Here is a 47,622-nt window from a genome sequence, read left to right on the forward strand (position 1 = left end):
GCGGATTGACGTTTCAGGGCCAGATCCGTCATCAGCGCCGCTCCGCCATGATCTTGTCGTAGAGGCCGCCGTCGGCGAAATGGACCTGCTGCGCCTTCTCCCAGCCGCCGAGATCGGTCTCGACCGAAAGGGTGTCGATGGGCGGGAAGGTCTCGGCGTGGCGCGCGAAGACTTCGGCGTCGCTCGGGCGGAACTGCTTGCCCGCGATGATCTCCTGAGCCTCGGGCGTGTAGAGGAATTCGAGATAGCCCGTGGCCTGCTCCAGGGTGCCGCGCGCCCTGGCCACGCCCTCGACCACCGCCACCGGCGCCGGCGCCGCGATGGTCAGCGAAGGATAGACCACCTCGAACTTGTCCGCGCCGAACTCGGCGGCGAGGGCGGCGGATTCGTTCTCGAAGGTGATGAGCACGTCGCCGATCTCGCGCTGGGCGAAGCTGGTGGTGGCGCCGCGTCCGCCGCCGTCGAGGATGGGCACGTTGTCGAAGACGCCCTTCACGAAGTCATGGGCCTTGCTCTCGTCGCCGTCGTTCTGCTTGAGGCCGTAGCCCCAGGCGGCGAGGTAGGTGTAGCGGCCGTTGCCCGAGGTCTTGGGATTGGGCACGATCACCTGGACGTCGCCGGTCAGGTCGCTCCAGTCCCGGATTCTCTTCGGATTGCCCTTGCGGACGATGAAGACCGAAACCGTGGAGTAGGGCGCGGCGCCGTTCGGGAATTTCTCGCGCCAGTCGGGGGCGATCAGTCCGGGGCGCGAGAGCAGGATGTCGATGTCCGGCGACTGGTTCATGGTGATGACGTCGGCCTCCAGGCCGTTCAGCACCGAGCTGGCCTGCTTGCTGGAGCCGCCATGCGACTGGTTGACGATCACGTCCTGACCGGTCTTCGCCTTCCACCAGGCGCTGAAGGCCGGGTTGACGTCCTTGTAGAGCTCGCGCGAGATGTCATAGGAGACGTTCAGCAGCGTGACGGGATCCGCCGCCCGGGCCGCAGGCGCGACCGCGACGAGCGGAACGGCGGCGAAGACGCCGAACAACGCGCCGAAGGCGCGACGGGTCATGGACATGGAAAAGGCCTTTCCTGCGTTTCTGTTCTGAAGGAGGGGCCTGGCCCCTCCTCATCCGGTTCCGTTCAGCGGATGACGTAGATCTGGTCGAAGATTCCGCCGTCGGAGAAATGTTCGTCCTGAGCCCTGGTCCAGCCGCCGAACACCTCGTCGATGGTGAAGAGTTCGACGTCGGCGAAGCTGTCGGCGTATTTCGCCAGAACCTCGGGGTTGCGCGGACGGTAGTAATGCTTCGCCGCGATCTCCTGACCCTCGGGGCTGTAGAGCTCCGTCAGATAGGCCGTCGCCACGTCGCGCGTGCCGTGGCGGTCGACGTTCCCGTCCACCACCGCCACCGAGGGCTCCGCGAGGATCGACACCGAAGGCGTCACGATCTCGAAGTTCTCCGGGCCAAGCTCGTTGATCGCGAGATAGGCTTCGTTCTCCCAGGCCAGCAGCACGTCGCCGATGCCCCGCTCCACGAAGGTCGTCGTCGAGCCCCGCGCGCCGGTGTCCAGAACCTTCACGTTGCGGAAGATGTCGCCGACGAACTTCTTCGCCGCCGCCTCGTCGCCGCCCGGCTGACGCAGCGCGTAGCCCCAGGCCGCGAGATAGTTCCAGCGCGCGCCGCCCGAAGTCTTGGGGTTGGGCGTGATGACCTCGACGCCCGGCTTGACCAGATCGCCCCAGTCGTTGATCCCCTTGGGATTGCCCTTGCGCACGAGGAAGACGATGGTCGAGGTGTAGGGGGCGGAGTTGTCGGCGAGTTCGCCGATCCAGCCCTCTGCGAGGAGGTTGCGGCCATGGATCCGCAGGGCGTCGACGTCATAGGCGAGGGCGAGGGTGACCACGTCGGCCTCCAGCCCTTCGATGACGGAGCGGGCCTGTTTGCCGGATCCGCCATGGGACTGTCGGATGGTGACGTCGTCGCCGGTCTTGTCCTTCCAGAGCCTGGCGAAATGGGCGTTGTAGTCCTGATAGAATTCGCGCGTGGGATCGTAGGAGACGTTGAGCAGCGTGATGGAGGCCGCGAAGGCCTGAGCCGAAGCCGCCGCCAGAAGCGCGGAGAGAGCCGCGGTCTTGAGGAATTTGCGCATGAAGGGATCGCCTTTCCGTTCCAGGGTCTCCGAGCCGCTAACAAGCCCCGCCGCGCTCAGGAACAAAGCGTTTGCTGATTGCTTATTCCATTTTCTGCGAAGGGCTCGTCCTTCTGCGAAAAGAACATATGAAATCTCGGGTCTTGGGAAGGGTTTTGGCCGGGCTCCTCCATGTGATATCTGCATATGGATATGTCGCGATCCCTGACGGATCGCGGGAAGCCGCAAGCGCGGATCGTCAGGGCCCGTCTCCGGACTCCTGCGGATCGAATCGCGAAGGGAGAGGCCTCCCATGGAGGCCCCGGACCCGGCGTGGAGAAAAGGCGAGGAAGATCAGGAAGGCGCGGGATCTGCGGCGATCCGGCGGCCTGAAGGGGATCCCGCCCGCTCGGGGGCGGAAGGCGAGGGGCGGAGGCCGCCCGACGCCGCAGCATGTCCCGACGGCGCGAGGCGCCGCCGGGCCGCGAGGATCATTCCTCGTCGAAACCGCCGAAATCGCCTTCGTCGGCGGCTTCGGGCTCGGGTTCGGCCTCGGGGCGCGCCTCGGGTTCGGCGGCCTGGGCTTCGTCTCCGCCGAACATGCCCGCGATGGCGTTGCCGAGCAGCACGCCGCCCGCCACGCCGACCGCCGTCTGGGCCGCGCCCGCGAGGAAGCCGCCTCCGCCGCCGCCCTGCTGGACGGGAGCCGGCGCCAGGGGCTGACGACGCGCCGGAGGCGGCGCCGAGGGCTGTCCGCCGAACATGCGCGAGAGGAAGCCGCCGCCCTGAGGCGCCTGACGCGCGGCGGAAAGCTCGGATTCGAGCTGCGCGATGCGGTCCTGGGCGGAGTTCAGCGCGTGCTCCTGCACGACGATGGTCTGGGCCATGTAGTAGGGCGCGCCCGGCTGCCGCGCGACGGCCTGCGAGATGAAGGATTCCGCCTGGCTGTCGCGCTGCGGATTCTGGCGCTCCACCTGCGCGAGCTTGCCGAAGAGCCCTTCGATGGCCTGCTGGTCGTTCTGGTCCATGTGCCTCTGACGTCCCTGTTGCTTGTCTGTTTGATCGCCGCCCTCCCGGAAGCCGGAAGGACAGGGCGACGGATGGTCAGATAGAACGGGAGCGCGGAATTCACGACGGAGTTTCGTCAGCTCGCGCGTTTGTGACCTTCCGTCAGAGGATTCGCCCGGCTCCCGGCATTCCCTTCCGGAAATTGCGCCGGATCGCCTCGACGGCTTGACCTCGACGCCCGAAATCTCCGAAATCCGGGATCGTCGCCGTCCGGTCTTCTCCGGGGGCGCGCCGGAGATGGACATGACCAGATCGATCCATGTGCTGAACGGGCCGAACCTGAATCTGCTGGGCAAGCGTCAGCCCGAGATCTACGGCCACGAGACCCTCGCCGACGTCGAGCGCGATTGCGCCGCTCTGGCGCGGGAGCTGGGCCACGAGATCCGCTTCCTGCAATCCAACTGGGAAGGCCAGATCGTCGACTGGATCCATGAAGCCCGCGATCAGGCGTCGGGCGTGGTGATCAATCCGGCGGCGCTGACCCACACCTCGGTGGCGGTGCTCGACGCGCTCAACGCCTTCGAGGGGCCGGTGATCGAGGTGCACATCTCCAACGTCCACAAGCGCGAGTCCTTCCGGCATCATTCCTACGTCTCCCTGCGGGCCGACGGGGTGATCGCGGGCCTCGGGACCGAGGGCTACCGGCTGGCCATCCGCCGCATCGCCACGCTGCTCGCCGCCGCGCGCTGAGCCCCCGCCCGACGGGGACTCCGAAAACCCCTTCAAACTTTCCGGATTGCGCTCTATAAGGGCCCCGCCTGCCGGAGCAGGCTGCATCTGCTGGTTGGGGAGGACGCCATGACAAGCGACGCCCTCTTCCAATTGGGGATGGGCTCAGTCGGACTGGACGCCACCCAAACGGAAGACCTTGCGCGCCCGGGCCCCTTGCGGGGCATGCGGGGCGTCTTGCGTCCGCAAGATGCGGACGCCGCCTCCTGCGCCTTCTTGCGCGCTTCTGACGGCCAGAGGGGGAGCGGCGCGCGAGCGCCGATCAGAAGGCTGTAATCTCCCCGCCGTCATCCTCCTGTGAGGAAGACCACTTCTTATCGTCACGCCGGGACAGGAAGCCAGAGGCTCCGGTCCCGCGGATCCGGCTTTCCGGCCGTTTTCAACTCGGGGTTCCGCATGTCCAAAGCTCTCGAACCGCGCACGCCTTATTATCTGATCGACAAGGCCAGGCTCCTGCGGAACATGGAGAAGATCGCCTTCGTCCGCGAGAAGTCCGGCGCCAGGGCTCTTCTGGCGCTGAAATGCTTCGCCACCTGGTCGGTCTTCGACCTGATGCGCGAACATATGGACGGGACCACCTCCTCCTCGCTCAACGAGGTGCGTCTGGGGCGTCAGCGGTTCGGCGGCGAGACCCACGCCTACAGCGTGGCCTGGGCGGATCACGAGATCGACGAGGCGGTGAGCTACGCCGACAAGATCATCTTCAACACCATCGGCCAGCTGGAGCGCTTCGCCGGAAACGCGCAGGGGATCGCGCGGGGCTTGCGGCTGAATCCGGGCGTCAGCTCCTCGACCTTCGATCTGGCGGATCCGGCGCGGCCCTTCAGCCGCCTCGGCGAATGGGACGCGGCTCAGGTCCTGCCGGTCATGGACCGGATCAGCGGCTTCATGATCCACAACAATTGCGAAAACGCCGATTTCGGGCTCTTCGACCGGATGCTGACCCGCATCGAGGAGAAGTTCGGCGAGCTGCTCAAGCGCGCCGAATGGGTCAGCCTCGGGGGCGGGATCCACTTCACCGGCGAGGGCTATCCTCTGGAGGCCTTCTGCGCGCGGCTGAAGCGCTTCTCCGAGAGCTACGGCGTTCAGGTCTATCTGGAGCCCGGCGAGGCCGCGATCACCCAGAGCGCCACCCTGGAGGTGACGGTCCTCGACACTTTGTATAACGGCAAGCATCTGGCCATGGTGGATTCCTCCATCGAGGCCCACATGCTGGATCTGCTGATCTATCGCCAGGACGCGCAGATCGGCGACGGGACGGGCGATCATGAAGTCATGATCTGCGGCAAGTCCTGCCTCGCGGGCGACGTCTTCGGCGAGTTCCGCTTCCCCCATCCCCTGAAGCCGGGCGACCGGCTCTCGGTGCTGAACGCGGCGGGCTACACCATGGTCAAGAAGAACTGGTTCAACGGCGTGGCCATGCCCTCCATCGCGATCCGCGAGCCGGACGGCTCGATCCGGCTGGTCCGCGAATTCGGCTATGCGGATTACGAATCCAGCCTGTCCTGATTTCTCCAGCCTCAAGAGGTTCCCATCGGAATGACGAAGAACGTGCTCATCATCGGCGCCGGCGGCGTGGCGCAGGTCGTCGCGCACAAATGCGCGCAGAACAACGATCTGCTCGGCGACCTCCACATCGCTTCGCGCAGATTGTCGAAATGCGAAGCCATCATCGCCTCCGTTCATGAGAAACGGGCTTTGAAGACTGAAGGAAAGCTGGAGGCCCACCAGCTCGACGCCATGGACGTCGCCGCGACGGCGGCCCTGATCCGCAGGACCGGCGCGGGGATCGTGATCAACGTCGGGTCGTCCTTCCTGAACATGTCGGTGCTGTCGGCCTGCCTCGAGACGGGCGCGGCCTATCTCGACACGGCGATCCACGAGGATCCGGCCAAGATCTGCGAGGCGCCGCCCTGGTACGCGAATTACGAATGGAGGCGTCGCGAGGATTGCGAAAAGGCGGGCGTCACGGCGATTCTCGGCGCGGGCTTCGATCCGGGCGTGGTCAACGCCTGGGCGAAGCTGGCCCACGACGAATATTTCGACCGCATCGACTCCATCGACATCGTGGACATCAACGCCGGATCGCACGGGCGCTATTTCGCGACCAACTTCGATCCCGAGATCAATTTCCGCGAATTCACCGGACAGGTCTGGTCCTGGCAGGGAGGCGCCTGGACCTCGAACGCCATGTTCGAAGTGGGCGAGACCTGGGATCTGCCGGTGGTCGGCCCGCAGAAGGCCTATCTCACGGGCCATGACGAGGTGCATTCGCTCTCGCAGATCCTCGGCGTGCCGAACGTGCGCTTCTGGATGGGATTCGGAGACCACTACATCAACGTGTTCACGGTGCTGAAGAACATCGGCCTTCTCTCGGAGAAGCCCGTGAAGACCGCCGAAGGCCTGGAGGTGGTCCCGCTGAAGCTGGTGAAGGCGGTTCTGCCCGATCCGGGTTCGCTCGCGCCGGACTACGTCGGCAAGACCTGCATCGGCGACGTGGTGAAGGGCGTCAAGGACGGCCGCGACCGCGAGATCCTCCTCTACAACGTCGCCGACCACAAGGAGGCCTTCGAGGAGGTGGGCAGTCAGGGCATCTCCTATACGGCCGGAGTCCCGGCCGTGGCGGCGGCCCTGCTGATCGCCTCGGGCGAATGGGACGTCAAGAGGATGGCCAACATCGAGGAATTGCCGCCCCGGCCCTTCCTGGCGCTGCTCGACCGGCTCGGCCTGCCCACCCGCATCCGCGACGAGCAGGGCGACCGCCTTCTGAACGCGGCCTCCTGAATCCCGGCGCCTGACGCCCACGGAAGCGTGATCCGCCGCGGCGGCTTCGCGCTTCCTTCGGCCTGCGCGCGGCTCCAGAATGGAGGCCCTCGAACAGGAGAGACGACGAATGCGGAGATTCTGGACTGGCGCGATTCTGGCGCTGAGCCTGCTTCCGGCGACCGCCAGGGCGCAAGAGGCCGTGGTGGGCGCGCCCGACGCCGAGGCTCTGTTCACGAGCCCCGACCCCCAGCTGCACGCCAACAAGCAGCTGGTCTACAAGATCATCCGCGATCTTCTGGAGGCCGGGCGCTGGGATCTGGCCGATCAATATCTGACGGAGCGTTATCTCCAGCATAACCCGAACGCCGCTTCGGGACGCGCGGGGGTGATCCACTTCTTCACCGAAGTCCTCAAGGTGGAGCCCAAGCCCATTCCCGAGAAGATCCCGCCCCGGGTCGTCTTCGTGACGGCGGAAGGCGACCTCGTGACGGTGGGCTTCGTCCACGAGCAGACGGACTCCAGGGGCGAGGCCTACACCACCACCTGGTACGACACCTGGCGCATCCTCGACGGCAAGGCCGACGAGCATTGGGATTCCGCCCTGAGGCCCTGATCAGCGCGAATCTTCAGCCGCGCCCCCCTCCGGAGCGGGCGCGGCTCCTTGTGGCGAGGGCGTTGCGGATGGCGAAGCTCGACTGGATCCGCGACACCCCCGGCATGGCGGCGAGAATCTCCGTATGGACGCGCTCGAAGGCGGCGGCGTCCGGAACCTCCACCTTGAGGAAGTAATCCGCCGCGCCGGTCATGAGATAGCATTCCCGGATCTCGGGATGCCTGCGCGCCGCCGCCTCGAAGCGCGAGAGGCAATCCTCCGTCTGACGCTCCAGGGTGATGTAGACCATCACCGTGATGACCGCCTCGGGCGCGGAGGGCGCCAGGATGGCGGCGTAGCCCCGGATCACGCCGCTTTCCTCCAGCCGCCGCACCCGGCGCAGGCAGGCCGAAGCCGAGAGCCCCGCCTCCGCCGCGAGGGCGGCGTTGCTCATGCGGGCGTTGAGGCGCAGCAGCCGGAGAATCTCGTGGTCCTGGGCGTCGAGGCCGATCATGGAGGAATCCGTCCTTTGGCCTCTGGAAATTGCGCCTTTCCGGATAGATCGGCGATTTCCGGCGCGATCAGCGGGGATATTGCGCGATCCTTGCGCTAAGCTCAAGGCGTGTTCTGATTCCGTAAACGGGCCTTGTCCCCGGGTGATCATGTCGCAAGAAGCCTTTCAGAATCCCGCGCGCGAAACCGCAGGCGGCCTGCTGCGGATCGATCTCGGCGCGCTGGCGCGCAACTGGCGCGCGGTCGGGGCCCGGACCTCCGGCGCGGTGGGCGCGGTGGTCAAGGCCGACGCCTACGGGCTGGGCGCCGGACCGGTCTGCGCCGCGCTCCACGGCGCCGGATGCCGCGATTTCTTCGTGGCCCATCTCGTCGAGGCGCAGCGTCTGCGGCCCTCCCTGCCTGCGGATTCCCGGCTGATCCTGCTGAACGGAATCCCGCCCGGCGGAGAAGCCGCCTGCCGCGCGGCCGGGACGATTCCGGCGCTCAACTCCCTGGAGCAGGTCGCGGCCTGGTCCGCCGAGGCGCAAAGCCGCGGCGAGGAGCTCGAAGCCTTCCTGCAACTCGACACGGGCATGTCGCGGCTGGGGATCTCCGGCGAGGAGGCCGCGCTTCTGGTCCGCGAGCCGGAGCGGCTGAAGGGCCTGCGGCTGCTGCGGATCATGAGCCATCTGGCCTGTTCGGACGAGCCGGAGAATCCCCAGAACGCGCGCCAGCTGGCCGAGATGCGGCGTCTGGCGGCGCTTTTCCCCGAGGTTCCGGTCTCCTTCGCCAATTCGGGCGGGATCCTGCTCGGGCCGGAGTGGCATGGGTCTCTGACGCGCCCGGGTCTGGCGCTCTACGGGGGGCGCACGACGCCCGACCGCGAGATCCCCGTGGAGCCCGTCGTCAGGCTGGATCTGCGCGTGATCCAGATCCGGACGGTTCAGGCGGGGGCTCGGGTGGGCTATGGCGGCGTCTTCGTCGCGCCCGGCGAGACGCGGCTTGCGGTGCTCTCGGCCGGATACGCCGACGGGCTGCCGCGCAGTCTGGAGGGACGGGGCGCGGTCTGGTTCGCGGGACGGCGCCTGCCTCTGGCGGGTCGGGTCTCCATGGACAGCCTGATCGTCGACGCCTCGGCTCTGCCGCCCGGAGCCCTGAAGCCGGGCGATCTCGTCGAGATGATCGGCCCCAACCAGACTCTGGAGGAGGTCGCGGCGGCGGCCGGAACCATCAATTATGAAATCCTCACCGGCCTTGGCGGCCGGTTCCATCGGGACTACGCTTCGGGCTGAAGCTGAACGGATCTTCAGGTGAGCTTATGAAAATCGTGATTCTGGGCGCCGGAGTGATCGGCGTCGCCTCGGCTTGGCATCTCGTCAAGGCCGGACATGAGGTGGTCGTTCTGGAGCGTCAGGAGGGCCCCGCCCTCGAGACCAGCTTCGCCAACGCAGGCGAGATCTCGCCGGGCTATTCCTCGCCCTGGGCGGCGCCGGGCGTGCCGCTGAAGGCGCTGAAATGGCTGTTCATGAAACATGCGCCGCTGATCATCCGGCCTTCGGCGGTTCCGGGCGCGGCGGCCTGGATGCTCGCCATGCTGCGCGAATGCACGGCGGGGCGCTATGCGGTGAACAAGGAACGCATGGTGCGTCTGGCGGAATATAGCCGCGATCAGCTCGTCGCGCTGCGCGAAGAGACCGGCATCAGCTACGACCACCGCACGCAAGGCACCTTGCAGGTCTTCCGCACGCAAAAGCAGTTCGACGGAATCGGCAAGGACGTCGAGGTGCTGAAGGCGGGCGGCGTGCCCTTCGAGATCCTCGACCGGGCGGGCTGCGTCGCCGCCGAGCCGGGGCTGGCCTTTTCGCAAGACCAGATCGTCGGGGGGCTGCGTCTGCCGCATGACGAGACCGGAGACTGCTTCCTCTTCACCAACGCCCTGAGCAGGCTCTGCGAAGAGAAGGGCGTGGTCTTCCGCTACGGCGTGAAGATCGAGGGCCTGAAGCAGGCGGGGGACCGCGTCTCCGCCGTGACGACCGATCAGGGCGAGGTCTCGGGCGACGTCTTCGTGGCGGCTCTGGGCAGCTATACGCCCGCCCTGCTGAAGCCTCTGGGGCTCAAGGCGCCGATCTACCCGCTCAAGGGCTATTCGATCACGATCCCCATCAAGGAGGAGGCGCGGGCGCCGGTCTCCACGGTGCTGGACGAAACCTACAAGGTGGCGGTGACGCGCCTGGGCTCGCGGATCCGGGTGGGCGGCATGGCCGAGATCGCGGGCTTCAGCCATGATCTGCCGGCCGCGCGCCGCGCCACGCTGGAGCTGACGGTCGAGAGCCTCTTCGGCGGCGCCGGAGACCAGACCCAAGCCAGGTTCTGGACGGGCCTGCGCCCCATGACTCCCGACAGCACGCCGATCCTCGGTCCGACGCGCCTGCCGAACCTCTATCTGAACTCCGGCCACGGGACTCTCGGCTGGACCATGGCCTGCGGATCGGGGCGGGCTCTGGCCGATCTGATCTCCGGCCGCAAGCCGGAGATCGAGACGGCGGATCTGGCGCTCTCGCGCTACGCCTGAGGCGGGGTTCCGGCCGTGTTCATGCGGGCGAGGAGCTTGCCGACGTCCGCATTGAACTGGTCGAAATTCCCGATCCGCGACTGATAATGGTCGCGCAGGCCGGGGACGTCGCGCACGAAGACCTGGTCGAAGCTGGTCAGGCTGTCGTCGCCGTCGAGCGCGCGCTGGACGTAGGAATCGAAGGCCTGATTGCGCGCCGCCGGATCGCCCGGCAGCTTCGAGACCGTATGGCCCCAGAGGATCAGATCGGCCAGTTCATTGCGGTTGAAGCCGTAGTTCTGCGCCAGAGCGTCATAGGACTCGAGCTTCACGCCGGGATTCTTGAAGTCGAAGGTCTGGCGCACGTCCTGCATGAGGTTCTGGCTCGGAGAGGCGAGATCCGGCTTGAAGGCCGACTGCGCTGCGAGGAAGGGGCATTTCCCCGGATCTCCGCCCGGCTTGGGGCCATGGGGCGCCGTCACGCCGTTCATGGACGGGGCGCCCGCCGGAGAGCCCGCCCCTGAAGCGCCTGAAATCCCCGCAGGCGCGGGATTGGCGGCGGCCTGGGTCTGCTGGTTCGTGGCGACGCTCCGCAAGGCCGAGCCGTTCAGGGCGCCGTCGTCCCTGAGGTCCATCTGCCCCCATTTCTTGACGTATTCGAGGTTGCGGCGGAAGTCGTCGTTGCCGCTGCCCACCGGATTGAGCAGCGTGCGCAGGGTCACGTCTCCGTCGACCTTGCCGTCGAGCACGTCATGGCCGAAGAGCCGCAGGCCGACGTTGCCGAACTCCGTCGGCTTGCCTGCGGAATCCACGAGCGGCAGATCGTCGGGCAGGGCGGTGTCGAACATCCCCGGCAGACGGCGCGGATCGTTCAGCTCCAGATCGGCGTGAGGCCCTTGCCGCATGTAGGCGTAGGGGACGTTGACGGGCAGGGCGTCGCGGATGCGCTTGACGCTCCCTTCCATGCCGACCTCCTTCAGCATGTTCTTCGCGCTGAGGGATTCGTCCCATTCCTCGGCCACGGCGCGCAGGTTGTTGGCGAGGACCTCGTTGTTCGGGGCCTCCTCCATCACGCGGTCGAAGACCGAACGTCCGTCGGCGCCGGGCCGCCGCAGAGGCGTCATGATCCCGCGGAAGAAATCCACGCCGTCCTGTGCCTTGGGGAATTGCTGGGCGCTGGTGATGGTCAGAGCCGTTCCGGCGCCGCTGGAGAGCGCGCCTTTCACCAGAGCCGCCGCCGTGGCGTCTCCGCCGGGCGCGGCGCGCAGGCCGTCGATGAAGCCTCCGAAGGCCGAGCCGCCCTCTTTCGAGAAGATCTGATCGAAGGCCGTGGCCGCGATCTTGCCCGCGCCCTCCCGCCCGAAGAGGCCCCCGAGCGCCGCCACGCCCGGACCCGCCAGCAGGGAGATCGCCGAAGTCGTTCCGAGCGACGCCAGACGGCCCAGAGGGCCGCCGTCGCCGGGCGCGTTGCGATAGGCGCGGGTGTGGGAGGTGGTTCCGGAATACTCCGGCCCGGTGGGAGCGGAGCTGTTGGCCGGAGACAGGCCGCCGCGCGTCGTCGGCGCCGTGGAGGCCGCGTCCTTTCCGGCCTCCGGACGCCGGGCGAGGCCTGGATCGCCCATGATGTCGGCGGCGTGCTCGGGGAAGGCGCGGGCGTAGGCGTTCGCGCGGTCGGCGCCGGGGGCGTAGACCTTGTTCATGTTGTCGGCGTCGAGCCCGAAGCGGTAGTCCAGCGTGTCGGCGACCTTGGTCGCGACGCCGGATCCGTCCTCCTGGTCGAGGATGTCGTAGTAATATTCGGCGTACCATTTGGCGGCGTCTTCCCGCGAGAGGGCGCTCTTGCCCACGCTGGCGAGGAATTCGCGGCCCGCCGGATTGGCGTCCCAGGTGTCGACCACGAGCTGCTTGTAGAACTCGGGTCCGGTTCCGCCGTCGGTGCGGTTCTTGAGATTGCCGAGGAAGGCCGTGGAATAGAGGTTCATGCCCGCGTTTTCGGCGAGCAGCCCGTCGAGGACGCCCTTCCAGCCCGGACCGCCGAGCTTCATCTCCTCCAGAGCCGGAGAAGCCAGAGCCGCGCCGCCCTTCTCGGAGGAGATCGTGTTGAGGCTTTGGCCGACGATGTCCGAAACGTTCTTCTCGCCGATGAGCGCGCCGCCCACGCCCGCTCCGAGCCCGAGCCCCGTCAGGCCGAGGCGCATGGCTCCGCTGAACAGCGGGCTGGAGAGCAGCGTGGCGGTCATGTCGGTGAGGGGCTTCTGCAGCCCGAAGAAGTTCAGCGTGTTCCCGATCACGCCGGTGACGCCGCCGACGATCCCCGTGGCCGCCCCCGCCAGAGCCGTGATCGGATTGGGCGGGGCGTCGTTGGGCGTGGCTATGGCGTCGAGCCGGCCGCCCAGGATCGAGGCGCGCGAATCCGCGGCGTGGCTTTGAGGCAAGGGCCTGTGCGGCGCGGGAATGGAGGCGCGGGTTTTGGCCTCCGCCTCCTCGGTCCTCGGCGCATAGGGCGCCGAGGGCGTTTGATAGCTGAAGCCGGGCGCGACGAAAGGTCCGCTGGGAACGCCGCCTTGATACGCCGAGCCGCCAGAGACTCCGGACGCCATGATCCAGACTCCTTGATCTTGATTGGGTGGACGGGAAACGGAAAAGGCGACGCGCCCGACGGCGCGTCGTGTTCTCGTGAACCGCCCGGGACGGCGGCGGATCCGGAGCGGCGACGCGGAGGCCGCCCCGGACCCGGAGGTCCCGGAACCGGAAGCCGGATCAGGACGCGCCGTACTGGCCCGACGAGGGGCGACCCCAGGTGTCGAGATAGTTATGGCCGAAATGTCCGCTCCCCGAGCCCACGTCCGAAGTCTGGAACTGGTGGTGGTGGCTGTGGTCGTTGCTGTTGTGCGGCGAGCCGAAGATCAGGCGCGGCAGATGCGAGCCGAAGGCGTGGCGGGTGTGGTCGCCGGGGAGGAAGACGTCATAGACGTTCATCGCGTCGCCGAGGGCGCGTCCGTAGCGGGCGTCCATGGCGGCCTGATCGAGGCCCAGCACCGGCGCGAGGCGTCTGGCCATGCCGCTGACCGCGAGGTTGACCGGCGCGGAGAAGACGGTCCAGGTGGGATCCATCGGGTCCGCCGAGCCGCCGTTGAGCCAGTCGTAGGAGGACTCGCCCGCCGCGCCGCGCGTGAGGCTGCGGGCCGCGTCGGCGAAGTAGCTGACCACCGGGATGTTCAGGTCGGAGACGAACTTCAGGCCCCGGTTGAGGCCGTTCGAGATCACATCGATTCCCAGACGCTGTTCGGGCGGCGCGAAGACCTGTTCTCCGCGCAGCCCCGAAGCCACGCCCTGTCCGAAGGCGTCGCCGCGGGCGGCGTAGGCGTCGGCGCGGGGGCCGAAGTTGTAGATGGCGTTGCGCTTGATCTGCTCGTTGTTCATCACGCGCTGGCCGAAGGCCACGTTGAGGATCGGCGAGAAGGTCGAGCCGACGAGCAGGTCGTTGTTGCCGAGGATCGGGACTTCGGCGATGCCCTTGCCGATCACGTCGCCCGCCGCGCCGATGGTGCCGCCCAGAAGGGCGCCGACGATGTTGCCCGAGGGCTGCTGTCCGCCGCGGCTGCCCTGATAGCTGCGGACGTTGCCGCCCGCGATGGCGGCGTCCACGGCCGCGTCGCGATTGGCGTTGGTGGTGCCGCCGAAGGCCCAGCCGATGTAGGGCAGGCCGGACATGGCTTCACGGGTGGCGTAGGGGTTCACATATTGCGCGCCCGCGCCGACGCCCTGCGCGCCCGAAGGCGCCTGAGCCCAGCGGGCCGCCGCCCAGGGCGACAGATTGGCGTTCGCGGCGGCGGAGCTCCAGGCTCCGGAGGCCGCGCCTGCGCCATGTCCGGCGTGGCTTCCGGAGGCGCCCTGCGCGCCCGAAGGCGCCTGAGCCCAGCGGGCCGCCGCCCAGGGCGACAGATTGGCGTTCGAGGCGGAGGAGCTCCAGGACCGGGAGGCCGCGCCTCCGCCGTGTCCCGCGTGGCTTGCGGAGGCGCCTTGCGCTCCGGCGTCCGCCCAGCGCGCCGCCGCCCAGGGGGCCAAGCCCCCGCCTGATCCCGAGAGCCCGTAGGCCGCTCCGCTCGTCATGGCGTTCATCTTCGTCTTCCCCTGAAAGCCGCGCCCTGAGCGCGGCGGACGTGGCTCCGCTCCCTTGATTCCGGGCGTGGAGGCGCCCGCCTCCTTCCGCCCTCCGAGCGGAGAGGGCGGAGCGGACGAGGCCGGACCATGGGGTCCGCCGCATCCTGCGCTCGGAATCCTTCGGGAGCGCCGGAAAGCCCACGCGATGATTCCGGCGCGGAGTTCTCCGAAGGTCTGGACGCATGTTAAGAAAAATCCAGGCGTAAAGGCAAGTTTTTGTTTCAAAATGATTCATTTACAAGGCTTTCCGTTAGGGAACCCGGGATTCCGGAGAGCGGATTCCGTGCGGGAAAAGATCATCCGGAGAGCGCTGATTCGGCGGAGACCCAGGAGATTCAATCCGGAAAGGGTCCTGATCCTCCGCAAGCCTCAAAAGGAAAGGGGCCGCCCGGATCAGGCGGCCCCTCGGGGATCGTCTCATGATGGGACCGGCGGCGCCTTCCTCAGGCGAGCGCGGCTTCCGGCTCCCGGGCGGGCTCCCGGGCGGGTTCCGGAGGAGGCGCGGGGCGGGCCTTTTCGGCGGCGACCACCGCCGGAGGCGTCGGCGGACGCGGCGTCTCGTGCGGCGCTCCGCCCGCGAGCCGCCGCACCAGCACATAGAGGAAGGGCACGAAGAAGATCCCCAGCAGCGTGGCCGCGATCATGCCGCCGAGCACGCCGATGCCGATGGCCTTCTGCGCGCCGGATCCCGCGCCGGTGGCGATGGCCAGCGGCGTCACGCCCAGCGAGAAGGCCAGCGAGGTCATGACGATCGGCCGCAGCCGCAGCCGCGCCGCCTCCAGCACGCTGGCCACGACGCTCATGCCGCGGTCGTTGAGGTCCTTGGCGAACTCCACGATGAGGATGGCGTTCTTCGCCGCGAGCCCCATGGTGGTCAGCAGGCCCACCTTGAAATAGACGTCGTTGGACTGGCCGAAGAGATTGGCCGCCGCCACCGCGCCCAGAATCCCCAGCGGCACCGCGAAGATCACCGAGAAGGGAATGGACCAGCTTTCGTAAAGCGCCGCCAGGCAGAGGAAGACCACCAGCAGCGAGATCGCATAGAGGATCACCTCCTGCGAGCCCGCGAGGCGCTCCTGATAGGACAGCCCCGACCAGGAGGCGGCGTATCCGCCCTCCATCCCCGAGACGAGCCGCTCCATCGAGATCATGGCGTCTCCCGAGCTGACGCCCTCGGCCGCCGCGCCCTGCATCGAGACCGCAGGCGTGCCGTTGAACCGCGCGAGCGAGGGCGGCCCCTGGGTCCAGGAGCTCGAGGCGATGGCCGAGAGCGGCGCCATCTCGCCCGAGGCGTTGCGCACATGCCAGCGCCCGATGTCTTCGGGCTGCATGCGGAAGGGGGCGTCGCCCTGCACGTAGACGCGCCGGCTCTCGCCGTTGAGCAGGAAGTCGTTCACATAGCTGCCCGCGAAGGCCACGCTCAGGACCGAATTGGCGTTGGAGGGGGTGACGCCCATGGCGCCCGCCTTCTCCTGATCGATCTCGACATGCAGCTGGTTGTCCGGAGCGCGCGTGGCGCCGCGGATGTTGGCGATGTCCGGATCGGCGTTGGAGAGGGTCGTCAGCTGGTTGCTGGCGGCGTTCAGCGCCGCGCGGCCCTGTCCGCCCGCGTCCTCGAGATACATGTTGAATCCCGAGGAGGAGCCCATGCCCTGGATCGCGGGCGGCGCCAGCACGAAGACTTCGGCGTCGCGGATCTGTCGGAACCGCGCGCCCGCCCGCGCCGCCACCGCCGCCGCCGACAGCGAGGGGTCCGTGCGTTCGGAGAAGTCGCGCAGACGCACGAAGCCCATGGCCACGTTCTCGCCCGAGCCGCCGAAGCTGAAGCCCACGTTGAAGAAGCCGCCCGCCACCGCCGCGGCCTCCTCCTTCAGATAATAGTCGAGGATGATGTCGACCACGGCCTGGGTGCGGGCGGCGTTGGCGCCGGGCGGCAGCGAGATCTGCGTCATCAGCACGCCCTGATCCTCCGCCGGAACGAAGGAGCTCGGCAGCCTGGCGAAGAGGTGCCAGGCGCCGTAGGAGAGGATGGAGAAGACCAGGACCATCCGCAGGGGCCGCACGACCAGCCGCCGCACCGTCCCGACGTAGCCTCGGGTCAGGGCGTTGAATCCGCGGTCGAACCAGGCCATCCAGCGCTTGAGCCCCGTCCCGTGCGAGGGCCGCAGCATCATGGCGCAGAGCGCGGGCGTCAGCACGATGGCCACCAGCACCGACAGCGCCATGGCCGTGACGATGGTCACCGAGAACTGCCGGTAGATCACGCCCACCGAACCCGCGAAGAAGGCCATGGGCAGGAACACCGCCGAAAGCACGAGGCCCACGCCCACCAGGGCGCCGGTGATCTCGCCCATGGATTTCTCGGTGGCGGCGCGGGCGTCGAGCCCCTCGTCGTGCATGATGCGCTCGACGTTCTCGACCACCACGATGGCGTCGTCCACGAGCAGCCCGATGGCCAGCACCATGGCGAACATGGTCAGCATGTTGATCGAATAGCCGAGCAGGCTCAGCACGCCGAAGGTGCCGAGCAGCACCACCGGCACCGCGATCATCGGAATCACCGTGGCGCGGAAGTTCTGGAGGAAGATCAGCAGCACCACGAAGACCAGCACGATGGCTTCGATCAGCGTGGCGATCACCTTCTCGATGGCCAGCTCGACGAAGGGGGTGGTCTCGAAGGAATAGACGATCTCGACGCCCGCGGGCAGCGAGTCCTTCATGCCGTCGAGCAGCTCGTGGATGGCCTCCGAGGTGGCGACGGCGTTGGCGCCGTTGGCGAGCTGCACGCCGAAGCCCGTGGCGGGCAGGCCGTTGTAGGTGGAGTTGCGGCCGTAGCTCTCCAGGCCGATCTCCACCCGCGCGACGTCGGCCAGACGCGTCACGGCGCCGTTGGCGGCGGTCTTGAGGATGATCCGCTGGAACTGCTCCACGGTGGTCATCTGGCTCTGGGCGGTGATGGCGGCGGTGATCTGCTGGCCCTGGACCGTCGGCGAGGCGCCGATCGCGCCCGCCGAGACCTGCGCGTTCTGGGCGCCGACGGCGGCGGTGACGTCGGCGGGCGTGAGCTGGAACTGTTCGAGCTTCGCCGGATCCAGCCAGATGCGCATGGCGTAGCGGCCGCCGAAGACCTGGATCGAGCCCACGCCCTCGATGCGCTCGACGCGGTCGGTGATGCGGCTGGACATGATGTCGGCCAGCTCGCTGGAGCTGTAGCGCCCGTCGGTCGAGATGAGGTTGCCCACCATGAAGATGCCCGCCGTCGAGCGGGTCACGCGCACGCCGAGCCTCTGCACGCTGTCGGGCAGCTGCGAGGTGACGCGCGAGACGCTGTTCTGCACCTGCACCTGGGCCAGATCGCGGTCCACGGAGTTGTCGAAGGTCAGGGAGACCGAAGACGAGCCGCTGCTCGAACTGCTCTCCATGTAGATCAGGCCTTCGAGCCCCGTCATGGCGCTTTCGATCACCGTGGTGACCGAGTTCTCCACCGCCTCGGCGGTGGCGCCGGAATAGGTGGCGTTGATGCGGATGGTGGTCGGGGCGATGTCGGGATATTGCGAGATGGAGAGGCTCATCAGGCCCGCCGCGCCGCCCAGCATGGTGGCGATGGCCAGGACGATGGCGAAGATGGGTCTGGCGATGAAGAAGCTGGCGATGGCGTTGCGCCGGAAGCTCTGGGGTCCGCTCATCTGAGGGCCTCCTGGGCGACGACGCCGTTCTCATCCACGGAGCCTTCGATTCCGCGCACCGTGGCGCCGGGCGAGATCTTCTGGAATCCGTCGAGCACGAGTCTGTCGCCTTCCTTCAGGCCGTCCATGACGACCCAGGCGTTGCCCCGGGCGCCGTTGAGGGTCAGCTTGCGGCTTTCGATCTTGTTTCCGGCGTCGATGACGTAGGCGATGGGCTCGCCGGTGGAGTTGCGCAGCACGGCCCGCTGGGGCGCGAGCACCGCCGAGCTCGACCCGAGCTCCACCGCGGCGCGCAGATACATGCCGGGGAGCAGCGTCCCTTCCGGATTGGGCGCGACGGCGCGCAGGGTCAGGGCGTTGGTGCTTTCGCTGACCACCATGTCGGTGAGCGAGACGCGGCCTTCATGCGGATAGGCGGTCCCGGTCTCCAGGGTGAAGCGGACCTTCGGCTCGGGAGCGGCGCCGCCGATCTGGCCCGCCTGGATCTCCTCGCGCAGCCGCAGGATGTTGGCGCTGGTGTCGGCGAGGTCGACGTAGACCGGATCGATCTGGCGGATGGTCGCGAGGGCGGTCGTCTGGTTGGCGGTGACGAGATCGCCGACGTTCACCGCCGCCTTGCCGATCCGCCCCGAGATGGGCGCGCGGATGGTGGTGTAGGCCATGCCGATGCGGGCGCTTTCGATCTGGGCGCGGGCGCTGGCGACGTCGGCTCTGGCGAGGTCGAGGGCGGTGGCGGCCGATTCCATGTTGGCCCGGCTGAGGAAGCCCCGCGAATAGAGGTTGGCCGAGCGGTCATGGGCGGATTGCGCCGCCGCCTGCGAGGCCTGGGCCCGGGCGAGGGCGGTCTCGGCGGTGTCCACGGCCACGCGGGGCCGGGGCGAATCCAGTTCGAAGAGGGCGTCGCCGGCCTTGACCTGCGCGCCCTCCCGGAAGAGCATGCGGCGGATCACGCCTTCGGCCTGGGGGCGCACGTCGGCGACCGCCGAGGGGGCCACGCGTCCGGGCAGATCGGCGGCGCGCGGCACCTGCTGGGGCCGCACGGTCATGTAGGCCGCTTCGGGCGGCTGTCCGGCCATGCCGCCCGGGGGGGCGGCGGCCGAGGCGGCTGTCTTGTCTTCGCAGGCGGCGAGGCCAAGGGCCACGCAGAGCGCAGCCGCAAGGCGCAGCGGACGGGAACCCATGGGCGTCGACTTTCCTGTGCGTGCAAGGCGAGATGCGCCGCGGGATGCGCAGCGCCTGGATTTCTACGAAACATGGCGCCGCTTCCGGCGACGCGCATCTTCACAATGGCGTCAATAGGCGGATCGGGGCCGCATTTCCGGGGCTAATCCGGATGGGCGCGGAATTTCCGGAGGCGGACCTCCTCCGAAGGGATCGGTTTCTTTCGGGCCGGGCTTCGCCGCATTCTGGAGGTCGGCGGATTTCCGGGCCGGGCGCGGCTTCGCCGGATTCCGCGACAGGTCGGGGCCCATGGGGGCCGATGGGGGGAGAAGAGATGACGGGCGATCCGCCGGAGCGGCCGGAGGGCCGCAAGCCCTGCGCGTCTGCGCGGGCGGAGCTTTCATGATGGCGGTCGTCCTGATGCGTCTGGGCGTTCTGGGGGGGCTTCTGGCCTTCTGGAGCTGGGCGGCGGGCGCGGCGCCGCGCGGGATCGTGCCCACGCCTGCGGCCACATGGGAGGCGGCGGGGCGCCTTTGGGAATCGGGACGCCTGACCCAGGCCCTCGGCGAGAGTCTGGCGGTCTATGGCGCGGGTCTGGGCCTTGCGGCGGTCGTCGGGATCGCGGTCGGGGTGCTGATGGGGGCCTTCCGGCCTCTGGGGCGGGCGCTGGACGTCTTCGTCGACGCTCTGGCGGCGACGCCCCGGGTGGCCTTCATTCCGCTGATCATCCTGCTTCTGGGGCTCGGGGCGGAGGCCAAGATCTTCATCGTCTTTCTGGGCGCGGTGATGCCCGTGATCCTCAACGCCTACGCCGGAGTCCGCAACGCCGATCCCGAGCTGATCGAGATGGCGCGCTCGACCGGCGCGGGCCGCTGGCGGATCTTCGCGCATGTGGTCCTTCCGGGAGCGACGCCCTTCCTCGCGACGGGCCTGAGGCTGGCGGCGGCCGTCGGGCTGATCAACACCGTGGTGGCCGAGCTCTATACGGCGGCGCAGGGTCTGGGCGGACTCCTGGCGCTTTACGGAAACAGCTTCCGCATGGCCGAATATTTCGTCATTCTCCTCACCTTCTCGCTGATCGGCGTGGTCGTCACGGAGGGCCTGCGTCTGGCGGAGAGGCGTCTGGGCCGCTGGCGCGGCGAATGAGCCGCCGCAAGGCGAAAGGGAGCTGCGCATGTTCCGGATCCTTCTGACGGCCGCGACGGCCTGTCTGACGCTGGCGCCGGGGGCGCCGGGCGCGGGGGCCGAGCCCTTCCGCCTGATCGTCACCCATCTGGAGACGCCGCTCGCGCCCAACTCCGTGCTCGATCTGGCCTTGCAGGAGGGCTATTTCGCGCGCGCGGGCGTCGAGGTGGAGCTGATCCGCGTGCAGCAGACGCCCTCCGCCCTGGCGGCGCTGCGCTCGGGTGCGGGCGAGATGGCCAATGTCGGAACCGACGCCCTGATCCGGATGGCGGCTCAGGGCGCCGATCTGAAGGCGGTGGATTCGCCGAACAAGTCGCTGCCTTTCCTGATCGCCGCCCGCAGGGAGATCGCGACCCTCGCCGATCTCGCGGGCGGGAGCTTCGGCGTCGGGCGGCTGGGCAGCGTGGATCACGGCCAGAGCCTGAAGGTGCTCGAAGCGCAGGGGCTGGATCCGGAGACGCTTCAGGTGGTCTCCCTCGGCCAGCCCGGCGTGCGGGCGCAAGCCCTGATGGCGGGAGCCGTCGACGCCACCACCATGTCCATCGGGGTTCTGACCACGCTGCCCGACCGGACGGGGATTCATGTGCTGGTCGATCCCGAGACCTATTACGCGGCGGCGCCGGTGGTCTCCAAGCTCGACGTGGTGCGGGGCGACGTGCTGCGCGCGCGCGCGGCGGAGGTCTCGGCGGTGGTGGAGGCCCTCGTGCTGGCCTCGCGCGCTTACGCCGCCGATCCGGCGGCCTGGGTGGCGGCGATGGAGAAGGCCCGCCCCGACGTCGCGCGCGCCGATCTGGAGGCTCTGGCGGCGGCCTACGCCGGAAGCTGGAGCGTGAACGGCGGCCTTTCGGCGAAGGAGTTGCGCTACACCTCGGACTGGCTCCACGAGAGCGAGGATTTCGCGACGACTCCGAAGCTGGAGATCGGGGATTGGGTGGATTTCTCCGTTCTCGACGGCGTGCTGGCGCGTCTGGGGGTGGTCGAGGGCGCGGACGAGCCCACGCGATGAGCCTGGTTTCTCCGCCTGCGCCTCTGCTGCGCTTCGACCGGGTTTCGAAGGATTACGGCGCCGGAAGCCCGGCGCTTGCAGAAATCTCGCTGGAGATCGCGGCGGAGGAGTTCGTGGTCTTTCTGGGGCCTTCGGGCTGCGGCAAGACCACCTTGCTGTCTCTGGCGGCGGGGCTGATCGCGCCGAGTTCGGGGCGCGTGGAGCTGGGCGGCGCGCCGCCGGTTCCCGGACGTCGTACGGCGATGGCCTTCCAGTCCTTCCGGCTGCTGGCCTGGAAGACGGCCCGCGAGAACATCGCCTTCGCCTTGCCGCATCTGCCCTCCGCCGAGCGTCGGGCCCGGGCGGACCATTATCTGGAGCTCGTCGGCCTGACGCGCGCGGCGGAGTCCTATCCGCGCGCCTTGTCGGGGGGCATGAAGCAGCGCCTGGCTCTGGCGCGGGCTCTGGCGGCGGAGCCGGAGGTCCTGCTGATGGACGAGCCCTTCGCCAGCCTCGACGCCCAGGCGCGCGAGCTGATGCAGCATGAATTGCTGCGCCTGACGGGGCGGCGTCCGGCGACGGTGCTGTTCGTCACCCACAGCGTGGACGAGGCGCTCCTTCTGGCCGACCGGATCGTCCTTCTGTCTCCGCATCCGGGGCGGGTGGTCGAGGAGATCCGGCTTCCCTTCGCCTCTCCGGGCCGGGGGCGGGATCCGCGCGCCCATCCCGAATACGCCGCTTTGCGGGCGCATCTCTGGGAGCGGCTGCGCGAGATGGTGCTGAAGGATCCGCAATCGGATTTCTACGGGCGGAGCGAGACATGAGCCGCAGCGGAGGATTTTCCGCGATGCGGCGAAATTTTGCGCATCTGTGAGGTGTTTGCTGAAAAAAGCGCCATCATCTGGCGAAAACCTGACCTCTCCTTTCGGGGGATTTTTCGCGCCTGAAGAGGCAAACCCATGATCCTGATCGGATAAATCTCGCCATCGCCTTATGGCATATGATTTGCTGGATCCTCCCGGGATTAACCCTTCGGAGGATCCCGCATGCGCTGCTCGCCGAGCCCTCCATGATCATCGCCCATCCCGAGGCTCCGGCGCGTCCTGCGCCCGGGAGGCCCGCGCCGCAAAGAGCCGAGGGCGTCCTGCGGCTGGCCCTGAAGCAGGAGGCCGGGCGCACACGGCCCGACCGCATCTATCAGGAGGGCTGCGCGAAGGTCCGGCTGGTGAAGGGCCCCCTCGGCGCGACCGAGGCGGAGCCGATCCTGATCAATTCCTCGGGGGGGCTGACGGGCGGCGACCGCTTCTCCGTCGAGATCGAACTCGGCCCCGGCGCCGAGGCCATGGCGAGCACCCAGGCTTGCGAACGCATCTATCGGGCCTCTGGGGGCGAGGTGGAGATCCGCAACCGCCTGAGGCTCGGGCCTGGGGCGCGTCTGGACTGGCTGCCTCAGGAGACGATCCTCTTCGACGGCGCGGCGCTCTCGCGCAGCCTTGAGGCGGATCTTGCGCCGGATTCGGAATTCCTCGCGGTGGAGGCGATCCTCTTCGGGCGCAAGGCCATGGGCGAGACCCTGACCCACGCGACCTTGCGCGACCGCTGGCGGATCCGTCAGGGCGGGCGGCTGCTTCACGCCGAGGATCTGCGGCTCGAAGGCCCCGTCTCGGAGATCCTCGCGCGCGCCTCGACGCTGAGGGGCGGGGCGGCTCTGGCGACCCTCCTTCATGTGGGGCGGCGGGCGGAGAGCCTGCTGGAGCCCTTGCGCGAGATCCTCGGCGCTCAGGGCGGCGCGAGCTTCTGGCGCGGGCGGCTTCTGGCGCGGCTGACGGCCCCGGACGGCCTCTCCCTGCGGCGGCGTCTGGAGCCCGCCCTGACTCTCCTGCGGGGCGGACGGCCCCTGTCGCGACTCTGGCGGATGTGACTCATGAACCTGACTCCCCGTGAAAAGGACAAGCTCCTGATCTCCATGGCGGCGATGGTCGCCCGGCGCCGTCTGGAGCGCGGCGTGAAGCTGAACCATCCGGAATCCGTAGCGCTGATCGTGGATTACGTCGTGGAGGGCGCGCGCGACGGGCGCTCGGTGGCGGATCTCATGGAGGCGGGCGCGCATGTGATCTCGCGCGGACAGGTCATGGAGGGCGTGCCCGAGATGATCCCGGACGTTCAGGTCGAGGCCACTTTCCCCGACGGCGTGAAGCTCGTCACCATCCACGAACCCATCCGCTGAAAGGGAACTCCTCATGAAGCGTCTCCTTCTCCTGAGCCTCGCGCTCCTGCCGATGGCCCCGCTTCCGGCGGCGGCGCATCTGAACCCCGCCGAACATGGCTCCTTCGCGGCCGGCTTCTCGCATCCCTTCTTCGGGCTGGACCATATCTTCGCCATGGTGGCGGTGGGGCTCTGGGCGGCGCTGCTCGGAGGACGCGCGCTCGGGGCGGTTCCGGCGGCTTTCGTCGGGGCGATGCTGGTCGGATTCGCGGCGGCTCTGGGCGGGATGCCTCTGCCCTTCGTCGAGCCCGCCATTCTCGCCTCGGTGGTCGCCGTCGGACTTCTGGCGCTCATGGCGGTCCGGGCGCCGGTTCCGGTCGCGGCCCTGATCGTCGGGGCCTTCGCGCTCTTCCACGGCCACGCCCATGGCGGCGAGCTCGGCGAGGCGGGCGCCGCGAGCTTCGCGCTCGGCTTCGCTCTGGCGACGGCGCTTCTGCATGGCGCGGGGGTCGCTTTCGGTCTGGGCTTCGCGCGCTTCCTCGGTTCGGAGTTCGGGCGCGGCGCGATCCGGGCGGCGGGCGGTCTGACGGCCCTCGCGGGACTCTGGCTGGCTGTGGGAGGCTGAGATGATCCCCGGAGAAATCCTCCCTGCGGAAGGCGAGATCCTGCTCAATGCGGGCGCCGAGGCGATCACGCTGGTGGTGGCCAATCGCGGCGACCGCCCGGTTCAGGTCGGCTCGCATTACCACTTCTTCGAGGTCAACGAGGCCCTCGACTTCGACCGCGCGGCGGCTCGAGGGATGCGCCTCGACATCCCCGCCGGAACGGCGCTGCGCTTCGAGCCGGGTCAGGAGCGCGAGGCGCGGCTGATCCCCTTCGGCGGGGCGCGCGAAGTCTGGGGCTTTCAGCAGAAGATCATGGGGAGGCTCTGAATCATGCCTTACGCCCTTCCTCGCGCCTCCTACGCCCGGCTTTACGGCCCGACCACCGGCGACCGCGTCCGCCTCGCCGACACCGAACTGATCATCGAGGTGGAGAGGGACTTCACCCTTTACGGCGAAGAGGTGAAGTTCGGCGGCGGCAAGGTGATCCGCGACGGCATGGGCCAGAGCCAGGCCTCGCGCCAGGAGGGCGCGGCGGACACCGTCATCACCAACGCCCTGATTCTCGACCATTGGGGGATCGTGAAGGCGGACGTCGGGCTGAAGGACGGGCGCATCCTCGCGATCGGCAAGGCGGGGAATCCCGACGTGCAATCGGGCGTGACCATCGTGATCGGCCCCGGCACCGAGATCATCGCCGGAGAGGGCCGCATCCTGACCGCCGGCAGCGTGGACGCCCATGTGCATTTCATCTGTCCGCAACAGATCGACGAGGCTCTGGCCTCCGGCGTGACGACCCTGATCGGCGGCGGCACGGGCCCGGCCCATGGCACCCTCGCGACGACCTGCACGCCGGGCCCCTGGCATCTGGCGCGGATGATCCAGTCCTTCGACGCCTTTCCGATCAACCTCGGCCTCGCGGGCAAGGGCAACGCCTCGCGCCCGGCGGCTCTGGTGGAGATGATCGAGGGCGGCGCCTGCGCGCTGAAGCTCCATGAGGATTGGGGCTCGACGCCCGCCGCCATCGATAATTGCCTCAGCACCGCCGACGCCCATGACGTCCAGGTCATGATTCACACCGACACCCTGAATGAAAGCGGCTTCGTCGAGGCGACTTTGGCGGCGATCAAGGGCCGCACCATCCACGCCTTCCACACCGAAGGCGCGGGCGGAGGCCATGCGCCGGACATCATCAGGATCTGCGGGGAATCCAACGTCCTCCCCTCCTCGACCAATCCGACGCGGCCTTACACCCGCAACACGCTGGCTGAGCATCTCGACATGCTGATGGTCTGCCATCACCTCAGCCCGAGCATCCCCGAAGACGTGGCCTTCGCCGAAAGCCGCATCCGCAAGGAGACCATCGCCGCCGAGGACATCCTGCATGACATCGGGGCCTTCTCGATCATCTCCTCGGATAGTCAGGCCATGGGCCGCGTCGGCGAGGTGCTGATCCGCACCTGGCAGACGGCCCACAAGATGAAGATCCAGCGCGGGCCTCTGCCGGAGGATTCCAGCCGCAACGACAATTTCCGCGCCAGACGCTACATCGCCAAGACCACCATCAATCCGGCCATAGCTCAAGGGATCTCCCATGAGGTGGGCTCGGTGGAGCCCGGCAAGCGGGCGGATCTGGTCCTCTGGAATCCGGCTTTCTTCGGCGTCAAGCCGGAGATGGTGCTGGTGGGCGGAAGCATCGCCGTGGCGCCGATGGGCGATCCCAACGCCTCCATCCCGACGCCTCAGCCCATGCATTACCGCCCGATGTTCGGAAGCTTCGGGAGAGCCGCCGCCCTCTCCTCCCTGACCTTCGTCTCGCAAGCCGCGCTGGATCTCGGGCTTCGGGAGAAGCTCGGCGTGGTCAAGCCCATGGCCGCCGTGCGGAACACGCGGGGCGGAATCTCCAAGGCCTCGATGATCCACAACGCCGCCACGCCTCATGTGGAGGTGGATCCCGAGACCTATGAAGTCCGCGCCGACGGCGAATTGCTCGCCTGCGAACCCGCCGAAGTCCTGCCCATGGCGCAACGCTATTTCCTCTTCTGAAAGGCCCCGCCCGATGAGCCTCGCGCCCTTGATCGCTCCGCCGCCGCGCGCCGTCGCGCATCTGCCTGCGCCGCGCGGCCCCGTCTCGGAGAACCTCCTCGGCGAGGCCCTGCTGAGCCATGAGGAGCGCCATGTGCGGCGGCGGCTTCTGCGCCTGACCGACGGCTCGGAGATCCTCGTGGATCTCCCCGAGCCCGCGCGTCTGGAGGAGGGCGACCGGCTGGCGCTCGAGGACGGGCGTCGGGTGCGGATTCGGGCGGCCTCCGAGATGCTCTACGCCGTGACGGCGGGCTCCAGCCCCAAGGCCGCGCCCTTGATCGAACTGGCCTGGCATCTGGGCAACCGCCATTTCGCGGCGCAGATCGAACGGACGCGGCTGCTCATTCCGCGCGATCCGGTGATCAGGGCCATGCTGGAGGGTCTGGGCGCGCGGGTTGCTCCGGCGGTCGAGCCCTTCCGCCCGGTGCGCGGCGCCTATCATGGCCATGCGCATGGATGATCTCGGCGCCGGAGGGGGGGGCTGCCTCGGGCGGGAGAAGGTCGGCGGCGTGGAGCTTCTGCGCCTGCTGACCTGGCTTTCGCCGAGCTTCCCCATCGGGGCCTTCGCCTATAGCCACGGTCTGGAGCAGGCGATTCACGAAGGCCTGATCCATGACCGCGAGTCCCTGCGGCTCTGGCTGGAGGATCTGGTGTCCTTGGGTTCGGGCTGGAACGACGCGGTTCTTCTGGCCGAGGCCTGGCGCGCCGCCCGCGCGCAGGACTCCGCCGCCCTGCGCGCTCTGGCTGAATTGGCCGAGGCTCTGGCGGGCGGCCGCGAGCGCCATATGGAGACCATGCTCCAGGGCGAAGCCTTCCTGCGCGCCGCCGCGCCCTGGACGGGCGTCGCGGAGCCTGCGCCTCTGGCCAGTCCTCTGGCGGTGGGCGAGACGGCGGCTCGGGCGGGGCTGCCTCTGGAAGCGGTTCTGCTGGCTTGTCTGCACGCCTTCGCGGCCAATCTGCTGCAAGGCGCGGTGCGGCTGGTTCCGCTCGGACAGAGCGACGCCCTGGCGATCCTCTCCGCCCTTGAGGCCCCCTTGCTGGCGGCCTCGGCGCGCGCCGCCTGCTCCACGCTCGAAGACCTCGGCTCCTCGACCTTCCTGTCCGATCTCATGACCCTGCGCCATGAGGCGCTCCATTCACGGGTGTTCCGCTCATGACTTCCTTTCACGGCCCTTTGCGCGTCGGAATCGGCGGCCCGGTCGGCGCCGGCAAGACCACCCTCACGGAGATGCTCTGCAAGGCCATGCGCGACGACTACTCCCTTGCGGTGGTGACCAACGACATCTTCACCAAGGAAGACGCCCTGATCCTCAACCGCCTTCAGGCCCTGCCCGAGGAGCGCATCCTCGGCGTGGAGACCGGCGGCTGCCCTCATACGGCCATCCGCGAGGATGCTTCGATCAATCTCGCGGCCATCGCCGAGATGCGCCGCCGCTTTCCGGATCTGGACGTGGTCTTCGTCGAATCCGGGGGCGACAACCTCGCGGCGACCTTCTCTCCGGATCTGGCGGATCTGACGCTCTACGTCATCGACGTGGCGGGGGGCGAGAAGATCCCGCGCAAGGGCGGTCCGGGGATCACGCGGTCGGATTTGCTGATTGTCAACAAGACGGATCTGGCGCCCTATGTGGGGGCGGATCTCGACGTGATGCGCCGGGACGCTGCGGCTCAGCGGGGGGATCGGCCTTTCGTCTTCACCGACCTGCGCCGCCGGATCGGCCTCGGCGAGATCGTCGCCTTTCTGGAGCGCGCCGGAGGCCTGCGCCGCCGCGCCGCCGAGGCTTCGGCCTGAACTCTCCCGGGCGGCCTTCGCCCCGCCCGCCCCGACCCGCCTGAAAAAGGAGTCCCTGCACGAACCGTCCGCCTCATCCCTGAATTCAGGAGCGCGCCCATGCCCTCGAGTCCGTCCTCCGCCGTCCACCCCGTGGATGAACGTCTTCCCCTCGCGAGGCTCGCGCCTCTGGCCTTGCAGCATGTTCTGGTGATGTATGCGGGCGCGGTGGCCGTGCCCCTGATCGTGGGGCGAGCGCTGAATCTGCCGCCCGAGGATGTGGCCTTCCTCATCAGCGCCGATCTCTTCGCCTGCGGAGTCGCGACGCTGATCCAGAGCTGGGGGATTCCCGGCGTCGGCGTCCGGCTTCCGGTGATGATGGGCGTGACCTTCGCGGCGCTCGGGCCGATGCTCTCGATGGCGACGGCGCCGGAGGTGGGGATTCTCGGGATCTTCGGCTCGGTGATCGCGGCGGGGATCTTCGGGACTCTGGTCGCGCCTTTCGTTTCGCGGCTCCTGCCGCTTTTCCCGCCGGTGGTGACGGGCACGATCATCCTGGTGATCGGAATTTCCCTGATGCGGGTGGGCGTGAACTGGGCGGGCGGCGGCCAGCCGAGCTTTCCGCGCATGGTCGACGGCGTGAGCGTGCATTTCCCGAACCCGAATTACGGTCAGGTTTCGGGCCTCGCCATCGCGGGCTTCGTGCTGCTGACGATCCTCGCCCTGCTGAAATGGACGCAGGGCTTCGTCCGGAACGTGGCGGTGCTGCTGGGGATCGTGGCGGGTTGTCTGCTGGCGGCGGCCATGGGGATCATGCATGTCGACAAGGTGGCCGAGGCTCCATGGTTCGGTCTGGTGCTGCCCTTCCACTTCGGAACGCCGCAATTTCATCTCGTGCCCATCGTGACGATGTGCGTGGTGATGATCGTGGTGATGATCGAGTCCCTGGGGATGTTCCTCGCCATCGGCGAGATCACGGAGCGCAAGCTCTCCCGCGACGACCTGACCAGGGGCTTGCGCGCCGACGGCGTGGGCACTCTGATCGGGGGGATCTTCAACACCTTCCCCTACACCTCCTTTTCGCAGAACGTCGGGCTTGTGGGCGTGACGGGGGTGCGTTCGCGCTGGGTGACGGTGGCGGGCGGCGTGATCCTTCTGGCTCTGGGGCTTCTGCCGAAGATGGCGGCTCTGGCGGAATCGGTGCCGCAGGTGGTGCTGGGCGGGGCGGGGATCGTGATGTTCGGCATGGTGGCGGCGACGGGCATCCGCATTCTCTCCGGCGTGGATTTCCGGACCAACGCCAACAATCTCTTCATCGTGGCGATTGCGGTGGGCTTCGGCATGATTCCTCTGGTGGCGCCGAGTCTCTTCAGGAACCTGCCTCATGACTTGCACCCTTTGCTGGAGTCTGGAATCCTGCTGGCGGCCATCGTGGCGGTCTTGCTGAACGTCTTCTTCAACGGCGTCCGGAGCGCCGAGACGGCGCGCTCCGAAGCCGCTTCTGCGGCGGCTGCGGCCGAACACGTCTGAGCAATCCGGAGGGGGAGAGCGGAACATGCCTTTGATCAGCAACGTCTACGGCAAGGGGCGCGTGCGCGTGCTGCGTCTGTTCAAGGACGGCGAGCGGCAGGAAGTGCGCGAACTCACGGTTCAGCCCATGCTGACCGGCGATTTCTCCGCCGCCTTCACCGACGCCGACAATTCGAAGGTGGTCTCGACGGACACCGTCAAGAACGTGGTCAACATCGTGGCGCGCGAGTCGCTGAATCTCGGCAACGAGGAATTCGCCCTCGCGGTGGCGCGGCGCTTCCTCGACAGATATCCGCAGGTCGAGACCGCGACCGTCACGGCCCATGAGACGAAATGGCGGCGTCATGAGGTCGGCGGGAAGCCGCATCTGCACAGCTTCACGCTGGACGGCAACGGACGCCCCTTCGTCGAGGCCCGGATGGCCCGCGACGGATCTTCCTCCGTGACCTCCGGCGTGAGCGACTACATGTTCATGAAGTCCACGGAATCGGGCTGGTCGGGCTATACGAAGGATCCCTACACCACCATCAGGGAGACCGACGACCGCATCTGCGCCACCTCCATGGAGGCCCGCTGGACCTGGCGCAAGGCGCCCGCCAGCTACGAGGCGGCCAACGCCAGGATCCTCGAAACCATGCTGGAGGTCTTCGCGACCACCTATAGCGCCAGCGTTCAGGACAGCCTCTATCGCATGGGAGAGGCGGCCCTTGCGGCGGTCCCCGAGCTCGAGCAGGTTTCGGCGGCCTGCCCGAACAAGCATTATCTGCTGGTGAATCTGGCGCCTTTCGGCCTGGACAATCCGAACGCCGTCTTCACGCCCACCGACGAGCCGCATGGTCAGATCGAATGCGTCGTCGGACGCTGAGGAGAAGAGCCCCATGACCGCCGCGCCCGTTTCTCTGGAGAGGCTGAATCAGGCCTCCCTTGCGGAATTCGTCTCGCTTCTCGGAGCGATCTTCGAACACGCGCCCTGGGCCGCCGAGGCCGCCGCCGCGCAAAGGCCTTTCGCGACGGTGGCGGATCTTCATGGGGCCATGCTGGCCGCCGTGGAGGCCCGCCCCCAGGCCGAGCGGATCGCCTTTCTGCGGGGACATCCGGATCTGGCGGGCAAGGCGGCGCGGGCGGGCGAGATGGCGCCCGCCTCCGTCTCCGAGCAGGCGGGCCTGGGCCTGGACCGGCTTTCGGATGCGGAATACGACCGCTTCCAGAGCCTGAACGCCGCCTACGCCGGGAAATTCGGCTTTCCCTTCATCGTCTGCGTCCGGCGCCAGACCCGCGACGCCATTCTGGATTCCTACGCGCCCCGCCTCGCCAACGACGTCGAGACCGAACTTTCCCGCGCCATGGCGGAGATCGGCCATATCACGCGCCTGCGGCTGGTCGAGGCGGTGGAGGGTCCGGGCGCGCCGAGGACCGCCGGACGTCTCTCGACCCATGTGCTGGATTCGGCTCATGGATCTCCGGCGGCGGGGGTGCGGATCGAGCTCTTCGAGCGCGGCGCCAGCGCGGCGGCGAAGCTTCTGGAGGTGGTCACCAACGCCGACGGCCGCACCGACGCGCCCCTGATCTCGGGGCGTCCGCTACGGGCGGGGCGCTACGAGCTGGTTTTCCATGTGGGGGATTATTTCCGCGCCAGGGGGCTCGCCTTGCCGGAGTTTCCCTTCATGGACGTGGTGCCGATCCGCTTCGGGATCAGCGAGCCCGAAGGGCATTATCACGTGCCCCTCGTGGCCACGCCCTGGAGTTCGGCGACCTATCGCGGCAGCTGACCGCGCCCTTGCGTCTTTCGTCCTTCGCGATTCCTTCAACCTCTCCCGCTAGGCATGTGGTCTCTCTCCGGATTCCGCGCGCCTTCAGGACGGGCGCGAGGGATCGCGCCTGATCTCCCGCCGGAGGCCGGGCGTCTGTCGGGGCGGCGGTTTCTGCGAAGGTGTGTCATCATGGCCTCTCCGATCCTTCCCGTGGTTCTGGCTGGCGGACAGGGGACGCGGCTCTGGCCCATGTCCCGTTCGGCGCGTCCCAAGCAGTTCCTGCCCCTGATGGGCGAGACGAGCCTGTTTCAGGACACGCTCTCCCGGGCTTCTCCCCATGACGGGCGTTATGGTCCTGCGCTCGTGCTGACCAACGCCGAATACCGCTTCCTCGTCGCCGAGCAGGCCCAGGAGATCGGGGCTCCTCTGGCGGCGATCCTTCTGGAGCCGACGGCGCGCAACACGGCGGCGGCCATCGTCGCGGCGGCGGCCCATGCGGTGCTGAGGATCGATCCCGAGGCGGTGCTGCATGTCCTGCCCTCGGATCACGCCATCGTGGCGGATGAAGGCTACTGGCGCGCGGTGGACGCCGCCGCCTCCGCCGCCCGCTCGGGATTTCTGGTGACCTTCGGCGTGACTCCCGACCGCCCCGAAACGGGTTACGGCTACATCCTCTGCGGCGAGCCCCTGACTCCGGAGGGGGCGCTGAAGGTGGCGCGCTTCGTCGAGAAGCCCGACCTCGCGCGCGCCGAAGCCATGCTGGCGGCGGGTGGGCATGTCTGGAATTCGGGGATGTTCATGCTCAAGGCGCGGGTGTTTCTGGAGGAGGCCGGGCGCCTCGCGCCGGAGACCTTCCGCGCGGCCTCCCTCGGGGTGGAGCGGGCGACGTCCGATCTGGATTTCGTGCGGATCGACGAGGAGAGCTTCGCCGCCGCGCCCGACATCTCGGTGGATTACGCGATCTTCGAGAAGACGGACCGGGCTTCGGTCCTGCCGGTGTCCTTCGCCTGGTCCGACCTCGGCGCCTGGGACGCGGTCTGGAAGGCGCGCGGCAAGGACGCCCGGGGCAATGCGGCTTCGGGTCCGGCGAGCTTCTCGGAGGCGAGCGGCTCCCTCGTGATCTCCGAGAAGGCGCATGTGGTGGTCCAGGGCCTGAAGGACGTGGCGGTGATCGCCAGCGAGGACGCGATCTTCGTCGGGCCTCTCTCGGAGACGCAGAAGGTGGGGGGGATCGTGGCGCGTCTGCGGTCGCGTCCGGAGACCCGGGCCCTGACCGAGATCCACAAGACCGTCTACCGGCCCTGGGGCGGCTATTCCTCGGTGCTGGGCGGCGAGCGCTTCCAGGTGAAGCGGCTCTTCGTGAAGCCGGGCAAGAAGCTGAGCCTCCAGAAGCATCACCATCGTTCGGAACACTGGATCGTGGTGCGCGGCACGGCGGAGGTGACGGTGGACGGCCAGACCAGGCTTCTGACCGAGAACGAGTCGATCTATCTGCCTCTGGGGGCGGTGCATCGTCTGGCCAATCCGGGGAAGATCCTGCTGGAGCTGATCGAGGTTCAGACGGGCTCCTATCTCGGCGAGGACGACATCGTGCGCTTCGAGGACATGTTCGGCCGGGTCTGAACGGGTGCAGGAGGAGAGGCGCATGAGCGGCCTGAAATTCGGCACGAGCGGCCTGCGCGGCCTGGTCGCGGATCTGACGGACGAGGCTTGCGCGCTCTGGACGCGGGCCTTCCTGGCGCATCTGCGGGCGCAAGGGGCCCTGAGCGCAGGGGGCGAGGTTCTGGTGGGGCGCGATCTGCGCGGCTCCAGCCCGAGGATCTCCCGCGCCTGCCTCGCGGCCATCGCGGCGGAGGGGTTGGCTCCGGTGGATTGCGGCGAGGTTCCGTCTCCGGCTCTGGCTCTGGCGGCGATGAGCCGGAGGGCGCCGGGGATCATGGTCACCGGGAGCCACATCCCCGACGACCGCAACGGCCTGAAATTCTACCGGGCCGAGGGCGAGATCGACAAGACCGACGAAGCCGGGATCCTCGCTCGGGCTGAATCTGCGCCCGCAGGCTCGGCCTCCTTCGTCGCGCCGCAGGTCTTCGACGCTCTGGGCGCCTATCGCGCGCGCTATCGGATCCTGGGCGAGGGGCTGTTGTCGGGGCTGACCATCGGCCTTTATCAGCATTCGACCGTCTCGCGCGACGTGATCGCGCAGGTTCTGGAGGATCTGGGCGCGCGGGTTCTGCCTTTCGCCCGGAGCGAGGCCTTCATCCCCGTGGACACCGAGGCCCTGCGTCCCGAGGACGTGGCGCTCGCCCGCGACTTCGCCGCCGCCCATGAGATCGACGCCCTCGTCTCCGCCGACGGCGACGCGGATCGCCCCCTGATCGCCGACGAGCGGGGCGTCTTCCTGCGCGGCGATCTCGTGGGGCTGCTGACGGCGCATTGGCTGGGGGCGGATCTGGTGGCGACGCCGGTGACCTCCACCTCCGCCGTGGAGGCCTGCGGCTTCTTCCGCGCCGTGACGCGCACGAAGGTCGGCTCTCCCCATGTGCTGGCGGGGATGCAGGCGGCGGGCGAGTCCCGGATTCCCGTCGGCTTCGAGGCCAATGGCGGGGTTTTGCTCGGCGCTCCGGCGCGCGGGCTCGCGGCCCTGCCGACGCGGGACGCCGTGCTGCCCATCCTCGCGGTGATCGCTCTGGCGAAATCGGAGGGGCTGAAGCTGTCGCAGCTTGTGGCGCGGCTTCCGGCGCGCTTCACCGCCAGCGACCGCCTCAAGGAGATCCCCGCCGAAAGCAGCGGGCCCTTTCTGGAGCGCCTGAAGCAGGATCCGGCCTTCGCCGCCGAATTCGCGGCCGGAGTCCTGGCCTCGGCGGGCGCGGCGCCCAGCCCCGTCGCGGGCTTCGACGCCGTGGACGGGCTGCGCATGGTCCTGACGGATGGGAGCACGCTGCATTACCGCGCCTCCGGCAACGCCCCGGAGCTGCGCTGCTATGTCGAGACCTCGGAGGAGGCCGCCGCTCCGGCTCTCCTCGCCGCAGGGCTGGAGGCCGCGAAGCGGCGGCTGACGTAAGCTTGCGAGGCGGCCACACCCAAGAGGAGGCCGCCCTTTCTCCTGGATCAGAAGGGGCTGTCGGGGAAGTAGTACTGCGCCGCGTTCTCCGGCGTGACCAGCACCGAGCCGATGACGAAGCGCCCCGAAACCGGCGCGCTCGACACCAGCCCGAGCGCCGTCACCTCGATGGCGGTGGCGATCATGGCGGGCGGATAGGTGACGTTGGCGGGGATCATGGCGTCTCCGTCGCGGGTGCGGGCGATCATCTCCTTCATGCCCGCGCCGCCGAGCACGAACTTGACGTCCTTGCGGCCCGCCGCCTCGATGGCCGCCAGGGCGCCCACCGACATGTCGTCGTCCGAGGCCCAGACGGCGTCGATCTGCGGATATTTCGAGAGGAAGTCCTGCATCACCTCGAAGGCCTTGTCGCGGTTCCAGTTGCCGTGCTCCATGGCGAGGATCTCGACGCTTGAGCCTTCGAGCGCCGCCTGGAAGCCTTCCACGCGCTCGTTGTCGATGGTGGTGGGGATGCCCCTCAGCACGACGACCTTGCCGCCTTCGGGCAGGGCGCCGGCCACGAACTCGCCCGCGACCCGCCCGAAGCCGGGATTGTCGCCCGCGACGTAAAGATCCTCGATCCCCTCGACGGAGAGTCCGCGATCCACCACCGTCACCCAGACGCCCGCGTCGGCGACGGCCTTGACCGGCCCGGTGAGGGGCTCGGATTCGAAGGGCAGCACGACGAGGGCGCTGATGTTGCGGGTGGCGACCATGTCCTCGATGTCGTTGACCTGCTTGGCCGGATCCGAGGCCGTGGCGAGAACGAAATCGAGATCGGGATAGGTGGCCTCCAGGCGCTTGACGGCCTCCTGGGCGAAGTAGTTCATGCCGCCGGCCCATCCGTGGGTGGCGGCGGGAATGGAGACGCCGACGGTCTTCGTCTCGGCGAAGGCGGGGGCCGAGAGGCTCATGGCGGTGGTCAGGCAGAGCCCGGCGAGAATGCGTTTCATGGTGGATTTCCTCCCTGAGGTTTCTTCATGACGGACGCTCATGCGCCCGGTTTTCCTTCGCGTTGCAGGATCACCGCAAGCACGATGATGAGGCCCTGAATCGCCCCGTTGAGATAGGGCGAGACGAGATCGGTCAGATTCAGGATGTTGCCGATGAGGCTGAGGATCAGCACGCCGACCACCGTGCCCCAGACGCGCCCGAAGCCGCCCTTGAGCAGGGTGCCGCCGATGATGACCGCCGCGATGGCCTCCAGCTCCCAGAGCAGCCCCGTCGATGCGGAGGCCGATCCGAGCCGCGGCACATACATGATCACCGCCAGCCCGACGAGCAGCCCGAGCATGACGTAGGTGGCCAGCCGCACCCGCGCGACCCTGACGCTGGAGTATTTCGCCACCTGCTCGTTGCTGCCGATGGCGGCGCACCAGCGCCCGAAGACCGTCGAGCGCATGACGATCTCTCCGAGGACCGCCACCAGCCCGAAGACGATGATCGGCCAGCTGACTCCGAAGATTCCGCCGTAATAGATCGGCTGATAGAAGCTCCTGAGCTGGAAATCCAGCGAGAGGGTGCCGCCGTCGGCCAGCCAGGTGACGAGGCTGCGATAGATCCCCATCGAGCCCAGCGTGACGATGAAGGCTTCTATCCCCAGTCTGGTGATGAGCAAGCCGTTGAGCAGCCCGGCGAGCAATCCCGCGAGCAGCGCCGCCCCCATGCCGAGCAGCACGATGGGGATGCCCACCCCCAGGCTCGGCAGGGCGGCGTTCATGACCATGATCATCAGCCCGGCGATGAAGGCCGCCATGGAGCCCACCGAGAGATCGAGCCCCCCGGCTGTGATGACGAAGGTCATGCCCACGGCGATGATGCCGATGAAGGCCGAGCGCGCCAGCACGTTGGTGATGTTGGCGGCGCTCAGGAAATTCGGATTGAGCCATGCGCCCAGCGCCGCGAGCAGGATCAGCGCCAGAATCGGCCCGACCACCGTCATGGAGATCCGGCGTCGGGGCGCGAAGGCCGCGGGCGGGGGAGAGGAAGGTTGAAGGGGGGCGGTCATGCGGTCTCCTCGTTCCGGATTTCGCCCGGCCTGACTTGTCGGGCCACGCCCATGGCGTAGCGGACGACGGCTTCCTCGGTCATCTCGGCGCCCGCGACCTCGCCGAGGATGCGGCCCTGACGCATGACCAGAATCCGGTCGGCGAGTCCGATCAGCTCCTGCATCTCCGAGGAGATCACGACGACGGCCAGACCCTGCGCCGCCAGCTCGCGCAAGAGCGCGTAGATCTGTTGTTTGGCCCCGATGTCCACGCCGCGCGTGGGTTCGTCGGCGATGAGGACGCGGGGCTCGGAGAGCAGCGTCTTGGCGAAGAGCAGCTTCTGCTGATTGCCGCCCGAGAGATTCCCCACGAGCATGCTGCGGCTTCCGGCGCGGATGTCGAATTCCCGCACGGCGCGGTCGAGCGCCCGCTCTTCGGCCCTTCGGTCGACGAGGATTCGCGCGAACTTGCGCAGGGATTGCAGGGTCAGGTTCTCGCGCATGCCCTTGGCGAGGAGCAGGCCGCGGGTCTTGCGGTCCTCGGTGAGATAGGCCACGCCCTGCGCCAGAGCTTCTGAGGGCGCGCGGAAGCGGACCGCCTCGCCGAAGAGGCGGACCTCGCCATGGGCGGGGCGCAGACCGCATAGCCCTTCGAAGGTCTCGGTGCGGCCCGCCCCGATCAGCCCTGCGACGCCCAGAATCTCGCCCTTGCGCAGATCGAAGGAGATCCCGGAGGCGTGGCCCGGAACGTCGAGGCCCCGCACGGAGAGCGCCAGAGGCGCCGCCGGATCGAGCGGGGGCCTGGGCGGAAAGAGGTCGGACATCTCGCGCCCCACCATGGCTTCGGCCATGTCATGAGGGCTCAGAGCTGCGGCGGGACCGCTCTGGACCACGGCGCCGTCGCGCATGATGGTGAGGTCGTCGGCCAGAGCCTTGACCTCGTCGAGCTTGTGCGAGGTGAAGAGGATGGCCGTCCCCGCCGCGCGCAGCGCCCGGATCTGCTCCATGAGCACGGCGGTCTCCGCGAGGGTCAGCACGGCGGTGGGCTCGTCCATGATGAGGACTCGGGCTTCGCGGGAGAGCGCCTTGGCGATCTCCAGCATCTGCTTGTCGGAGTTCGAGAGCCGCGAAACCGGAAGATCCGGATCCAGCGGACGGTCGAGCCGCGCGAGCAGCTCGCGGGTGCGCCGCCGCATGGCGGATTTGTCGAGGAGGAATCCGCGCTTCAGCTCCCGACCGAGGAAGAGATTCTGCTCCACGGTCAGATGTTCGGCGAGGTTGAACTCCTGATGGATCATGACCACGCCGAGGGCTTCGGCTTCGGCCATGCTTCTGAAGACGACCTCCTGGCCCCCGACGCGGATCCGTCCGGCGCTGGCGGGCTGATAGCCCGCCATGATCTTCATGGTGGTGGATTTCCCGGCCCCGTTCTCGCCGATCAGGGCGTGGACGCGCCCCGGCCGCAAGGCGATGTCGACGCCATGCAGCACCTCCACCGGACCGAAGCTCCGGCGGATTCCCTCCAGCGCGAGGACGGGGGCGTTCAGAGCTGCGTCCATGCGGCGTCCTCCGCCGAGGAGCGCACGCAGGCCGAGATGAATCGCATGCCGTCGAGCCCCGCCTGGATCCCCGGCAGGATCGCGAGGATCTCCGAGGCGTCGCGGCCATCCCGACGCGCCTGAATGGCGTCCGCCGCGCCGAGGTAGATGTTGGCGAAGCCTTCGAGATAGCCCTCGGGGTGTCCGCCCGGGGTGCGCGAGACGGCCCGGGCCGCCGCCCAGGCTCCGGCGCCGTTGCGGGTGAGGAGCTGTTTCGGCTCGCCTTCGCGGGTGAACCAGAGGGCGTTGGGCTCCTCCTGGCTCCATTCGAGTCCGCCTTCCGAGCCATAGACGCGCAGCTTCAGGGCGTTCTCGTTGCCCGGCGCGACCTGGCTGCACCAGAGGATTCCCCGCGCTCCGCCTGCGAAACGGAGCAGCACATGGGCGTTGTCGTCGAGGCGGCGCCCGGGGACGAAGCTCTGCAGATCCGCGGCCAGCTTCTCGACCTTCAGGCCGCTCACGAAGCAGGCGAGGTTATGGGCGTGGGTGCCGATGTCGCCGACGGAGCCGCCTGCGCCGGAGCGTTCGGGATCGGTGCGCCATTCGGCCTGCTTGTTGGCGCCCGAGATTTCGACGGGACGGGTGAGCCAGTCCTGAGGATATTCCACCTGGACCACCCGGACCTCGCCGAGCTCTCCCGCCTCGACCATGGCGCGGGCCTGACGGATCATGGGATATCCGGTGTAGTTATGCGTCAGGATGAAGAGGGCTTTCGAGGCCCTGACCGCCGCCGCGAGATCCTCGGCCTGGGCCATGGTGGCGGTGAGGGGCTTGTCGCAGATGACGTGAATCCCGCGCGCGAGGAAGGCCTTGGCCGCCTCCGCATGGACATGGTTCGGCGTGACGACGGCGACCGCCTCGATTCCGTCGGGGCGGGCGGCTTCGGCTTCGGCCATCTCGGCGAAGCTTCCATAGCTGCGGTCCGGCGCCAGCCCCAGAGCCTCGCCGGAGGCCCTGGCCTTCTCCGGCGTGGAGGCCAGAGCCCCCGCGACGAGATCGTAACGCCCGTCGATCCGCGCGGCGATGCGATGCACGGCGCCGATGAAGGCGCCTGCGCCGCCGCCCACCATGCCCAGTCTGATCGGTTTCTGGCTCATCGGTCGATCCCCAGCATGCGGCGATTGGCGGCCTGATCGGTTCCGCCGTCGGCGAAATCGTCGAAGGCCTTTTCAGTGACGCGGATGATGTGGCTCCGCACGAATTCGGCGCCTTCGCGAGCTCCGTCCTCGGGGTGCTTGAGGCAGCATTCCCATTCGACCACGGCCCAACCGTCGAAATCCGCCGCCGTGAGCTTCGAGAAGACCGCGCCGAAATCCACCTGTCCATCCCCGAGCGAGCGGAAGCGCCCGGCCCGGTTCACCCAGGACTGGAATCCGCCATGGACTCCCTGACGCCCGGTCGGATTGAATTCGGCGTCCTTGACGTGGAACATGCGGATGCGCTCGGCGTAGATGTCGATGTTGTCGAGATAATCGAGGCATTGCAGCACGTAATGCGAGGGATCATAGAGCATGCAGGCGCGGGCGTGGTTCCCGACGCGCTCCAGGAACATCTCGTAGGTCACGCCGTCATGCAGATCCTCGCCGGGATGGATCTCGTAGCAGAGGTCCACGCCGCAATCTTCGGCATGGTCGAGGATGGGCCTCCAGCGCCGGGCGAGTTCGTCGAATCCGGTCTCGACCAGCCCGGCGGGTCTCTGCGGCCAGGGATAGACGTAGGGCCAGACCAGAGCGCCGGAGAAGCTCGCCATGGCCTTGAGCCCCATGTTGCGCGAGGCGCTCAGCGCCATCTTCACCTGATCGACGGCCCATTCCTGGCGCGCCTTGGGATTCCCCCGGACTTCCGGCGCGGCGAAGCCTTCGAAGGCTTCGTCATAGGCCGGATGGACCGCCACGAGCTGCCCTTGCAGATGGGTGGAGAGCTCGGTGACCTCCACGCCGTTGGCGGCGGCGATTCCCTTGAATTCGTCGCAATAATCCTTGCTGGCGGCGGCTTTTTTCAGGTCGATCAGCCGCGCGTCCCAGCTCGGAACCTGCACGCCGAGATAGCCGCAATCGGCGGCCCATTTCGTGATCGACTCCCAGGAATCGAACGGCGCTTCGTCTCCGGCGAACTGGGCCAGAAACAGCGCGGGGCCCTTGATGGTCTTCATGCCTTATCCCCTTGTCTGGTCGCGCGATCGATCCGGAAACCGGCCTCCGCTTTCCGGATCGCGCTCCTCCCTGAATCCGCTTGTCAGACGTAGCGGTTGACGACGGCCTCCAGACGCTCCTGACGCCCCGAGACCGGTTGCGGATCGAGTCCTTCGGCTTCGGCGCGGTCGGCGATGGCGGCGAGGCTGGCGTCCGCGCCGAGCATGGCCTGAGCCTCGGGACGGGCCCATCCGGCGTATCGGGCGCGGCGCGGGGCTTCGAGGGCGTCCTCTTCGAGCATCCTGGCCGCCGCCTTGAGGCCTCGCGCGCAGACGTCCATGGCTTCGGCGTGGGCCATGACGAGGTCTTCGGCGTCGAGGGACTGCCGCCGCAGCTTGGCGTCGAAATTGGTGCCGCCTGTGGAGAATCCGCCGCCGCGCAGCACTTCGTAATAGGCCAGCGCGATTTCCGGGACGCTGTTGGGGAACTGGTCGGTGTCCCAGCCCGATTGCTGATCGTTGCGGTTCATGTCGATGGAGCCGAAGATTCCGAGCGCGTTGGCCATGGCGAGCTCATGCTCGAAGCTGTGCCCTGCGAGGATGGCGTGTCCCTGCTCGATGTTGACCTTGACCTCCTTCTCCAGCCCGTAGCGCTTGAGGAAGCCGTAGACCGTGGCGACGTCGAAGTCATATTGATGTTTGGTCGGCTCCTGAGGCTTGGGCTCGATGAGGATCGCGCCCTTGAATCCGATCTTGTGCTTGTGCTCGACGACCAGATTCAGGAAGCGCCCCATATGGTCGAGCTCCTGAGAAAGATCGGTGTTGAGCAGCGTCTCGTAGCCTTCGCGACCGCCCCAGAGCACGTAATTCTCGCCGCCGAGCCGATGCGTGACCTCCATGCAGGCGCGCACCGTGGCGGCGCAACAGGCGAAGACCTCGGGATCGGGATTGGTCGAGGCGCCGGCCATGTAGCGGCGGTTGCTGAAGAGATTGGCCGTGCCCCAGAGCAGCTTCGGCCCTCCTGCGGCCATCTTCGCCTCGAAGAGGTCGGCCATCTCCTCCAGCCTCTTGCGGCTTTCGGTCAGGCTGGCGCCTTCGGGACGCACGTCATGGTCATGGAAGGTGAAATAGGGGACGCCCAGAATGCGGAAGAGGTCGAAGGCGGCCTCGGCCTTGAGCTTCGCCAGCTCCATCGTGTCGCCGGGGAACCAAGGGCGCTGGAAGGTCTGTCCTCCGAAGGGGTCTCCGCCCTCCCAGACGAAGCTGTGCCAGTAGCAGACGGCGAAGCGGAGGTGATCCTCCAGGCGCTTGCCCATCACGACTTCATTGGGGTCGTAATGCCGGAATCCGGGGCCCGATCCCTGGGGATCATAGGCCAGAGGGGCGAAGTCGCTGAAATATCCGCTCATGCGAAGAGGTCTCCTGAAGCCTCGCGCGCGCTCGGCGCGGCGGGCGGATTGTCCTTGAGATGGAGGGCCGGGGTGATCGCCCCGAGTCCGGCGGGGATCGCGCGTCCTTCGGCGAGGCTCCGCAGCGCGGCGAGCGCGGCGGCGATCTCCCTTGCGGGTTTCTGGTCGATGACGACGTCGACGAGGTCTTCCTCCAGAGCCTTGCGGCTATGGGGCGTGAGTTCATGGAGCACGACCATGGGGCGACGCTCCGGCGCGGCTTCCCGCAGGGCCTCGACGAGTCCGCGATTGCCCGCGCCCATGCTGTAGAGGGCGGTGGGCGGCGGATCCTCGCGCAGGGCGGCCCGGACCAGTTCGCGCATGCGGTCCGGATCGTCGCGCGCTTCGAGGGCGGGCAGGGCGGTCAGCGGCTGCGGTTCTTCGGCCAGCACCTGCCGCAGGCCTTCGAGTCGGTCGCGATGGTCGCGGGCCGTGGGGCTCCCGAGGATCGGCAGGACGAGTCCGCGCCTTCCGCCGCGATGGGCGAGGCGGATGAGCCTTCCTGCGGTGCGTCCTGCGCCGAGGTTGTCGACTCCGACATAGACGTCGCGCGCTTCGGGCCCTGCGTCGGCCACCAGCGCGACCACCGGGACTCCTCCGGCCTTGAGCCGCGCGAGGGCTCTTGCGGCTCTCGGGCTTTCGGCGGCGACCACGGCGAGTCCGTCGCAATCCTCCGGCGCGAGGGCTTCGAGGGCTTCGGCGAGGGCTTCGGCGTCGAAGGGGGGGAATTCCTGCAGGGCGATCTCGATCCTGTCCGCCGCCAGCCTGAGGCGTTCGGCGAGCAGGGCGGCGCGCAGTCTGGCGAAGAATCCGTGATCTCCGGCGGGCAGCAGGAAGCGGAAGGCGCGTCTGCGGCGTCGCGAGAGGGTGGCGGCGTGGATGTCGCGCACATATCCGAGTCGGCGGATGGCCTCGCGGACGCGGATTTCGGATTTCTCCGCGACTCCGCCGCGCGCGTTCAGGACCCGGTCGGCCGTGGCGTAGCTGACGCCTGCGGCTGCGGCCACATCGTGCAGAGTCGGCTTTTTCATGCCGTTGATGTCCTCCCTGGTCCGCCGAGCATGGGGCTGATCCCGAGAGGCGTCAATCCCGAAATGATGGACGTCCATCATTTCGCAATGCGAAAGAAATCCTTTCGCAGCGCCGTCCGGAGCGGGATTTCCGCCCGCCCTCCGCCGCCTCCTCCTCCCGATGCGCAGGCCCGGTCCTGCGGGCGGGCGCCGCGCTTCGGCGTGGAAGCTTTCCGCGCTTCGCAAGGGTTCAGGGCGTCGTTATCTTGCGAAAAGGCGCCGGAAAATTCCGGAAAGCTCCCGTCTGCGGCGTCTGCGGGGAGCCATGCGGCTTTCGCCCGACTTGAGCGAAACCCCGCCTTCCCCTAAAGCAGCATCCGCGCGGACCCAGATCAACGAGGCCCGCCGATGATTCTGCGGAGATTCCATTGCCTCATCTCGACGAAAGACTCGAACACATCTTCAACGACGTCACCCGCCGCAACGCGGGCGAGGCGGAGTTCCACCAGGCCGTGCGCGAGGTCCTGGAGAGCCTCGGCCGCGTGGTGGCCAAACGCCCGGCCTACGCCGAGGACGCGCTGATCGAGCGCATCTGCGAGCCCGAGCGCCAGATCATCTTCCGCGTGCCCTGGACCGACGACAAGGGCAAGGTGCACATCAACCGGGGCTTCCGTGTCCAGTTCAATTCGGCTCTGGGGCCCTACAAGGGCGGTCTCCGGTTCCATCCTTCGGTGAACGTGGGGATCATCAAGTTCCTCGGCTTCGAGCAGACCTTCAAGAACGCGCTGACGGGGCTTCCCATCGGCGGCGGCAAGGGCGGTTCGGACTTCAACCCCCGCGACCGCTCCGACGCCGAGGTGATGCGCTTCTGCCAGTCCTTCATGACCGAGCTTTCGCGTCATCTGGGCGAATACACCGACGTTCCTGCGGGCGACATCGGCGTGGGGGCGCGCGAGATCGGCTACATGTTCGGCCATTACAAGCGCCTGACGAACCGTTACGAGGCGGGCGTCCTGACCGGCAAGGGTCTGTTCTACGGCGGCTCGCGGGCCCGCAAGGAGGCGACGGGCTACGGCAACACCTATTTCGTCGAGCGGATGCTGGCCACGCGCGGCCACAGCTTCGACGGCAAGAAGGTCGTGGTCTCGGGCTCGGGCAACGTGGCGATCTACACCATCGAGAAGGTGCAGTCCTTCGGCGGGGTGGTGATCGCCTGCTCCGATTCCGGCGGCTACGTGGTGGACGAGAACGGCATCGACCTGGAGCTGGTGCAGGAGATCAAGGAGGTCCGCCGGGGCCGCATCTCCGAATACGCCCGCCTCAAGGGCAAGGGCTCGCATTACGTGGAGAAGGGATCGATCTGGGACGTCCCCTGCGAGGTGGCGATGCCTTCGGCGACCCAGAACGAGCTGACCGGCCGCGACGCGAGAACCCTTGTGAAGCACGGCCTGATCGCGGTGGGCGAGGGGGCGAACATGCCCTGCACCCCTGATGCGGTGAAGCTGTTTCAGGAGGCGGGGATTCTCTTCGCGCCGGGCAAGGCCGCGAACGCGGGCGGCGTGGCGACTTCGGCTCTGGAGATGCAGCAGAACGCCTCGCGCGACAGCTGGACCTTCGAGCAGACGGAAACCCGCCTTGCGCAGATCATGCGCAACATCCACGACGACTGCGCGGCGACCGCCGAGGAATACGGCGCGCCGGGCGACTACGTGCTGGGGGCGAACATCACGGGCTTCGTGCGCGTGGCCGAGGCGATGCGGGCCTTCGGCGTGATCTGATCCTGAAATCCGGGAGGCGCCTGCGGGCGCCTTCCTCCGGTCTTTTCTTTCTATTCTTCGCGCCTTCTCCGCCTCAGCTCCTCCCAGTAATCGAGCCTCTTGCGCATGTCGCGCTCGAATCCGCGCGGGACGGGCCTGTAGAATCCGGGCCGCGCCATGCCTTCGGGGAAATAGTTCTGTCCCGAGAAGGCGTCCGGCTCGTCATGGTCGTAGCGATAGCCTTCGCCATATCCTTCCTGCTTCATGAGCTTCGTGGGCGCGTTGAGGATGACCTTGGGCGGCGGCTTCGATCCGGTCTCCTTCGCCGCGGCCATGGCCTCCTTGAAGGCGCTGTAGAGCGCGTTGGATTTCGGGGCGGCGGCGATGTAGACGGCGGCCTGCGCGAGGGCCAGTTCTCCTTCGGGCGAGCCCTGCAGCTCATAGGCCTCCTTTGCGGCGAGGGCCTGCTTCACGGCTTCCGGATCGGCCAGCCCGACCTCTTCATTGGCCATGCGCACGAGTCTGCGGGCGATGTAGAGCGGATCTTCTCCGGCGGTCAGCATTCTGCAGAGCCAGTAGAGCGCGGCCTCCGGATCCGATCCCCGCACGGATTTATGCAGCGCCGAGATGAGATTGAAATGTCCGTCCTGGGCCTTGTCATGGAGCGGGGCGCGGCGGTTCAGCGCCGCCCCGAGTCCCGCGACGTCGAGGATTTCGCCTTCCGGCCCGTTCAGCAGCGCCTCCGCGAGGGTGAGCAGATGCCGCCCGTCTCCGTCGGCCATCTCGGCGAGTCTTCCGCGAGCCTCCGGAGCGAGCGGCAGGAGGCGTCCTTCGGCGGCTTCGGCCCTGCGGAGCAGGCTTTCGAGATCCTCCGGCTCCAGCGCCCGGAGCACCGCGACCTGGGCCCGCGAGAGCAGGGCGCCGTTCAGCGCGAAGGAAGGGTTCTCCGTCGTGGCGCCGACCAGGGTGATGAGTCCCGATTCCATGTGGGGCAGGAAGGAGTCCTGTTGCCCGCGATTGAACCTGTGGATCTCGTCGACGAAGAGCAGCGTCCCGCGCCCTTTGCGCCTGAGGGCTTCGGCGGCGTCGAAGACCTTGCGCAGCTCCGCGACTCCGGAGGCCATGGCGCTGATCTGGACGAATTCGAGCCCTGCGGCCTCGGCGAGGAGCCGCGCGAGGGTGGTCTTTCCGACTCCCGGCGGCCCCCAGAGGATCAGCGAACCGAGCCTTCTTGCGGCGACCATGCGCCCGATGAGTCCGTCCGGGCGGAGCAGATGCCCCTGCCCGAGGATCTCGGCGAGCGCGCCCGGCCTGAGTCTTTCCGCGAGGGGCGGCCTTGGTCCTGATGCGGCTTCCGGCCCGGGCTCCGGATCGAAGAGGTTTCCGCTCATCTCATGCGCGCCTGGAATTCGAGGGTGCGTTCTCCCCTGCGGGCGGTGATCCTCCAGAGGGCGGGGGCCTCCTCGAGGGCTCTGGCGAGATCCTCCGCCGCGCCGATGCGCCGTCCGTTGACGTCGATCAGCAGATCTCCGGCCCTGAGCCCGAGCCTTGCGCCCGGTCCATATCCTTCATCCTGGACGACGACTCCCGCTTCGGCCTCGCTCAGGCCGATGGAGGCGGCGAGGGCGGGGGTCAGCTCCACGACGACCATGCCGCTGAGGGGCGTCCTTCCGTCGATCTCGACGAGCCTCGGGGCTCCGGCCTTTGGCGCGGCGTCGCGCTCGACGGCGGCCGAGCGTCTTTCTCCGTCGCGCAGATAGACGACCTGCGCGGGGGTTCCGATGGGCTTCGCCTGGAATCTGTAGCGGGCGCTCGGCTCGTCATGGACGTCGAGCCCGTCCAGGCTGAGGATGACGTCTCCGGCCTTGAGCCCCGCGCGCCCGAAGGGGCTTTCGGGATGCAGCCTGATCAGGGAGACTCCGGTGGGGGCCTCTCCGAGTCCGAGCCTTGCGGCCTGGGCTGCGGTCAGGGGCTCGATGGCGATTCCGCCCCAGGGCTGTTCGAGCCTCCGGGCTCCTGCTGCGGCGGCCTCGACGGCCCTGCGCGCGAGATTGGCGGGGATGGCGAATCCGATTCCCTGGAATCCGCCGCTGCGCGAGAGGATGGCGCTGTTGACCCCGACGAGTCTGCCCTGCATGTCGACGAGCGCGCCGCCGGAGTTTCCGGGGTTCACGGCGGCGTCCGTCTGGACATAGACCTGTCCGTCGTCATTGGCGCGCATGACGGCCGAGACGATTCCGCTGGTGACGGTCTGCCCGACTCCGAAGGGATTGCCGATGGCGAGCACGAGATCCCCCGGTTCGAGGGCGTCCGAATCTCCGAACTCCAGAGCGGGCAGGGCCGGGGCGTCCTGGATGCGGATCACCGCGAGATCGCTGGCTTCGTCCGAGATGAGGATCTTTGCGGGGAATTCGCGCCGGTCGGCGAGCGCCACGGTGATTTCATCGGCTCCCCCGACGACATGGGCGTTGGTGAGCACGATTCCGGAAGGATCGACGATCACGCCCGATCCGAGGGAGTTCTGTTCTCCCCGGGCGGTGGGCGGCCTTCCGAAGCGCCTTCTGAAGATTTCGTCGAAGAGGGGATCCCCTGCGAAGGGATGCAGCCTCTGCTGCACGAAGGTCTTCGTATAGATGTTGACCACCGCCGGAGCGGCCTTCCGGACGACGGGCGAGAAGGAGAGGCGCGTCTCGGCCGGGCTTCCGGGGACCGCGACGGCGGGGAGCGCGGGAATCGCCGCGACCGTCGGGACTCCTTCCGCGCTCTGCGCGAAGGCCCAGAGCGCGCCCCCCATGGCCAGAGATCCCAGCAGCGCGAGCGCGCCGATCCGCGAGATTCGCATGGATTCCTCCAGATTCGCCGAATCCGGGGCCGGGATTCGCGCGGATTCGCAGGATTCGCCCCTCTGAGGAGGAAAATAGGCGGATCTCCCCCGGCTTGAAAGAGGGGGCGATGCGGGGATCCCGGTTTTCTCCAACCGCAACCATTTGAATATGAATGGTTTTCAAGAAAAGTCATGAAACTGTGAAAATAGTTCTTGCTCGTTTGGTTTTCCCGGCCTATAAACCGCTCACCGACGGCGCAGACGCTTCGGCGGACGGCTCTGCAGTCTCTGAAATTTGAAATCGGGTCTTGACCTGGTGGAAATGAGG

The 47,622-nt window shown here is 68.0% G+C and carries 41 protein-coding genes and 1 pseudogene (1 of these 42 only partly in view); 24 read left to right on the forward strand and 18 right to left on the reverse strand.

Annotated features, from left to right (window positions below):
• From cysT to PHN62_RS11765, 4 genes are all read right to left on the reverse strand, one after another.
• On the reverse strand, nt 1-32 hold the 5' portion of the coding sequence (cysT, locus tag PHN62_RS11750; RefSeq protein ID WP_300150779.1) for a sulfate ABC transporter permease subunit CysT. Its footprint begins 979 nt before the window's first position; the window shows 32 of its 1,011 coding nt (coding positions 1-32); it begins with the start codon at nt 30-32; its stop codon lies beyond the left edge, outside the window.
• Nucleotides 32-1,060: a sulfate ABC transporter substrate-binding protein gene (locus PHN62_RS11755; RefSeq protein WP_300150782.1), complete on the reverse strand. Its 1,029-nt coding sequence runs from the start codon at nt 1,058-1,060 to the stop codon at nt 32-34. The genes cysT and PHN62_RS11755 overlap by 1 nt, the downstream gene beginning before the upstream one ends.
• Nucleotides 1,061-1,125: 65 nt before the next feature.
• Complete coding sequence (locus PHN62_RS11760) at nt 1,126-2,136, reverse strand: sulfate ABC transporter substrate-binding protein (protein WP_300150785.1); 1,011 nt, start codon at nt 2,134-2,136, stop codon at nt 1,126-1,128.
• Nucleotides 2,137-2,606: 470 nt separating this feature from the next.
• Complete coding sequence (locus PHN62_RS11765) at nt 2,607-3,143, reverse strand: DUF2076 domain-containing protein (RefSeq protein ID WP_300150787.1); 537 nt, start codon at nt 3,141-3,143, stop codon at nt 2,607-2,609.
• Nucleotides 3,144-3,426: 283 nt separating this feature from the next.
• Between PHN62_RS11765 and aroQ the strand changes: the two genes are divergently transcribed.
• The 4 genes from aroQ (at nt 3,427) to PHN62_RS11785 (ending at nt 7,291) form a co-directional block, all read left to right on the forward strand.
• On the forward strand, nt 3,427-3,873 hold the full coding sequence (gene aroQ, locus PHN62_RS11770; protein WP_300150790.1) for a type II 3-dehydroquinate dehydratase: 447 nt from the start codon (nt 3,427-3,429) through the stop codon (nt 3,871-3,873).
• Nucleotides 3,874-4,308: 435 nt separating this feature from the next.
• Nucleotides 4,309-5,421, forward strand: a complete 1,113-nt coding sequence (locus PHN62_RS11775; RefSeq protein ID WP_300150793.1) for a carboxynorspermidine decarboxylase — start codon at nt 4,309-4,311, stop codon at nt 5,419-5,421.
• 30 nt (nt 5,422-5,451) lie between these two features.
• Nucleotides 5,452-6,696, forward strand: coding sequence for a saccharopine dehydrogenase family protein (locus PHN62_RS11780; protein WP_300150796.1), 1,245 nt, complete (start codon nt 5,452-5,454; stop codon nt 6,694-6,696).
• A gap of 109 nt (nt 6,697-6,805) precedes the next feature.
• The gene (locus PHN62_RS11785; protein ID WP_300150799.1) at nt 6,806-7,291 is read left to right on the forward strand and encodes a nuclear transport factor 2 family protein; all 486 of its coding nucleotides are present in this window, start codon (nt 6,806-6,808) and stop codon (nt 7,289-7,291) included.
• A gap of 13 nt (nt 7,292-7,304) precedes the next feature.
• Here PHN62_RS11785 and PHN62_RS11790 read toward each other — a convergent pair whose 3' ends face one another.
• Nucleotides 7,305-7,784: an Lrp/AsnC family transcriptional regulator gene (locus PHN62_RS11790; protein ID WP_300150802.1), complete on the reverse strand. Its 480-nt coding sequence runs from the start codon at nt 7,782-7,784 to the stop codon at nt 7,305-7,307.
• A gap of 148 nt (nt 7,785-7,932) precedes the next feature.
• On the opposite strand from PHN62_RS11790, the gene alr reads away from it, so the two are divergent.
• Nucleotides 7,933-9,054 (forward strand): alanine racemase, encoded by a 1,122-nt coding sequence (gene alr / locus PHN62_RS11795; RefSeq protein ID WP_300150804.1) that lies wholly within the window; start codon nt 7,933-7,935, stop codon nt 9,052-9,054.
• Between the two features lie 26 nt (nt 9,055-9,080).
• Complete coding sequence (locus PHN62_RS11800) at nt 9,081-10,334, forward strand: D-amino acid dehydrogenase (protein ID WP_300150807.1); 1,254 nt, start codon at nt 9,081-9,083, stop codon at nt 10,332-10,334.
• On the opposite strand, the gene PHN62_RS11805 is transcribed toward PHN62_RS11800, so the two are convergent.
• The 4 genes from PHN62_RS11805 to PHN62_RS11820 all read right to left on the reverse strand — a co-directional run bounded on the left by PHN62_RS11805 (nt 10,325) and on the right by PHN62_RS11820 (nt 19,344).
• Nucleotides 10,325-12,913: a hypothetical protein gene (locus tag PHN62_RS11805; protein ID WP_300150809.1), complete on the reverse strand. Its 2,589-nt coding sequence runs from the start codon at nt 12,911-12,913 to the stop codon at nt 10,325-10,327. The genes PHN62_RS11800 and PHN62_RS11805 overlap by 10 nt on opposite strands.
• A gap of 160 nt (nt 12,914-13,073) precedes the next feature.
• Complete coding sequence (locus PHN62_RS11810) at nt 13,074-14,435, reverse strand: hypothetical protein (RefSeq protein ID WP_300150812.1); 1,362 nt, start codon at nt 14,433-14,435, stop codon at nt 13,074-13,076.
• A 485-nt stretch (nt 14,436-14,920) separates the two neighbouring features.
• Nucleotides 14,921-18,163, reverse strand: coding sequence for an efflux RND transporter permease subunit (locus PHN62_RS11815; RefSeq protein ID WP_300150815.1), 3,243 nt, complete (start codon nt 18,161-18,163; stop codon nt 14,921-14,923).
• Nucleotides 18,160-19,344 carry an efflux RND transporter periplasmic adaptor subunit gene (locus PHN62_RS11820; protein ID WP_300150817.1) on the reverse strand — a complete coding sequence of 395 codons (1,185 nt, stop codon included), beginning with the start codon at nt 19,342-19,344 and terminating at the stop codon, nt 18,160-18,162. Before PHN62_RS11820 ends, PHN62_RS11815 begins: the two co-directional genes overlap by 4 nt.
• A 382-nt stretch (nt 19,345-19,726) precedes the next feature.
• Between PHN62_RS11820 and PHN62_RS11825 the strand changes: the two genes are divergently transcribed.
• From PHN62_RS11825 to PHN62_RS11905, 17 genes and pseudogenes are all read left to right on the forward strand, one after another.
• Nucleotides 19,727-20,470: an ABC transporter permease gene (locus tag PHN62_RS11825; protein WP_300150819.1), complete on the forward strand. Its 744-nt coding sequence runs from the start codon at nt 19,727-19,729 to the stop codon at nt 20,468-20,470.
• A gap of 28 nt (nt 20,471-20,498) precedes the next feature.
• The gene (locus PHN62_RS11830) at nt 20,499-21,515 is read left to right on the forward strand and encodes an ABC transporter substrate-binding protein (RefSeq protein WP_300150822.1); all 1,017 of its coding nucleotides are present in this window, start codon (nt 20,499-20,501) and stop codon (nt 21,513-21,515) included.
• Nucleotides 21,512-22,318, forward strand: a complete 807-nt coding sequence (locus PHN62_RS11835) for an ABC transporter ATP-binding protein (RefSeq protein ID WP_300150825.1) — start codon at nt 21,512-21,514, stop codon at nt 22,316-22,318. Before PHN62_RS11830 ends, PHN62_RS11835 begins: the two co-directional genes overlap by 4 nt.
• A 245-nt stretch (nt 22,319-22,563) precedes the next feature.
• The gene (locus tag PHN62_RS11840) at nt 22,564-23,415 is read left to right on the forward strand and encodes an urease accessory protein UreD (RefSeq protein ID WP_300150828.1); all 852 of its coding nucleotides are present in this window, start codon (nt 22,564-22,566) and stop codon (nt 23,413-23,415) included.
• A gap of 3 nt (nt 23,416-23,418) precedes the next feature.
• A complete protein-coding gene (locus PHN62_RS11845) occupies nt 23,419-23,721 on the forward strand; it encodes an urease subunit gamma (protein WP_300150831.1) in 303 nt (100 codons plus the stop codon).
• Nucleotides 23,722-23,734: 13 nt separating this feature from the next.
• Nucleotides 23,735-24,325, forward strand: a complete 591-nt coding sequence (locus tag PHN62_RS11850; RefSeq protein ID WP_300150833.1) for a HupE/UreJ family protein — start codon at nt 23,735-23,737, stop codon at nt 24,323-24,325.
• Between the two features lies 1 nt (nt 24,326).
• Entirely contained in the window at nt 24,327-24,632 is a 306-nt protein-coding gene (locus PHN62_RS11855; protein WP_018633980.1) for an urease subunit beta, read from the forward strand.
• A 3-nt stretch (nt 24,633-24,635) separates the two neighbouring features.
• Entirely contained in the window at nt 24,636-26,348 is a 1,713-nt protein-coding gene (gene ureC / locus PHN62_RS11860; RefSeq protein ID WP_300150838.1) for an urease subunit alpha, read from the forward strand.
• A gap of 13 nt (nt 26,349-26,361) precedes the next feature.
• Nucleotides 26,362-26,847, forward strand: a complete 486-nt coding sequence (locus PHN62_RS11865; RefSeq protein ID WP_300150841.1) for an urease accessory protein UreE — start codon at nt 26,362-26,364, stop codon at nt 26,845-26,847.
• The gene (locus PHN62_RS11870) at nt 26,828-27,544 is read left to right on the forward strand and encodes an urease accessory protein UreF (protein ID WP_300150844.1); all 717 of its coding nucleotides are present in this window, start codon (nt 26,828-26,830) and stop codon (nt 27,542-27,544) included. The genes PHN62_RS11865 and PHN62_RS11870 overlap by 20 nt, the downstream gene beginning before the upstream one ends.
• The gene (gene ureG / locus PHN62_RS11875; RefSeq protein WP_300150846.1) at nt 27,541-28,179 is read left to right on the forward strand and encodes an urease accessory protein UreG; all 639 of its coding nucleotides are present in this window, start codon (nt 27,541-27,543) and stop codon (nt 28,177-28,179) included. The genes PHN62_RS11870 and ureG overlap by 4 nt, the downstream gene beginning before the upstream one ends.
• Before the next feature lie 99 nt (nt 28,180-28,278).
• Complete coding sequence (locus PHN62_RS11880; protein ID WP_300150849.1) at nt 28,279-29,688, forward strand: nucleobase:cation symporter-2 family protein; 1,410 nt, start codon at nt 28,279-28,281, stop codon at nt 29,686-29,688.
• A gap of 25 nt (nt 29,689-29,713) precedes the next feature.
• Nucleotides 29,714-30,553, forward strand: coding sequence for a factor-independent urate hydroxylase (pucL, locus tag PHN62_RS11885; RefSeq protein WP_300150852.1), 840 nt, complete (start codon nt 29,714-29,716; stop codon nt 30,551-30,553).
• A 13-nt stretch (nt 30,554-30,566) separates the two neighbouring features.
• Nucleotides 30,567-31,058, forward strand: a pseudogene (uraD, locus tag PHN62_RS11890) (2-oxo-4-hydroxy-4-carboxy-5-ureidoimidazoline decarboxylase); the annotation flags it as partial.
• An 18-nt stretch (nt 31,059-31,076) separates the two neighbouring features.
• Complete coding sequence (uraH, locus tag PHN62_RS11895) at nt 31,077-31,457, forward strand: hydroxyisourate hydrolase (RefSeq protein ID WP_300150891.1); 381 nt, start codon at nt 31,077-31,079, stop codon at nt 31,455-31,457.
• 171 nt (nt 31,458-31,628) lie between these two features.
• A complete protein-coding gene (locus tag PHN62_RS11900) occupies nt 31,629-33,062 on the forward strand; it encodes a mannose-1-phosphate guanylyltransferase/mannose-6-phosphate isomerase (protein WP_300150855.1) in 1,434 nt (477 codons plus the stop codon).
• 22 nt (nt 33,063-33,084) lie between these two features.
• Nucleotides 33,085-34,500, forward strand: a complete 1,416-nt coding sequence (locus PHN62_RS11905; RefSeq protein WP_300150857.1) for a phosphomannomutase — start codon at nt 33,085-33,087, stop codon at nt 34,498-34,500.
• A gap of 47 nt (nt 34,501-34,547) precedes the next feature.
• On the opposite strand, the gene PHN62_RS11910 is transcribed toward PHN62_RS11905, so the two are convergent.
• From PHN62_RS11910 to PHN62_RS11940, 7 genes are all read right to left on the reverse strand, one after another.
• Nucleotides 34,548-35,492, reverse strand: coding sequence for an ABC transporter substrate-binding protein (locus PHN62_RS11910; RefSeq protein ID WP_300150860.1), 945 nt, complete (start codon nt 35,490-35,492; stop codon nt 34,548-34,550).
• Nucleotides 35,493-35,530: 38 nt separating this feature from the next.
• The gene (locus PHN62_RS11915; RefSeq protein WP_300150894.1) at nt 35,531-36,481 is read right to left on the reverse strand and encodes an ABC transporter permease; all 951 of its coding nucleotides are present in this window, start codon (nt 36,479-36,481) and stop codon (nt 35,531-35,533) included.
• Between the two features lie 62 nt (nt 36,482-36,543).
• Nucleotides 36,544-38,085: a sugar ABC transporter ATP-binding protein gene (locus PHN62_RS11920; protein WP_300150864.1), complete on the reverse strand. Its 1,542-nt coding sequence runs from the start codon at nt 38,083-38,085 to the stop codon at nt 36,544-36,546.
• The gene (locus PHN62_RS11925; RefSeq protein WP_300150866.1) at nt 38,070-39,221 is read right to left on the reverse strand and encodes a Gfo/Idh/MocA family oxidoreductase; all 1,152 of its coding nucleotides are present in this window, start codon (nt 39,219-39,221) and stop codon (nt 38,070-38,072) included. The genes PHN62_RS11920 and PHN62_RS11925 overlap by 16 nt, the downstream gene beginning before the upstream one ends.
• The gene (locus PHN62_RS11930; RefSeq protein WP_300150869.1) at nt 39,218-40,276 is read right to left on the reverse strand and encodes a sugar phosphate isomerase/epimerase; all 1,059 of its coding nucleotides are present in this window, start codon (nt 40,274-40,276) and stop codon (nt 39,218-39,220) included. Before PHN62_RS11930 ends, PHN62_RS11925 begins: the two co-directional genes overlap by 4 nt.
• Before the next feature lie 83 nt (nt 40,277-40,359).
• Nucleotides 40,360-41,664, reverse strand: coding sequence for a xylose isomerase (gene xylA, locus PHN62_RS11935; RefSeq protein ID WP_300150871.1), 1,305 nt, complete (start codon nt 41,662-41,664; stop codon nt 40,360-40,362).
• Complete coding sequence (locus tag PHN62_RS11940; RefSeq protein ID WP_300150873.1) at nt 41,661-42,734, reverse strand: LacI family DNA-binding transcriptional regulator; 1,074 nt, start codon at nt 42,732-42,734, stop codon at nt 41,661-41,663. Before PHN62_RS11940 ends, xylA begins: the two co-directional genes overlap by 4 nt.
• A 407-nt stretch (nt 42,735-43,141) precedes the next feature.
• On the opposite strand from PHN62_RS11940, the gene gdhA reads away from it, so the two are divergent.
• Nucleotides 43,142-44,491: an NADP-specific glutamate dehydrogenase gene (gene gdhA / locus PHN62_RS11945; RefSeq protein WP_300150876.1), complete on the forward strand. Its 1,350-nt coding sequence runs from the start codon at nt 43,142-43,144 to the stop codon at nt 44,489-44,491.
• A 50-nt stretch (nt 44,492-44,541) separates the two neighbouring features.
• Here gdhA and PHN62_RS11950 read toward each other — a convergent pair whose 3' ends face one another.
• Nucleotides 44,542-45,861, reverse strand: a complete 1,320-nt coding sequence (locus PHN62_RS11950) for a replication-associated recombination protein A (protein WP_300150879.1) — start codon at nt 45,859-45,861, stop codon at nt 44,542-44,544.
• Nucleotides 45,858-47,312 (reverse strand): trypsin-like peptidase domain-containing protein, encoded by a 1,455-nt coding sequence (locus tag PHN62_RS11955; RefSeq protein ID WP_300150882.1) that lies wholly within the window; start codon nt 47,310-47,312, stop codon nt 45,858-45,860. Before PHN62_RS11955 ends, PHN62_RS11950 begins: the two co-directional genes overlap by 4 nt.
• Nucleotides 47,313-47,622: the final 310 nt, after the last annotated feature.

The organism is Neomegalonema sp., from assembly GCF_028688855.1.
Lineage (GTDB): Bacteria > Pseudomonadota > Alphaproteobacteria > Rhodobacterales > Rhodobacteraceae > Neomegalonema.

Bases quoted from the DNA above. Each gene is read 5' to 3' on its own strand.
- PHN62_RS11755 (WP_300150782.1), bottom strand. From the start codon at position 1,060: ATGTCCATGACCCGTCGCGCCTTCGGCGCGTTGTTCGGCGTCTTCGCC.
- PHN62_RS11760 (WP_300150785.1), bottom strand. From the start codon at position 2,136: ATGCGCAAATTCCTCAAGACCGCGGCTCTCTCCGCGCTTCTGGCGGCG.
- PHN62_RS11765 (WP_300150787.1), bottom strand. From the start codon at position 3,143: ATGGACCAGAACGACCAGCAGGCCATCGAAGGGCTCTTCGGCAAGCTC.
- aroQ (WP_300150790.1), top strand. From the start codon at position 3,427: ATGACCAGATCGATCCATGTGCTGAACGGGCCGAACCTGAATCTGCTG.
- PHN62_RS11775 (WP_300150793.1), top strand. From the start codon at position 4,309: ATGTCCAAAGCTCTCGAACCGCGCACGCCTTATTATCTGATCGACAAG.
- PHN62_RS11780 (WP_300150796.1), top strand. From the start codon at position 5,452: ATGACGAAGAACGTGCTCATCATCGGCGCCGGCGGCGTGGCGCAGGTC.
- PHN62_RS11785 (WP_300150799.1), top strand. From the start codon at position 6,806: ATGCGGAGATTCTGGACTGGCGCGATTCTGGCGCTGAGCCTGCTTCCG.
- PHN62_RS11790 (WP_300150802.1), bottom strand. From the start codon at position 7,784: ATGATCGGCCTCGACGCCCAGGACCACGAGATTCTCCGGCTGCTGCGC.
- alr (WP_300150804.1), top strand. From the start codon at position 7,933: ATGTCGCAAGAAGCCTTTCAGAATCCCGCGCGCGAAACCGCAGGCGGC.
- PHN62_RS11800 (WP_300150807.1), top strand. From the start codon at position 9,081: ATGAAAATCGTGATTCTGGGCGCCGGAGTGATCGGCGTCGCCTCGGCT.
- PHN62_RS11805 (WP_300150809.1), bottom strand. From the start codon at position 12,913: ATGGCGTCCGGAGTCTCTGGCGGCTCGGCGTATCAAGGCGGCGTTCCC.
- PHN62_RS11810 (WP_300150812.1), bottom strand. From the start codon at position 14,435: ATGAACGCCATGACGAGCGGAGCGGCCTACGGGCTCTCGGGATCAGGC.
- PHN62_RS11815 (WP_300150815.1), bottom strand. From the start codon at position 18,163: ATGAGCGGACCCCAGAGCTTCCGGCGCAACGCCATCGCCAGCTTCTTC.
- PHN62_RS11820 (WP_300150817.1), bottom strand. From the start codon at position 19,344: ATGGGTTCCCGTCCGCTGCGCCTTGCGGCTGCGCTCTGCGTGGCCCTT.
- PHN62_RS11825 (WP_300150819.1), top strand. From the start codon at position 19,727: ATGATGGCGGTCGTCCTGATGCGTCTGGGCGTTCTGGGGGGGCTTCTG.
- PHN62_RS11830 (WP_300150822.1), top strand. From the start codon at position 20,499: ATGTTCCGGATCCTTCTGACGGCCGCGACGGCCTGTCTGACGCTGGCG.
- PHN62_RS11835 (WP_300150825.1), top strand. From the start codon at position 21,512: ATGAGCCTGGTTTCTCCGCCTGCGCCTCTGCTGCGCTTCGACCGGGTT.
- PHN62_RS11840 (WP_300150828.1), top strand. From the start codon at position 22,564: ATGATCATCGCCCATCCCGAGGCTCCGGCGCGTCCTGCGCCCGGGAGG.
- PHN62_RS11845 (WP_300150831.1), top strand. From the start codon at position 23,419: ATGAACCTGACTCCCCGTGAAAAGGACAAGCTCCTGATCTCCATGGCG.
- PHN62_RS11850 (WP_300150833.1), top strand. From the start codon at position 23,735: ATGAAGCGTCTCCTTCTCCTGAGCCTCGCGCTCCTGCCGATGGCCCCG.
- PHN62_RS11855 (WP_018633980.1), top strand. From the start codon at position 24,327: ATGATCCCCGGAGAAATCCTCCCTGCGGAAGGCGAGATCCTGCTCAAT.
- ureC (WP_300150838.1), top strand. From the start codon at position 24,636: ATGCCTTACGCCCTTCCTCGCGCCTCCTACGCCCGGCTTTACGGCCCG.
- PHN62_RS11865 (WP_300150841.1), top strand. From the start codon at position 26,362: ATGAGCCTCGCGCCCTTGATCGCTCCGCCGCCGCGCGCCGTCGCGCAT.
- PHN62_RS11870 (WP_300150844.1), top strand. From the start codon at position 26,828: ATGGCCATGCGCATGGATGATCTCGGCGCCGGAGGGGGGGGCTGCCTC.
- ureG (WP_300150846.1), top strand. From the start codon at position 27,541: ATGACTTCCTTTCACGGCCCTTTGCGCGTCGGAATCGGCGGCCCGGTC.
- PHN62_RS11880 (WP_300150849.1), top strand. From the start codon at position 28,279: ATGCCCTCGAGTCCGTCCTCCGCCGTCCACCCCGTGGATGAACGTCTT.
- pucL (WP_300150852.1), top strand. From the start codon at position 29,714: ATGCCTTTGATCAGCAACGTCTACGGCAAGGGGCGCGTGCGCGTGCTG.
- PHN62_RS11900 (WP_300150855.1), top strand. From the start codon at position 31,629: ATGGCCTCTCCGATCCTTCCCGTGGTTCTGGCTGGCGGACAGGGGACG.
- PHN62_RS11905 (WP_300150857.1), top strand. From the start codon at position 33,085: ATGAGCGGCCTGAAATTCGGCACGAGCGGCCTGCGCGGCCTGGTCGCG.
- PHN62_RS11910 (WP_300150860.1), bottom strand. From the start codon at position 35,492: ATGAAACGCATTCTCGCCGGGCTCTGCCTGACCACCGCCATGAGCCTC.
- PHN62_RS11915 (WP_300150894.1), bottom strand. From the start codon at position 36,481: ATGACGGTGGTCGGGCCGATTCTGGCGCTGATCCTGCTCGCGGCGCTG.
- PHN62_RS11920 (WP_300150864.1), bottom strand. From the start codon at position 38,085: ATGGACGCAGCTCTGAACGCCCCCGTCCTCGCGCTGGAGGGAATCCGC.
- PHN62_RS11925 (WP_300150866.1), bottom strand. From the start codon at position 39,221: ATGAGCCAGAAACCGATCAGACTGGGCATGGTGGGCGGCGGCGCAGGC.
- PHN62_RS11930 (WP_300150869.1), bottom strand. From the start codon at position 40,276: ATGAAGACCATCAAGGGCCCCGCGCTGTTTCTGGCCCAGTTCGCCGGA.
- xylA (WP_300150871.1), bottom strand. From the start codon at position 41,664: ATGAGCGGATATTTCAGCGACTTCGCCCCTCTGGCCTATGATCCCCAG.
- PHN62_RS11940 (WP_300150873.1), bottom strand. From the start codon at position 42,734: ATGAAAAAGCCGACTCTGCACGATGTGGCCGCAGCCGCAGGCGTCAGC.
- PHN62_RS11950 (WP_300150879.1), bottom strand. From the start codon at position 45,861: ATGAGCGGAAACCTCTTCGATCCGGAGCCCGGGCCGGAAGCCGCATCA.
- PHN62_RS11955 (WP_300150882.1), bottom strand. From the start codon at position 47,312: ATGCGAATCTCGCGGATCGGCGCGCTCGCGCTGCTGGGATCTCTGGCC.